General features: G+C 59.6%; 51 protein-coding genes and 2 pseudogenes (1 of these 53 running past the window's edge). 35 read left to right on the forward strand and 18 right to left on the reverse strand.

Features of this window, described 5'->3' with window-relative positions; all coding sequences use genetic code 11:
* A protein-coding gene (locus tag BM062_RS12770; RefSeq protein WP_092397498.1) for an acetylornithine transaminase crosses the window boundary here: on the reverse strand, positions 1-25 show its start. Its footprint begins 1,178 nt before the window's first position; the window shows 25 of its 1,203 coding nt (coding positions 1-25); its start codon is at positions 23-25; the stop codon falls past the left edge of the window.
* 416 nt (positions 26-441) lie between these two features.
* On the opposite strand from BM062_RS12770, the gene BM062_RS12775 reads away from it, so the two are divergent.
* Together BM062_RS12775 and BM062_RS12780 are read left to right on the forward strand one after the other, a co-directional pair.
* Positions 442-1,509 carry a hypothetical protein gene (locus BM062_RS12775; RefSeq protein ID WP_139220040.1) on the forward strand — a complete coding sequence of 356 codons (1,068 nt, stop codon included), beginning with the start codon at positions 442-444 and terminating at the stop codon, positions 1,507-1,509.
* Positions 1,506-2,060 carry a hypothetical protein gene (locus tag BM062_RS12780; protein ID WP_092397366.1) on the forward strand — a complete coding sequence of 185 codons (555 nt, stop codon included), beginning with the start codon at positions 1,506-1,508 and terminating at the stop codon, positions 2,058-2,060. The genes BM062_RS12775 and BM062_RS12780 overlap by 4 nt, the downstream gene beginning before the upstream one ends.
* Positions 2,061-2,081: 21 nt before the next feature.
* On the opposite strand, the gene BM062_RS12785 is transcribed toward BM062_RS12780, so the two are convergent.
* The gene (locus BM062_RS12785) at positions 2,082-3,107 is read right to left on the reverse strand and encodes a CDP-6-deoxy-delta-3,4-glucoseen reductase (RefSeq protein ID WP_092397368.1); all 1,026 of its coding nucleotides are present in this window, start codon (positions 3,105-3,107) and stop codon (positions 2,082-2,084) included.
* An 11-nt stretch (positions 3,108-3,118) separates the two neighbouring features.
* On the opposite strand from BM062_RS12785, the gene BM062_RS12790 reads away from it, so the two are divergent.
* The 8 genes from BM062_RS12790 (at position 3,119) to BM062_RS12825 (ending at position 11,132) form a co-directional block, all read left to right on the forward strand.
* Positions 3,119-4,036: an SDR family oxidoreductase gene (locus tag BM062_RS12790; protein ID WP_092397370.1), complete on the forward strand. Its 918-nt coding sequence runs from the start codon at positions 3,119-3,121 to the stop codon at positions 4,034-4,036.
* A gap of 173 nt (positions 4,037-4,209) precedes the next feature.
* Entirely contained in the window at positions 4,210-4,983 is a 774-nt protein-coding gene (locus tag BM062_RS12795) for an ABC transporter ATP-binding protein (RefSeq protein ID WP_092397372.1), read from the forward strand.
* Positions 4,984-4,991: 8 nt separating this feature from the next.
* The gene (locus BM062_RS12800) at positions 4,992-5,987 is read left to right on the forward strand and encodes an ABC transporter substrate-binding protein (RefSeq protein WP_217647586.1); all 996 of its coding nucleotides are present in this window, start codon (positions 4,992-4,994) and stop codon (positions 5,985-5,987) included.
* A gap of 61 nt (positions 5,988-6,048) precedes the next feature.
* The gene (locus BM062_RS12805) at positions 6,049-6,822 is read left to right on the forward strand and encodes an ABC transporter permease (RefSeq protein WP_092397376.1); all 774 of its coding nucleotides are present in this window, start codon (positions 6,049-6,051) and stop codon (positions 6,820-6,822) included.
* A gap of 9 nt (positions 6,823-6,831) precedes the next feature.
* On the forward strand, positions 6,832-7,647 hold the full coding sequence (locus tag BM062_RS12810; RefSeq protein WP_092397378.1) for a type 2 periplasmic-binding domain-containing protein: 816 nt from the start codon (positions 6,832-6,834) through the stop codon (positions 7,645-7,647).
* Positions 7,648-7,918: 271 nt separating this feature from the next.
* A complete protein-coding gene (locus tag BM062_RS12815) occupies positions 7,919-9,025 on the forward strand; it encodes a branched-chain amino acid ABC transporter substrate-binding protein (protein WP_254785057.1) in 1,107 nt (368 codons plus the stop codon).
* Between the two features lie 139 nt (positions 9,026-9,164).
* Complete coding sequence (gene lhpH / locus BM062_RS12820; RefSeq protein ID WP_092397382.1) at positions 9,165-10,175, forward strand: trans-3-hydroxy-L-proline dehydratase; 1,011 nt, start codon at positions 9,165-9,167, stop codon at positions 10,173-10,175.
* Between the two features lie 21 nt (positions 10,176-10,196).
* Entirely contained in the window at positions 10,197-11,132 is a 936-nt protein-coding gene (locus tag BM062_RS12825; RefSeq protein ID WP_092397384.1) for a delta(1)-pyrroline-2-carboxylate reductase family protein, read from the forward strand.
* Here the strand turns inward: BM062_RS12825 and BM062_RS12830 are convergent.
* On the reverse strand, positions 11,115-11,771 hold the full coding sequence (locus BM062_RS12830) for a DoxX family protein (RefSeq protein ID WP_092397500.1): 657 nt from the start codon (positions 11,769-11,771) through the stop codon (positions 11,115-11,117). The genes BM062_RS12825 and BM062_RS12830 overlap by 18 nt on opposite strands.
* On the opposite strand from BM062_RS12830, the gene BM062_RS25565 reads away from it, so the two are divergent.
* Complete coding sequence (locus BM062_RS25565) at positions 11,770-12,234, forward strand: GNAT family N-acetyltransferase (protein WP_175500989.1); 465 nt, start codon at positions 11,770-11,772, stop codon at positions 12,232-12,234. The genes BM062_RS12830 and BM062_RS25565 overlap by 2 nt on opposite strands.
* A gap of 39 nt (positions 12,235-12,273) precedes the next feature.
* Here the strand turns inward: BM062_RS25565 and BM062_RS12840 are convergent, their stop codons facing one another.
* Positions 12,274-12,738 (reverse strand): rhodanese-like domain-containing protein, encoded by a 465-nt coding sequence (locus BM062_RS12840; protein WP_092397388.1) that lies wholly within the window; start codon positions 12,736-12,738, stop codon positions 12,274-12,276.
* Between the two features lie 426 nt (positions 12,739-13,164).
* Between BM062_RS12840 and glnA the strand changes: the two genes are divergently transcribed.
* From glnA to ntrC, 4 genes are all read left to right on the forward strand, one after another.
* Positions 13,165-14,580, forward strand: coding sequence for a type I glutamate--ammonia ligase (gene glnA, locus BM062_RS12845; protein ID WP_092397390.1), 1,416 nt, complete (start codon positions 13,165-13,167; stop codon positions 14,578-14,580).
* Between the two features lie 210 nt (positions 14,581-14,790).
* Positions 14,791-15,288: a DUF4124 domain-containing protein gene (locus tag BM062_RS12850; protein ID WP_092397392.1), complete on the forward strand. Its 498-nt coding sequence runs from the start codon at positions 14,791-14,793 to the stop codon at positions 15,286-15,288.
* Positions 15,289-15,541: 253 nt separating this feature from the next.
* Positions 15,542-16,624 (forward strand): nitrogen regulation protein NR(II), encoded by a 1,083-nt coding sequence (gene glnL / locus BM062_RS12855; RefSeq protein WP_092397394.1) that lies wholly within the window; start codon positions 15,542-15,544, stop codon positions 16,622-16,624.
* A 110-nt stretch (positions 16,625-16,734) separates the two neighbouring features.
* On the forward strand, positions 16,735-18,264 hold the full coding sequence (ntrC, locus tag BM062_RS12860; RefSeq protein ID WP_092397396.1) for a nitrogen regulation protein NR(I): 1,530 nt from the start codon (positions 16,735-16,737) through the stop codon (positions 18,262-18,264).
* A gap of 23 nt (positions 18,265-18,287) precedes the next feature.
* Here ntrC and prpR read toward each other — a convergent pair whose 3' ends face one another.
* A complete protein-coding gene (gene prpR / locus BM062_RS12865) occupies positions 18,288-19,934 on the reverse strand; it encodes a propionate catabolism operon regulatory protein PrpR (protein ID WP_092397398.1) in 1,647 nt (548 codons plus the stop codon).
* A gap of 277 nt (positions 19,935-20,211) precedes the next feature.
* Between prpR and prpB the strand changes: the two genes are divergently transcribed.
* The 9 genes from prpB (at position 20,212) to BM062_RS12910 (ending at position 28,851) form a co-directional block, all read left to right on the forward strand.
* Positions 20,212-21,102 carry a methylisocitrate lyase gene (prpB, locus tag BM062_RS12870; RefSeq protein ID WP_092397400.1) on the forward strand — a complete coding sequence of 297 codons (891 nt, stop codon included), beginning with the start codon at positions 20,212-20,214 and terminating at the stop codon, positions 21,100-21,102.
* Positions 21,103-21,155: 53 nt separating this feature from the next.
* Positions 21,156-22,319, forward strand: a complete 1,164-nt coding sequence (prpC, locus tag BM062_RS12875) for a bifunctional 2-methylcitrate synthase/citrate synthase (protein ID WP_092397402.1) — start codon at positions 21,156-21,158, stop codon at positions 22,317-22,319.
* A 116-nt stretch (positions 22,320-22,435) separates the two neighbouring features.
* Positions 22,436-22,837, forward strand: a complete 402-nt coding sequence (locus BM062_RS12880) for a hypothetical protein (protein ID WP_092397404.1) — start codon at positions 22,436-22,438, stop codon at positions 22,835-22,837.
* A 105-nt stretch (positions 22,838-22,942) separates the two neighbouring features.
* Positions 22,943-24,394 (forward strand): bifunctional 2-methylcitrate dehydratase/aconitate hydratase, encoded by a 1,452-nt coding sequence (locus tag BM062_RS12885; RefSeq protein ID WP_092397406.1) that lies wholly within the window; start codon positions 22,943-22,945, stop codon positions 24,392-24,394.
* A 138-nt stretch (positions 24,395-24,532) separates the two neighbouring features.
* On the forward strand, positions 24,533-26,425 hold the full coding sequence (locus tag BM062_RS12890) for a propionate--CoA ligase (protein ID WP_254785058.1): 1,893 nt from the start codon (positions 24,533-24,535) through the stop codon (positions 26,423-26,425).
* 84 nt (positions 26,426-26,509) lie between these two features.
* Positions 26,510-27,001, forward strand: a complete 492-nt coding sequence (locus BM062_RS12895; protein WP_092397410.1) for an arsinothricin resistance N-acetyltransferase ArsN1 family B — start codon at positions 26,510-26,512, stop codon at positions 26,999-27,001.
* The gene (locus tag BM062_RS12900) at positions 27,001-27,894 is read left to right on the forward strand and encodes a pseudouridine synthase (RefSeq protein WP_092397412.1); all 894 of its coding nucleotides are present in this window, start codon (positions 27,001-27,003) and stop codon (positions 27,892-27,894) included. Before BM062_RS12895 ends, BM062_RS12900 begins: the two co-directional genes overlap by 1 nt.
* Before the next feature lie 43 nt (positions 27,895-27,937).
* Positions 27,938-28,195, forward strand: coding sequence for a hypothetical protein (locus BM062_RS12905; RefSeq protein ID WP_092397414.1), 258 nt, complete (start codon positions 27,938-27,940; stop codon positions 28,193-28,195).
* Positions 28,196-28,203: 8 nt separating this feature from the next.
* Positions 28,204-28,851, forward strand: coding sequence for an esterase/lipase family protein (locus tag BM062_RS12910; RefSeq protein WP_092397416.1), 648 nt, complete (start codon positions 28,204-28,206; stop codon positions 28,849-28,851).
* A gap of 32 nt (positions 28,852-28,883) precedes the next feature.
* Here the strand turns inward: BM062_RS12910 and BM062_RS12915 are convergent, their stop codons facing one another.
* From BM062_RS12915 to BM062_RS12945, 7 genes are all read right to left on the reverse strand, one after another.
* Complete coding sequence (locus BM062_RS12915) at positions 28,884-29,690, reverse strand: hypothetical protein (RefSeq protein WP_092397418.1); 807 nt, start codon at positions 29,688-29,690, stop codon at positions 28,884-28,886.
* Positions 29,687-30,337, reverse strand: a complete 651-nt coding sequence (gene cysC, locus BM062_RS12920) for an adenylyl-sulfate kinase (protein WP_092397420.1) — start codon at positions 30,335-30,337, stop codon at positions 29,687-29,689. The genes BM062_RS12915 and cysC overlap by 4 nt, the downstream gene beginning before the upstream one ends.
* 289 nt (positions 30,338-30,626) lie before the next feature.
* Complete coding sequence (locus tag BM062_RS12925; RefSeq protein WP_092397422.1) at positions 30,627-31,934, reverse strand: MFS transporter; 1,308 nt, start codon at positions 31,932-31,934, stop codon at positions 30,627-30,629.
* A complete protein-coding gene (locus BM062_RS12930) occupies positions 31,931-32,383 on the reverse strand; it encodes a MarR family winged helix-turn-helix transcriptional regulator (protein WP_254785059.1) in 453 nt (150 codons plus the stop codon). Before BM062_RS12930 ends, BM062_RS12925 begins: the two co-directional genes overlap by 4 nt.
* A 179-nt stretch (positions 32,384-32,562) precedes the next feature.
* Positions 32,563-33,708: an NHL repeat-containing protein gene (locus BM062_RS12935; RefSeq protein ID WP_092397424.1), complete on the reverse strand. Its 1,146-nt coding sequence runs from the start codon at positions 33,706-33,708 to the stop codon at positions 32,563-32,565.
* Positions 33,709-33,864: 156 nt separating this feature from the next.
* A complete protein-coding gene (ampC, locus tag BM062_RS12940; protein WP_092397426.1) occupies positions 33,865-35,055 on the reverse strand; it encodes a class C beta-lactamase in 1,191 nt (396 codons plus the stop codon).
* A gap of 738 nt (positions 35,056-35,793) precedes the next feature.
* Complete coding sequence (locus tag BM062_RS12945) at positions 35,794-38,214, reverse strand: WD40/YVTN/BNR-like repeat-containing protein (RefSeq protein ID WP_092397428.1); 2,421 nt, start codon at positions 38,212-38,214, stop codon at positions 35,794-35,796.
* Positions 38,215-38,639: 425 nt separating this feature from the next.
* On the opposite strand from BM062_RS12945, the pseudogene BM062_RS12950 reads away from it, so the two are divergent.
* Positions 38,640-38,930, forward strand: a pseudogene (locus BM062_RS12950) (transposase); the annotation flags it as partial.
* A 43-nt stretch (positions 38,931-38,973) separates the two neighbouring features.
* On the opposite strand, the pseudogene BM062_RS12955 reads toward BM062_RS12950, so the two are convergent.
* A pseudogene (locus BM062_RS12955) lies at positions 38,974-39,548 on the reverse strand (Tn3 family transposase); the annotation flags it as partial.
* A gap of 184 nt (positions 39,549-39,732) precedes the next feature.
* Positions 39,733-41,793, reverse strand: coding sequence for an autotransporter outer membrane beta-barrel domain-containing protein (locus BM062_RS12960; RefSeq protein ID WP_092397432.1), 2,061 nt, complete (start codon positions 41,791-41,793; stop codon positions 39,733-39,735).
* A 680-nt stretch (positions 41,794-42,473) separates the two neighbouring features.
* Here BM062_RS12960 and BM062_RS12965 point away from each other — a divergent pair.
* From BM062_RS12965 to BM062_RS25570, 5 genes are all read left to right on the forward strand, one after another.
* Complete coding sequence (locus tag BM062_RS12965; protein ID WP_254785062.1) at positions 42,474-42,779, forward strand: ADP-ribosylglycohydrolase family protein; 306 nt, start codon at positions 42,474-42,476, stop codon at positions 42,777-42,779.
* Between the two features lie 41 nt (positions 42,780-42,820).
* Positions 42,821-43,588, forward strand: a complete 768-nt coding sequence (locus BM062_RS12970) for an MBL fold metallo-hydrolase (protein WP_092397436.1) — start codon at positions 42,821-42,823, stop codon at positions 43,586-43,588.
* Positions 43,589-43,759: 171 nt separating this feature from the next.
* On the forward strand, positions 43,760-44,827 hold the full coding sequence (locus BM062_RS12975) for an alpha/beta fold hydrolase (protein WP_092397438.1): 1,068 nt from the start codon (positions 43,760-43,762) through the stop codon (positions 44,825-44,827).
* 274 nt (positions 44,828-45,101) lie between these two features.
* Positions 45,102-45,980, forward strand: a complete 879-nt coding sequence (locus BM062_RS12980; RefSeq protein ID WP_092397440.1) for an alpha/beta fold hydrolase — start codon at positions 45,102-45,104, stop codon at positions 45,978-45,980.
* Positions 45,981-46,095: 115 nt separating this feature from the next.
* The gene (locus BM062_RS25570) at positions 46,096-46,251 is read left to right on the forward strand and encodes a hypothetical protein (RefSeq protein WP_175500990.1); all 156 of its coding nucleotides are present in this window, start codon (positions 46,096-46,098) and stop codon (positions 46,249-46,251) included.
* A gap of 118 nt (positions 46,252-46,369) precedes the next feature.
* Here BM062_RS25570 and BM062_RS12985 read toward each other — a convergent pair whose 3' ends face one another.
* The gene (locus tag BM062_RS12985; RefSeq protein ID WP_254785060.1) at positions 46,370-47,407 is read right to left on the reverse strand and encodes a hypothetical protein; all 1,038 of its coding nucleotides are present in this window, start codon (positions 47,405-47,407) and stop codon (positions 46,370-46,372) included.
* 1,035 nt (positions 47,408-48,442) lie between these two features.
* On the opposite strand from BM062_RS12985, the gene BM062_RS12990 reads away from it, so the two are divergent.
* Entirely contained in the window at positions 48,443-50,803 is a 2,361-nt protein-coding gene (locus BM062_RS12990; RefSeq protein WP_254785061.1) for a discoidin domain-containing protein, read from the forward strand.
* Positions 50,804-50,818: 15 nt separating this feature from the next.
* Here the strand turns inward: BM062_RS12990 and BM062_RS12995 are convergent, their stop codons facing one another.
* A complete protein-coding gene (locus BM062_RS12995) occupies positions 50,819-51,202 on the reverse strand; it encodes a hypothetical protein (protein WP_139220043.1) in 384 nt (127 codons plus the stop codon).
* Positions 51,203-51,339: 137 nt separating this feature from the next.
* On the opposite strand from BM062_RS12995, the gene xth reads away from it, so the two are divergent.
* A complete protein-coding gene (gene xth / locus BM062_RS13000) occupies positions 51,340-52,107 on the forward strand; it encodes an exodeoxyribonuclease III (RefSeq protein WP_092397448.1) in 768 nt (255 codons plus the stop codon).
* A gap of 74 nt (positions 52,108-52,181) precedes the next feature.
* Here xth and BM062_RS13005 read toward each other — a convergent pair whose 3' ends face one another.
* The gene (locus tag BM062_RS13005; protein ID WP_092397450.1) at positions 52,182-53,690 is read right to left on the reverse strand and encodes a leucyl aminopeptidase; all 1,509 of its coding nucleotides are present in this window, start codon (positions 53,688-53,690) and stop codon (positions 52,182-52,184) included.
* 38 nt (positions 53,691-53,728) lie between these two features.
* On the opposite strand from BM062_RS13005, the gene lptF reads away from it, so the two are divergent.
* The 3 genes from lptF to BM062_RS13020 are packed head-to-tail and all read left to right on the forward strand — an operon-like array spanning position 53,729 to position 56,443.
* Complete coding sequence (gene lptF, locus BM062_RS13010; protein ID WP_092397452.1) at positions 53,729-54,880, forward strand: LPS export ABC transporter permease LptF; 1,152 nt, start codon at positions 53,729-53,731, stop codon at positions 54,878-54,880.
* Positions 54,877-56,010: an LPS export ABC transporter permease LptG gene (gene lptG / locus BM062_RS13015; RefSeq protein ID WP_092397454.1), complete on the forward strand. Its 1,134-nt coding sequence runs from the start codon at positions 54,877-54,879 to the stop codon at positions 56,008-56,010. The genes lptF and lptG overlap by 4 nt, the downstream gene beginning before the upstream one ends.
* Before the next feature lie 31 nt (positions 56,011-56,041).
* Entirely contained in the window at positions 56,042-56,443 is a 402-nt protein-coding gene (locus tag BM062_RS13020; RefSeq protein WP_092397456.1) for a sirohydrochlorin chelatase, read from the forward strand.
* Positions 56,444-56,617: 174 nt separating this feature from the next.
* Here the strand turns inward: BM062_RS13020 and BM062_RS13025 are convergent, their stop codons facing one another.
* A complete protein-coding gene (locus BM062_RS13025) occupies positions 56,618-57,526 on the reverse strand; it encodes a LysR substrate-binding domain-containing protein (RefSeq protein ID WP_092397458.1) in 909 nt (302 codons plus the stop codon).
* Positions 57,527-57,671 lie beyond the last annotated feature (145 nt).

The raw sequence follows: 57,671 nt of genomic DNA on the forward strand, positions 1-57,671 counted from the left end.
TAACCGGGTATTCGCTGAATTCCACGCTGTGTTCCATATGGCTACTCCAAATAAGGGCAAAAAAAAACCACAGGCAGCGCCTGTGGCTTCGTGATCAATCGACGGTCACGCGCACGGCTTACCTGGCAGAGGCAATGGGTTACGGCGTCGCAACAATGTTCGGATCATGTTCATGACGCAAATATTAGGACTTTTTGTGTGGTGCGTCAAAAAAAATTTGCACTGCTGTGGCCGCCGGCCAAGGGCGATATCCCGTCGTCTGCCCGCGGCAGGCCGCAACGGCCGGGACCTGGTAACGAAATGATTAAAATAGTTCTCAAAAAGCAATTAAATCTGATATCTTCCACAATCATGCTTTTGAGCAATCCAATGCCGTAATGCCTGGCGCGGGGCGGAGGTTGAAATCGCTGCCGTCCTGGCCACCCCCCGAGGAGGTGCATTGTGCCATTTCCCCCTAGCAAATCATTCAAGCCATCGCAACCGCTGGTGATGCATCACCTCATGCTGCTGCAAGGGGGGCAGCTTACCTGGATAGGCCGTTCGGCGTTCGACCGTGGGCGCAATGTCTGGAGCGGCGCGCTGAAAGGGAATCCCGATGCGCTGCCTGATCCTCTGTCCGCCGCTGCCGATCTGTTCGAGCGCACGCCGCGCGGCCGCATAAAATTCGCCGACAAGCTGACCGTGCTGCTCGGTTATCCCTATGTGCGGCACGCGGTGCTGCCGTGGCGAGCGGGGCTGGCGCGGACGGCAGACTGGCAAGGTTATGCCAATGCTGTATTTGACGAGCAGGACGGCAGCGCCTATCCGGGCCGCCAGGTGGTGGTCGATCCCGCACCGTCCGGCCAGCCGCGGCTGGCGGCGGCAACCGATGCCGCGCTTGTGCAGGGTTTGCAGGCGCTGGCCAAGATGCACGGGCTGCGCCTGGTTTCTTGCATGTCGTTGCTGACAGCCGCCGTGCAGCGCCACTGGAACATGCTGGAAGACGATTGCGTGCTGAGCCTGCCGCAGCACGATGCGCTCGAATGCCTGTTCAGGAAACAAGGGATATGGCAGGGCGTGTGCGGCATGCCGGTGGCGCGGGATGCGGCGTTGGTGGACTGTATCGCCGCTGCCGCATTGCTGGCCCGGGCTGGCGACGATGCCGGTCCGGTGCTGGCGGTAACGCCATTTTCCAGCAGCCCGCGCCAGGCGCAAGATAGTTCCTCCTCGGTACGCTGGCTGGCAGCGGCGCACCCGTGGCTGCAAAGCAGCCAATATCACCCTGACGGCTCCAGCCGCACCTATGCCCGCGGCCCGGCGTTTGCCGCGCCGGCCAGCCGGCCCCAATCGCCGGCGGCTCGCTATAAGTGGGGATACTGGGCCGCGGACAATCTGGTGGCGGAGCAGTCCGGGCGCTATGGCGCATGGGGCAACCTGGCATGGCGCCAGCCCTTGCGCTGTTCCTCCCATGGCGTCGCTTATGCCAGGCCAGGCTTGCCATTCGGACCCTGGCTAGAGAGGCAGCCATGAGCGATGTGCGCCAGCGAGTCAAGCTGAGGACAGCGGACGACAGCCCGGTGCTGGATTTTGTGAGTCCGCAAACGCATTCCGGCATACCCTTGATGTTGCTGGGAATCCTGATGGCAGGGGTACTTGCATTTTTGGGACTTAGGCACTGGCAGCAAGCGGATGTACCAGGGGCCGCCACGCTTGAACCTCCTGCGAAGATACTGGCTGTGAAGAATGCCGAAGCTGAGGGGAAAATCCAGCTCCCGCCCATCGCGGCTGCAGCCGATCAGGCAAGCGGCGGCAGGACGGACGAGCCTGTCGCCAGCGGCAGGTTGCCGGCACGGGATGACAAGGGAAAGGCTGGTTCCAAGACGCGGCCGAAGCAGCGCCGGCCGTTACCGCATCCGCCATCGCGGATGCTGGCCGCAAGCGTGAACAAGCCTGTCAGCCAGGTGACGCCGGAAGCCATGGCTACGAGATCGGAGCAGCCCGATCCCGGCCAGCAGCGGATAGTCATGCATGAAGTGACGCTCACGCGCCATGTGCGCCTGACGGCCGGCTCCCTCAACTAGGTTGAGGGCGCGCAGCCCAGTTCAGGAAGCCAGGTCGGCTTCCGAGGTAAACGAATCTGCATAAAACTCGTCGGCCGGCAGTTTGCACAGGGCGACAAAATCGCGCTGGGCCGATTCCACCACGATCGGCGCGCCGCAGGCATACACCTGGTAGGCAGACAGGTCAGGCAAATCGTCGATCACCGCCTGGTGCACGAAGCCGTTGCGGCCTTGCCATTGGTCTTCCGGCTGCGCATTTGAAATGACGGGCACGAACTTGAAGTTCGGCAGCGTATTCGCCCATTCTTCGCACAGCGCCATCATGTACAAATCTTGCGGCCGCCGGCCGCCCCAGTACAAAGTGATCGGCCGCTGCGATCCGGTATGGGCGCATTGTTCGACCAGCGCCTTGATCGGCGCAAAGCCGGTGCCTGAAGCCAGCAGCACCATCGGCTTGTCCGAATCCTCGCGCAGGAAAAACGTGCCGAGCGGCCCTTCCAGGCGCAGGATGTCGCGCTCTTTCATGGTGCTGAACACCTGGTCGGTAAACAGGCCGCCAGGCATATGGCGGATATGCAGCGTCAGGTATTCGTCCTTGTGCGGCGCGTTGGCCATGCTATAGCTGCGCCGTTTGCCGTCGCGCAGCATGAATTCGATATACTGGCCTGCCAGGAACTGCAGCCGTTCGTTAGCCGGCAATTGCAATGACAGCACAACCACGTCGTCGGCCACCTTGTCGATCTTGGCGATACGGGTCGGCATCTTGCGCACCGGGAAATCGCCGATGCCCGCTACTTCGCGGACCTCGATGGTGACGTCGGAATGCGGCGTGGCGCAGCAGAACAGGGCGAAGCCCTGTTGTTCTTCCTTGACCGGCAGCGCTTTTTCCTGATGCGCGCCATGGCTGATTTCGCCGTCCAGCAGCTTGCCTTTGCATGAACTGCAAGCGCCGTTTTTACAGCCGTAAGGCAGGCCGACGCCGGCGCGTACGGCGGCATTGAGAATGGTCTCGCCTTCGTCGCAGCTGAATTGACGACCGCTAGGCTGAACAGTTATCTGAAAACTCATACAATCCTGTAATGAAAAATATAAAACAAAACCCTGGCGGCAAGCTGGGCAAGCCGCGCCTGCTGATCCTCGGCTGCGGCGACGTGGGATTACGCGTGCTGGCGCTGCTGAAACAGCGCTTTCGCGTGTTTGCGGTCACCAGCCGGCCGGACCGCTGTGCCGAATTGCGCGCCGCCGGTGCAATCCCGCTGGTGGCGGATCTTGACCAGCCGGCAACATTGGCGCGGCTGGCGCGCCTGGCGCAGGTTGCCATCCACCTGGCGCCGCCGCAGTCGGCGGGAGAAAAAGACCGGCGCAGCCGAAACCTGGCCGCCATTCTACCCGAGCGGGCCACACTTGTTTACATTAGCACCACCGGCGTCTATGGCGACTGCGGCGGCGCCCTGATAGACGAAACCCGAATCCTGGCGCCGCACAATGGCCGCGCCAAGCGCCGTGTCGATGCCGAACAGGTGCTGCGCGCCTGGGCCAGGCGCCGCAACGGGCGCCTGGCGATTTTGCGGGTGCCGGGGATTTACGCCGCCGACCGCCTGCCGCTGGCGCGCCTGAAGCAGGCGACGCCGGCCCTGGTTGCCGCCGACGACGTCTACACCAACCATATCCATGCCGATGACCTGGCGCGCATCATTGTGGCCGCGGTCGACAAGGCAGCGCCGTTGCGCATCTACCATGCCAGCGACGATTCGCAGCTGAAGATGGCGGAGTATTTCGACCTGGTCGCCCAAGCGTTCGGCCTGCCACTGCCGCCCCGGCTGCCGCGCGCCGAACTGGAGCGGGTGGTGTCGCCCATGTTGCTGTCCTTCATGTCGGAGTCGCGCCGTTTGCAAAACCGGCGCATCAAGCTGGAGCTGGGGGTGCGGTTGCGCTACCCGGATGTGCCGGGCGCCTTATCGGCGATGGGCAGGGCTGGATTGAAGCAGGTGCAGTGATCGTTGCATGGCAAGCTTCTATATTTGTTATTTGCATAAGCATAGAAGTTATAAGTTGTTGTAAGGCGGAAAGTTGACCGATAAAGTGAAAAGCAAATAAAAAATCCACTTTATATACGCTTGCCGACTTAGGCCCGGCGTTGTAATGCAACGCATAGGCCGCCATCTCCCCCATGAAGTTATCTTTCCAGCACATCAGCAAGCAGTTCTCCGGCTTGCCTGTAATCGCCGATTTCAGCCGCGAAATCGAAGAAGGCGAACTGGTCGCCCTGGTCGGTCCTTCCGGCTGCGGCAAGTCGACCCTGCTGCACCTGGCCGCGGGCCTCGGCGCACCGACCAGCGGCGTACTGCTGGCCGACGGCCAGGCGATCAAGGGTCCGCATCCCGAACGCATGCTGATGTTCCAGGAAAACGCGCTGTATCCATGGCTGACGCTGGAAGCGAATGTGGCGCTGGCGCTGGAGCTGCAGAAAGCCGGCAAGGCCGACGCCCGCCGGCAGGCGCGCGACTGGCTGTCCAAAGTCAGCCTGCAAGGTTTCGAAGCTTATTATCCGCACCAGGTCTCGGGCGGCATGCGGCAGCGCGCAGCGCTGGCGCGCGCCTTCATCACCAAACCCAAGGTGCTGCTGCTGGACGAGCCGTTTGGCGCGCTCGACGCGCTGACCCGCATGACGTTGCAGGATTCCCTGCGCCAGCTGATCCGGGAAGAACGTCCGACCGTGCTGCTGGTGACGCACGATGTCGACGAAGCCCTGTTCTTGGCCGACCGCATCCTGGTGTTCAGCCCGCGCCCGGCCAAGGTGCTGCGCGAATTCAACCTGAACCACCACGAGAAAACCCACGACCTGTCCGAATTTGCCGCCATCCGGCGGGAGATTCTCTGCCTGCTCGGGATCCACGCAGAGCAGGACGCATTCGCAAAAAAACTTGAGGGAATCGCCGCATGATATTTAACATCAAACTAAAACGGCTGTTCATCCTGCCGGTGCTTCTGCTGACGTTGGCGGGACACGCCGGCGCCGCCGAGAAATTCAAGATCGGTTACCTGCGGGTCATGGACGATGCGCAGGCGATCGCTGCTTTTGAAGGCGGTTTCTACAAGAAACACGGGCTGGAGGTCGAACTGGTCGAGTTCAAGTCGGGCACCGACCTGATCAAGGCCATCGTCGGCGGCCAGCTCGACAGCGGCGTGCTGGGTTTCACCAATGCCGCGGCCTGGGCTTCCAAAGGCGCCGACCTCAAGGTGGTGGCCGGCGCCCAGCATGGCTATCACGCGATAGTCGTGCGCGAGGACAGCGGCATCAAGGACGTGGCCGGATTGAAGGGGCGCACCCTGGCGTCGCAGGCCGAGGGCAGCACCGCCGACACCGTGCTCAAAGGCGTGACGCTCAAGAACGCCGGCCTCAAGGCCGACGACGTCAACATCCTCGGCGTCAGCCCGCAGGTGGCGGTGCAATCGCTGGTAGGCAAGCGGGTCGACGCCGCTTTCCTGTTCGAACCGCAAGCCAGCATCGCCAAGCTGGTGGCGCCGGTGAAGCAGATTTACGAAGTCGGCGAAGTCTGGCCCTTCCCCTGCATGGTGGTGATCACTTCCGGCGAAACGCTGGCGAAGCGCCGCGACGCGGTCTGGAAATCGCTGGATGCGCAGCGTGAAGCCATCGAACTCTTGCAAAAGGATCCGGCCGCGGCGTCGAAGCTGGTCGCCGGCTATTTCATCGCCGAGCCCACCCTGAAGACGCTGAAGCAGGGCGACCTGCCGCGCGAAACAGTGATCCGCGACGCCATCAAGAGCCAGACCTTCAGCGCCGTTCTGACCAGCAAGGAACTGGCGCGCATGCAGGAACTGGCCAATATCCTGCAAGACCAGGGTTCGCTCAAGACGCGCGACGGCAAGCCGTTCAACGTCAACGCCATCATCGATCTCGACTGGCAAAAGGAGCGCAAGCTCTGATCGTCCGGCAGCTGTTTTTTTCAATGCACAAGAATTTTTTTGACTTATTTTTCCCTTATCCATGAGCACTCAAAGCCGGCTGGTCGGTTACCGCAAAAAACTTGCCATGCTGCTGGCCATCCTGTTGATTTTCCTGTTGTGGCAGGTTGCCGCCTGGTCCTTGCCCGATTTCCTGATGCCGGGCGTGCTGCCGGTGCTGGGGCGTTTGTGGCATGAAGCGCTGACGCCGGAATTCCGTACCGCCCTGTGGGGCAGCCTGACCCGGCTCGGCGGCGGTTATGCGGCGGCGATGCTGTTCGGCATCGGTTTCGGCCTGGTCGGCGCGGTCCTGTTTTTCTTCCGCGAAGTGCTGAAGTCGGCCATCATCATCCTGCAGTCGATCCCGTCGATCGCCTGGGTGCCCTTGTTCCTGATCCTGATGGGTTTCGGCAACATGCCGATCATGGTAGTGGTGGCGATGGCGGCTTTTTTCCCGGCCGCGCTGAGCGTCATGAATGCGACGGAAAGCGTACAGCAGGTGCATGTTTCGGCGGCGCGGGTGATGGGCGCCACGCGCTGGGACATGCTGAAACGCGTGTACCTGCCCGCCGTCATGCCTGAGCTGATAACCGGCGCCCAGCTGGCGTTCGGCAATGCCTGGCGCGCGCTGATTTCGGCGGAAATGCTGATCGGCTTCGGCAAGGGACTGGGACGGACCCTGGCTTACGCCGGCGAAACCGCCGACATGGTCGGCGTGATGACCAACATCCTCGCCATTGCCATCCTGGCGGCCCTGATCGACCAGTTCATCCTGGAAAACCTGAAGCACCGGGTGCTGCGCTACCAGTACGTCTGATCCGAAACCATGAAGCCGCCGCATTTCCTCCTTCGGTTTTTGCTGTTGCTGCCGGCCTGCGCGCTGCCGCTCAGCGTTGCGGCGGCCAGTCTGCAGCAGATTCAGCAGCGCGGCCAATTGGTGGTCGGCGTCAGCTATGTCGCGCCGGCGCATGTCGCCGGCGCAAAATACCGGACTGCGGAAAGTTTCGACACGACTGTCGCCGCCGACCTGGCGCAACGCCTCGGGGTCAGGCTGGTCACGATAAAAGTGACGGGGCAGGACCGGCTGCAGTTGCTGGCGCGAGGCAAAGCAGATCTGCTGCTGCTGAACCTGACGCCGGCCGATGCCGACGCGCTGCACGTGAGCGCAAGACTGCTGCCGACAACTTACCAGGCGCGCCCCAAGCTGATCATGCGCAGCGATACCGACATCAGGCGTCCGGCGCAGCTGCGCGGACGCAGCGTCTGCCTGGCGCAAGGCGGCGCTTATATCGGCAGCATGGCGGCCCGCTATGGCGCCGTGGAAAAAATATACAAAGCCCCGGCCGACGCATTGCTGGCGCTCAGGACCGGCGCCTGCGACGCCGCCGTGCATGACGATGCGGTCTTGAAAGGCATGCTGGATTTGCCCGAATGGAAGAAGTTTTCAGCCAGCCTGCCGCTGGACGCCAGCCCGGCCACGCTGACTTTTGCGGTGAGGCCGGCGGACACCGGCCTGGGCGATTACCTGCAGCAGACAGCCGGCGCATGGGACAGCGGCTACTGGGCCGGCAACCGGAAAAGATGGGTCAGCAATGTCGCATTCGAAGTCTACCTGGACCAGAATGTCCCGGATTGCCACTAGCCGCGCCTCTGCTGCTCTCTGCCAGGCACAGCCAATTGTTTCCCTGGCCGCTGGATAGCAACTAAAATCCCTGCTGGATCACGTCATTTTGCCATCGAATCTACGGAGAAGCTGCCGCATAAAAGAATTTAATGTGGCGGCGTCCCTGCTAGGATTCGATCTGCAAGAGACGTCCCCGGTTTCCCACGCCTGGCGATGGGCGCCGATATTAAAAAAACACTATTATTAAAGACAGACGAAAGGATTCGCCATGTACGCACGGACCAAACTGATGATGGTTATGTTGGCTGCATTCCCAGCGCTCGCTATGGCGCAGGAGACACAAATAGTAAAGATCGGTTTCAGCGGTCCGCTGACCGGCCCCCAGGCATCTGCCGGCCGCGACAACCAGGGCGGCCTGGCCATGGCGATCGACAAGCTCAATGCCCAGGGCATGGTCATCGGCGGCAAGAAAATCAAGTTCGAAGCACAGATGGAAGACGACCAGGCCGATCCGCGCGCCGGTGTGGGCGTAGCGCAAAAGCTGGTCGACATGGGCGTCAAGGCGGTAGTCGGCCCTTACAACTCGGGCGTGACCATTCCTGCTTCGCGCGTCTATAACGACGCCGGCATCGTGATGGGCACCGTGGCATCCAATCCGAAGGTGACTTTGCAGGGCTTCCACTCGGTATTCCGGGTAGCGGCCAGCGACAGCCAGCTGGGCGGCAAGATGGCGCTGTATGCAGCCAAGGAACTGAAGGTCAAGACAGTCGCGATCATCGACGACCGCACCGCCTACGGCCAAGGCCTGGCGGAAGAGTTTTCAAAAGTCGCCAAGGCCAACGGCATCAAGGTGCTCGGCAATGACTTCACCAACGACAAGGCAACCGATTTCACCGCCATCCTGACCTCCATCAAATCGAAGAAGCCGGACGCGATTTTCTACGGCGGCTACTCGCCGCAGGGCGGCCCGATGATGCGCCAGATGAAGCAGCTGGGCGTGAGCGCCAAGTTCCTTGGCGGCGACGGCATCTGCGCGCCTGAAATGGGCCGCCTCGGCGGCGACGCGATTACCGACCAGGTGTATTGCACCCAGGGCGGCGCCATGCTGGACAAGCTGGCTTCGGGCAAAACCTTTGCAGCCGACTACCAGAAGCGTTACAACCGTCCTGCGGAAACCTACGCTGCTTCGTTCTACGACGGCATGATGGTGATCGCGCAGGCGATGAAGGACGCCAACTCGGTCGAGCCTAAGCAATACGTCTCGGCGCTGGAAAAGATCCACTACAAGGGTGTCGCCGGTGCTTATGAATTCGACGCCAACCACGACCTGAAGCAATCGCCGGTAACCGTGTTCCGCTTCAAGGGCGGCGTGCCGGAAGCGCTCACCAGCTACTAAGCAGCTAGCGGGCAGCAGCCCTGGCAGCCCCGCTGCCAGGCGTGTCGCAAAAAGTAAGGCAAGGCGGGAGGCGCTGCGCGCTTTCCGCCTGCATCAAGATGCAGCGCGAACCTTCTCGGCTCTCTCATACAATATTCCCATGCTAAGTTACACACGAACCATCCACACGGTCGATGCGCACACCGGCGGCGAGCCGCTGCGCATCGTCATTTCCGGCCTGCCGCCGGTGCCGGGCAAGACCATCCTCGAGCGCCGCAGCTGGCTCAAGGCGCAGCGCGACGATGTGCGCCAGTTCCTGATGAACGAGCCGCGCGGCCATGCCGACATGTACGGCGCCTACCTGTTGCCGCCGGTCACGCCGGCCGCCGATTTCGGCGTGATCTTCATCCATAACGAAGGTTACAGCGACATGTGCGGCCACGGCATCATCGCGCTCGGCAAGGTGCTGGTGGAGCTCAACCATGTAGAACGCACCGTGCCGCTGACGCGCATCGGCTTTGACACGCCGGCCGGTTTTATCGAAGCCCAGGTCGAGTGGGACGGCCAGCGCGCCGGCGCCGTCACCTTCCGCAATGTGCCGGCGTTCATCTACCGGCGCGATGTCGAAGTCGAGACGCCGAGTTTCGGCAAGGTGACTGGCGACATCGTGTTCGGCGGCGCCTTTTATTACTACATGAATGCCGACCAGGCTGGCGTCAAGATCAAGCCGGAGCAGGTGCGCAGCCTGATACAGCTGGGCGCGGAAACCAAGCAGGCGGTCAAGGACCTGGTGGCGATCCGGCATCCGCTGGAGCCCGGCCTGGATACCCTGTACGGCACCATCATCGACGGTGCGCCGAACGGCGCCGGCGCCGACCAGGCCAATGTCTGCATCTTCGCCGACCGCGAAGTGGACCGTTCGCCGACCGGCACCGGCACTTCCGGCCGCGCCGCGCAGCTGTTCCTGCGCCAGAAACTGGCGCTGAACCAGGTGCTGGTGAATGAAAGCATCGTCGGCAGCTGTTTCCGGGTACGCGTGACCGGGACCACCAAGGTCGGCGAGTTCGATGCGGCGCTTACCGAAGTCACCGGCGATGCGCACATCATGGGTTTCAACCAGTGGGTGCTGGAAGACAGCGATCCGTTTCCACAAGGTTTCTTCTTGCGCTGATTGATTTGGACGGCCTGACTTATGAAAATCCTCGACGCTGACAGCACCGCCGCCGCCTTGCCCTATACCGAACTGGTGCCGGCGCTGGTAAAGGTCGCGCGCCAATTGCGCGAAGGCGAGATCAATGCGCCCGAACGCATGGTGGTGGAGATCGACAAGGCCAGCGTGCTGCTCTGCATGCCGGCTATCGCCGCCGATATCGGCATGACCAAGCTGATCACCGTGCACGCCAACAACGCGCAATTCCAGTTGCCGGCGATCCAGGGCGAAGTGGTGGTGTTCGATGCCGCCAGCGGCCGCCGGCTGGCGCTGCTGCACGGGCCAACGGTTACCGCGCGCCGGACTGCGGCGGTGACCCTGCTCGGCATCGAGGCGCTGCTGCCGTCCAGGCCGAAATCTGCACTGCTGATCGGCACCGGAGTGCAGGCCATCGCCCACGCCGACGGCCTGATGGAGTATTTCGGCGTCAATCAATTCTGGGTCGCCGCGCGCGACCTGCAAAAGACCCAGGCGTTTTGCGACGCCTTGCAGCTGCGCCACCCGCAGATTGCGATCAAGGCCCTGGCCGCCGCCACGCTAGCCACCGATTTACCGCACACCGATGTCTTGATTGCCCTGACAACCTCGCGTACCGCGGTGATCCCGGCCCACGTCGCGGCAACCACGCTGGCGATCGGCGTCGGCGCCTTCAAACCGGACATGGTCGAGTTCCCGCCCGAGCTGCTGCACAGCCGCACCGTGGTGGTCGACTGCCTGGCCGGCGCCAAACACGAAGCCGGCGACCTGCTGCAGGCGCAGGTCGACTGGAGCAAGGTGCACGAACTGCCCGATGTGCTGGCGCACGGCTTTGTCCAGCAGGCAGTCTTGCCGGTATATAAGACCGTCGGCCAGGCCGCCTGGGACCTGGCGGCTGCGCGCGTGGCGATTGCGTCGCTTGATTTATATAAACCGGCGTAACTTCGGAAATCGTTTGGCGAGCACCGGGTCTGCGCCAAACCGCTCGGCGCCGGCGAATAATATCCAGAACAGCAGCAGGCCGTACAGCACTTCGGGCAGATAGAGGAACCAATCGTACCAGTCGAGCGGACCAAGGCCGACCGGGATCTTGTGGACGCCGTCCGAGAAAGTTGCGACGCCGACTATCGCCAGCAGGATCAGCGCGCTAGCCCTAGTCAGCAAGCCCAGGGCCAGCAAGCCGCCGAAAACAAATTCCAGGATGGCGACGAAAACAGCATTGAATTCCGGGAAGGGAATGCCGGCGTGCTGCATGGTTGTCAGCATGGCAGCCTGGTTGGCCGGCACGAACAGCTTGTTGTATCCAGAAATAGAAAAGAACAGCCCGACATTGATGCGGGCAAACACTTGCGGCAGCCAATGCAGGGATTGGCGGATCTGGATAAGACGATCAATTACAATCATGCGGGTTCCGGTGGCAAAACAATTGCGGCTGCGAATTTCCCGGCAGCCAGAGAGCGACAGTAGACCATCGTCACCTTGTATAAGTTTCAAGTGCGGGCTCGCGCCACTCGCAATGGAAATCGGTGCGCAACCCAAGGAGAGAAATTTGATTCGCGATGCAGTAGAAGCCGATTGCATGAGCCTGACCGCTCTATCGATCCAGGTCTGGCTGCATGCCTATGCCACCGAAGGCGTCAGCGATGACCTGGCGCGCGAGGTGCTGTCGACTTTCACGCCAGAGTATTTTCGCGAGATCATCGCTGATCCCGATTACCGGCTGTTCGTCGAAGTGGATGGCGAAAACCTGCGGGGCTATATCCTGCTCGGCCTGGATTCGCCCTGCGCGGCAAAAAACTACGGCGGGGTCGAGGTCGACACGCTATACGTGCAGGAGCATTTCCATGGCCGCGGCATCGGCCGCGCGCTGCTGGACCATGCCCGCGGCAGCGCCGGCGACCGGCTCTGGCTTACCGCCTGGGCTGGCAATGTACAGGCGCTGGGTTTTTACCGCGCCTACGGTTTCACCGATATCGGCACTGCCTGGCACGAATTCGAAGACCAGAAATACGAGAACCGGATATTGGCCTGCCAGGCCAAATGAATCCGGCGCCCAGGCGCGCCAGCCTGCCGGGCAATTCCCTCAAGCTCCCAGCCAAGGCAAACCGGCCTTGCACCAGCCGTTGATGTTCTTGCGGTGGCCATTATTGTCCTTGTCCCCTTCGAAGCCTTCCAGGATATTGAAACAGTTGCTGTAGCCGTTTTCGGTCGCCAGCTTGGCCGCGTGCTGCGAACGTACGCCGGAACGGCACAGGAACAGCAGCGGCGTTCCTTTTTCCGCAATCTGCGCGAGCTGTGCCAGGAAATCGGGATTTTGCACGCCGCCGGGGTATTGCGACCATTGCACCGCCGCATGCTGCGGATCGCGGATCGAAACCCGGCCGACCCAGTCGCGTTCGGCGTTGGTGCGGACATCCACCAGGATCGCGGCGACTTCCGACTGCAGCAAGGCAAACGCCTCGCTCGGGGTGACGGCGCCGGCATAGGGCAGGTGGTCATTCTGGCCACGTTGGCGGGCGGTGGCCAGGAGTTCGTCGGTAGTGGGCATGGTGCATCTCCAAAAAGTGTTTTTTAAACAAGTGGCTATTCAATATCCCGGTCGCACCGTTATGGTGCCAATTCCTGGCTTGTCAAGGTGCAAGCACTAAAACGGTGCCTGCATTTTCCTGTGCACCATAACGGTGATTTGCGATAACCGGATCAACTCCGAAAAAACGCAATACAGCCTTCTAAATCAGCTAATTACCGGATCGAATAAGCGTGCCGCAATGAAAGGATGGTGGCATGGATTCTGCTATCATCCTGCACTGAGTTCTGGTCGTACTGAATTGCTGTCCGGTCATAGTTTGCTCAATACCTGTACATCATGATGTTACTGCGACGCTGAAAACTGCGCGCAACAGATCCTGAGCAGGGCGCACAATTTAAAAACCGTAGTACTTTTTTACAAGTACTTTCATCTTAGGAGATTCACATGGCAATGACGGCCGCAGAAGTCTTGAAAATGGCAAAAGACAACGAAGTCAAATTCGTTGATTTTCGCTTCGCTGACACCAAAGGCAAGGAACAGCACGTAACTGTCCCTGTCTCTCATTTCGATATCGATAAATTTGAGTCGGGTCATGCATTTGACGGTTCTTCTATTGCTGGGTGGAAGGGTATCGAAGCTTCCGACATGTTGTTGATGCCGGACCCTAACACCGCGAACATCGACCCGTTCATGGAAGAAACCACATTGTTCATGCAATGTGACGTCATCGAGCCATCCGACGGCAAAGGCTACGACCGCGATCCGCGTTCGATCGCCAAGCGCGCTGAAGCCTACCTGAAATCTTCCGGCCTGGGCGATACCGCCTATTTCGGCCCGGAACCTGAATTCTTTATTTTCGACAACGTCCGCTGGGGTGCAGACATGTCCGGCTGCTTCGTCAAGATCGGTTCGGAAGAAGCATCGTGGAGCACCGGCGCCGAACTCGAAGGCGGCAACACCGGCCACCGTCCAACCGTCAAGGGCGGCTATTTCCCTGTGCCTCCGGTCGACAGCTTCCAGGACATGCGTTCGGAAATGTGCCTGATCCTGGAATCGCTGGGCATCCCGGTTGAAGTGCATCACCACGAAGTTGCAGGCGCCGGCCAGAACGAAATCGGCACCAAGTTCTCGACCCTGGTCGAGCGCGCCGACTGGACCCAGAACCTGAAATACGTGGTCTGGAACGTGGCCCACACCTACGGCAAGACGGCGACTTTCATGCCTAAGCCTATCGTTGGCGACAACGGTTCCGGCATGCACGTGCACCAATCGGTCTGGAAAGACGGCAAGAACCTGTTCGCCGGCGACGGCTATGCCGGCCTGTCCGAATTCGCGCTGTTCTACATCGGCGGCATCATCAAGCACGCCAAGGCGCTCAACGCGATCACCAACCCAGGCACCAACTCGTACAAGCGCCTGGTTCCAGGCTTTGAAGCACCGGTCAAGCTGGCCTATTCGGCGCGTAACCGTTCGGCTTCGATCCGTATCCCGCACGTAGCGAATCCAAAGGGCCGCCGCATCGAAACCCGTTTCCCGGATCCGCTGGCTAACCCGTACCTGTGCTTCGCAGCATTGCTGATGGCAGGCCTGGACGGCGTGCAGAACAAGATCCATCCGGGCGAGGCAGCATCGAAAGACCTGTACCACCTGCCGCCAGAAGAAGATGCGCTGATCCCTACCGTTTGCGCTTCGCTGGAAGAAGCACTGGAAGCGCTGGACAAGGACCGTGAGTTCCTGACCCGCGGCGGCGTATTCAGCGACACCATGATCGATGCCTACCTGGACTTGAAGAAGCAGGAAGTCCAGCGCTACCGCATGACGACTCACCCGATCGAATTCGACATGTACTATTCGGTATAAGTCGGTTCGCAAGTTTGCACCTCCGCTCTTGCCAGTTGCAAGAGCGGACTGCAAGATAAAGGACAGGGATCTCCCTGTCCTTTTGTTTTTCTCACACGCTTGTTTTCATCGCCTGCATATCGCAAACTATATTCTGCAGGATGGTTTGTCATTGCATGTTTCTTGACATAAACTAGCGGCTCGATTGAATTGCCATTGCGAAGAAAGTCTATGAAGCGTCTTTTATCGGGATTTCTGCTATTGGCGGCCGTCAGCATGGCCGCAGGCACTGCTTACGCCCAAAGCGAGGTTTACCTTTGCGTGGACCAGAACGGCGTCAAGGAATACAAGAACACAGGCGACACCAAGGGCTGCAAGCGCGTCAGCCTGCCGCCGCTGACCGTGACTTCGTCGAGCAAGCCGCCACGCGAAGGCACTGCTGCCAGCAAGCCGGCGGCCTCCACCCCGACCGACTTTCCGAAAGTCGATAACGGTACGCAAAAGGCGCGCGACAACGACCGCCGCCAGATCCTGCAGGACGAGCTGAAGAACGAACAGCAGCGCCTGGCCAATCTCAAGAAAGACTACAACGACGGCACGCCGGAGCGGCAAGGCAACGAGAAAAACTACGCCAAGTACCAGGAGCGCGTGGCGTCGATGAAAGAAGACATTTCCCGCAGCGAGAAAAATATCGATGCGCTCAACCGGGAACTGTCGAATCTCAAATAATCTACGGCATGGTATCAACCTTGCTTAATGGATAAGGCCGCCTTCGCGGCCTTTATTTTTGCCTACCCGGTTTAAGATAGAGCAGAGCCGGACGCACCATAATGTGGCGATCCTGCATATTACCCACCGACATCGCTTACAAAGCTTGTTATGCTCGGAAAATGCACTATTTCAATCACACTCGCAGTCTCAATGACGCCGGCGCGCCGCGCCTCGCTTTGCCTGGGCCGGGCTTTTTGACAAGGATGCCAGGATGCCAATAAAAACCGCCGAACGGAACGTGCTCGCCAGCCTTGACCTGCTGGCTTCCGCGGTGCTGGTGCTGGACCAGCACGGACGCCTGGTGTTTGCCAACGCCGCCGCGGAAAACCTGCTGGAAAGTTCCAGCCGCCTGCTGCAGCAGCAGACGCTGTCCGACCTGTTCCTGAACCCGGACCAGCTGCTGGCGATTTTCGAGCAAGCCTTGCAGCACCAGTTCGACGACTCGCGCCAGGACCTGATCCTGGAACGCGTGGGACGCGAACCGCTGTGGGTCGACACCATCGTCACCGCGCTCGACAACCCCGAGATGCCGGTGCTGATCGAGTTGCGCGAGAATGTGCAGCAGCTCAAGCTGGAGCGCGAGGAGCGCCTGATCGACCAGAGCCAGGTCAACAAGGAACTGATCCGCAACCTGGCCCATGAAATCAAGAATCCCCTGGGCGGCATCCGCGGCGCCGCCCAGCTGCTGGAGCTCGAACTGCCGGAGCGCCACGTCAAGGAATTGCGCGAATACACGCAAGTCATCATCAAGGAAGCCGATCGCCTGCAGACCCTGGTGGATCGCCTGCTGGCGCCGCACCGGCTGGCGCAGATCGTGGGCGACGTCAATATCCACGAGGTATGCGAGCGGGTGCGCAGCCTGATCGTGGCCGAATTCCCGAGCGGGCTGAGCATCAAGCGCGATTACGATCTGTCGATCCCGCAGTTCCGCGGCGACAAGGAACAGCTGATCCAGGCCATCCTCAACATCGCGCACAATGCCGCGCAAGCGTTGCAGGAGCGCATCAAGGCGGGCGACGCCGAGCTGGTTTTCCAGAGCCGGGTAGTGCGCCAGGTGACGCTGGCCAAGGTGCGTTACCGGCTGGCACTAGACTTGCATATCATCGACAATGGACCTGGCATCCCGGCCGAGATTCAAGAACGCATTTTCTACCCGCTGGTGTCGGGACGCGACGGCGGCAGCGGCCTGGGTTTGACGCTGGCGCAAACCTTTGTACAACAGCACATGGGCGTCATCGAATGCGAAAGCCGGCCGGGATATACAGATTTCAGAATCCTGATACCTCTGCCTTGATGGCTGCCTGCAAACGGTGCCTGCAAGTAGTTGACAGGCTGTAACAGCGAGGCCGTCATTGCGCTGATAAATAGTTTAACGGACTGCGCTCCTGGCGCAGCACAAAACACATGAAACCAATCTGGATTGTTGACGACGACGAATCGATTCGATGGGTGCTTGAAAAAGCGCTGGCCCGCGAAAACCTGAGCACCAAGAGTTTCTCCAATGCGCGCGATGCGATCGAAGCACTGCAATCGAGCACGCCGCAAGTGCTGGTCTCCGATATCCGCATGCCGGGCGCTTCCGGCCTGGAGCTGCTGCAAACCGTCAAAGCCAAGTTTCCCGGCGTGCCGGTGATCATCATCACCGCTTTTTCCGACCTGGATTCCGCCGTTGCCGCGTTCCAGGGCGGTGCTTTCGAATACCTGGCCAAGCCTTTCGATGTCGACAAGGCGGTTGAACTGATACGGCGCGCGCTGGAAGAAAGCTTGCGCGAGGCCAACGTCGAGCAAGCCTCTGCCGAGACGCCGGAAATCCTGGGGCAGGCGCCGGCCATGCAAGACGTGTTCCGTGCCATCGGCCGCCTGTCGCAATCGAATGTGACGGTGCTGATCACCGGCGAATCGGGCACCGGCAAGGAACTGGTTGCACGCGCCTTGCACAAGCACAGCCCGCGCGCGTCGCAGCCGTTCATCGCCCTCAATACCGCGGCGATTCCGAAAGATTTGCTGGAGTCGGAATTGTTCGGGCACGAGCGCGGTGCATTTACCGGCGCCCAGGCATCGCGCCGCGGCCGTTTTGAACAAGCTGAAGGCGGCACCCTGTTCCTCGATGAAATCGGCGACATGCCGTTCGACCTGCAGACGCGCCTGCTGCGCGTGCTGTCCGACGGCCATTTCTATCGGGTCGGCGGCCACCAGTCCCTGAAAGCCAACGTCCGCGTCATCGCCGCCACTCACCAGAACCTGGAAACCCGGGTACGCGAGGGACTGTTCCGCGAAGACTTGTATCACCGCCTGAATGTGATCAGGCTGCGCCTGCCGAGCTTGCGCGAGCGGCGCGAAGACATCCCGATCCTGACGCGCTACTTCCTGAGCCAGAGCGCCAAGCAGCTGGGCGTCGAAAGCAAGCGGGTTTCCGATAACGCCATGCGCTTCATGAGCAGCCTGGACCTGCCAGGCAACGTGCGCCAGCTGGAAAACCTGTGCAACTGGATTACCGTGATGGCGCCCGGCCAGACGGTCGAGATCAAGGACCTGCCGCAAGACCTGGTCGGCGGCCGCGACCAGAGCATGCAGCTGGAAAGCCCGGCCAGCCGGCCGGTAGCGTTCGATCCGCATCTTGCTGCGCCGGCCGCTGCCGCGCACTATCCTGAAATCCTGGCGCCGGCGGCGCAAGCTGCGGGCGCCGGCGAACGGCCGCTTGAAAAGCAAAGCTGGATTGCCCTGCTGGAGACGGAAGCGGCGCAGATGCTCAGCAATGGCGACGCCGACGTGATGGATGTGCTGGGACGGCAGTTTGAATCGGCCCTGATCAAGATCGCCTTGCGCCATACCCACGGACGCAAGAACGATGCGGCGGTACGCCTTGGCATCGGACGCAATACCATCACGCGCAAGATCCAGGAATTAGGCATAGCCGGCGCAAAAGACGATTGACGGCAAGCCGGGCAGGATGGCGCTTAGCTGTCCTGCGATTCCCTCAGTTTGCGCCATAGGGTGGTGCGGCTGATGCCCAGGTACCGGGCCGCGGCTGCACGGTTGCCCTCGAACCTTGCCAGCACCTGCGCCGCGGATTCCGCCACCGCCGGCATGGCAACCGCCGGCGGCGCATTGCTGTTCGCGGCCGCCAGTTCCGGCGCCGCCGACAGCAGGAAGGCCGGCGTCAGCGAACGCAGCGGCTCGGCCGCCAGGAACAGCGCCACGCGTTCCATCAGGTTGCGCAGTTCGCGCACATTGCCGGGCCAGGCATAACTTTCCAGCAGCGGCGCGCAAGCCACGACTTCGGCGTGGAGATTGGCGTGCGGCCGCACATCCAGCGACGCCAGCGCCTGTTTCAGGCACCATTCCGCCAGCGCCACCAAATCCTCCGGGCGCGCGCGCAAGGGCGGCAAATCTAGGCGCAGGACGCCGATGCGATAGAACAGGTCGGCGCGGAAACGGCCGTCGCGCACCCGTTCCTCTAGATTGCAATGGGTGGCGCTGATGATGCGGACGTCGACCGCGATCGGGCGGGTAGAACCTACGCGCACCACTTCGCGCTCTTCCAGCACGCGCAGCAGCCGGGTTTGCAGCGCCAGCGGCATTTCGCCGATTTCATCGAGGAACAGGGTGCCGCGGTGGGCCGCTTCAAACAGGCCGGCGCGGCCGCCGCGGCGCGAGCCGGTGAAGGCGCCTTCTTCGTAGCCGAACAGCTCGGATTCCAGCAGCGATTCTGCAATCGCGCCGCAGTTCACCGCGACAAAAGGCCGGCCGCTGCGGCCGCCGGCCGTGCCCTGCGCCAGCGGATGTTCACGGTGGATCGCCTGCGCCGCCAGCTCCTTGCCGCTGCCGGTTTCGCCATGGATCAGGACGTTGGCCGGCGAACGCGCAAACAGCGTCACCGACCTGCGTATCGCTTCCATGGCGTCCGACGCGCCGCGCAAATCGCTGATGCCGTGCTTGGCCCTGAGCGTGTCGCTGACCGGATAGCTGCGGCCGCCGGTCGATTCCAGCTGGAGTTGCGTCAGGCGCGCCAGTTCCAGCGCATCGTTGAACGCTTGCCGGATCGATGCGGCGGAGTAGACAAAGATGCCGCTCAGCCCGGCTTCTTCGGCGAGGTCGGTGATCAGGCCGGCGCCCACTATCGCCTTGATGCCGCTCGCTTTCAAATCGCTGACCTGGGCCCGGGCGTCTTCTTCGGTGGCGTAGCTGCGCTGCTCGATGCTGAGGTCGAATGCGGCCTGGAATTCCGCCAGCGCCGGCATCGACGCCTGGTAAGTGATGACGCCGACCCGCGGCGTGATCTTGCGGGCGCGGGCCAGCGCCTGCATCACATCGAAGCCGCTGGCCTTGGCGATGATGACCGGCACCGACAAGCGGCTCTTCAGGTAGGCGCCGTTGGAGCCGGCGGCAATCACGGCGTCGCAGCGTTCGGTCGCCAGCCGTTCGCGGATGTGCTGGACCGCGTCTTCAAAACCCAGCTGGATAGGCGCGATATTGGCCTGGTGGTCGAATTCCAGCGTGATGTCGCGGAACAGGTCGAACAGGCGCGATACCGAGACGGTCCAGATGACCGGCAGGTCGTTGTTGTCGCGGTTGCTGGCGGGAGAGGGCAGGGGATGGGCCATGTTATCGAGGTTTCATTGTTGCTGTAGCGGTGTTTCAATGATGTTTCATTAATGTTTCATGGATCAATTTGAAACATAGTATGGAACATCGAGGACAGCAATGCAATCGCTCGATGACTCCGAGGCGATCCACGCAAGTGCCTGATTCCAAATAAATAGTCGTCGCAGCTTGGGAAACGGACGGGGAATTGCCGCGGTTCATGCCGGCCATGGCATGGCGATTGCAATATTGCTGTATCGGTTTCCCCATGAAACCCGTTCGAGACAAGGTGACGATATGACGCAATATTCCGCAGGCGCTGCATTCAGGCAGGCCGTTCGTGACGAATCGCCGTTGCAGGTGGTCGGCGCGATCAACGCTAACCACGCTTTGCTGGCCAAGCGCGCCGGTTTCAAGGCGATCTACCTGTCTGGCGGCGGCGTTGCAGCCGGTTCGCTGGGCTTGCCGGACCTCGGCATCTCCAACCTGGACGACGTCCTGACCGATGTGCGGCGCATCACCGATGTCTGCGACCTGCCGCTGCTGGTGGATGTCGATACCGGTTTCGGTTCTTCCGCCTTCAATGTGGCGCGCACGGTCAAGGCCATGATCAAGTTCGGCGCCGCCGCCATGCATATCGAAGACCAGGTCGGCGCCAAGCGCTGCGGCCACCGGCCCAACAAGGAAATCGTCAGCAAGCAGGAAATGGTGGACCGCATCAAGGCTGCCGTCGACGCCCGCACCGACGACAACTTCGTCATCATGGCGCGCACCGATGCGCTGGCGGTGGAGGGCCTGGAAGCCGCGATGGAACGTGCGGTGGCCTGCGTCGAAGCCGGCGCCGACATGATCTTCCCGGAAGCGATCACCCAGCTCGACATGTACAAGACATTCGCGGCCGCGGTCAAGGTGCCGGTGCTGGCCAACATCACGGAATTCGGCGCGACTCCGCTGTTCACGGTCGATGAACTGAAATCCGCCGATGTCGGCCTGGTGCTGTATCCCTTGTCAGCTTTCCGCGCAATGAACAAGGCTGCCGAAAACGTCTACACCGCGCTGCGCCGCGACGGCACCCAGAAAAACGTGATCGACACCATGCAGACCCGCGCCGAACTGTACGAACGCATCAACTATCACGAATTCGAGCAAAAGCTGGATGCCTTGTTTGCGCAGCAGAAGGCGAAATAACCGGCATCCTGTATTTGAATCCTGGTCAAATAAATCGCATAGGAGCACGACACATGAGTGAGCAACAGCCTGCAGCAGCGGCAACCTTCAAACCCAAGAAATCGGTAGCCCTGTCCGGCGTCACCGCCGGCAATACCGCACTGTGTACCGTCGGCAAGACCGGCAACGACCTGCACTATCGCGGCTACGATATCCTGGATATCGCCGACAGCTGCGAATTTGAAGAAATCGCGCATTTGCTGGTGCATGGAAAACTGCCTACCGGCGCTGAACTGAAAGCCTATAAAACCAAGCTCAAAGCCCTGCGCGGGCTGCCGGCCAATGTCAAGGCGGCGCTTGAGTGGCTGCCGGCATCCTCGCATCCGATGGACGTGATGCGCACCGGCGTCTCCGCCATGGGTTGCGTCCTGCCGGAAAAAGACGATCACAATACGCCTGGCGCGCGCGATATCGCCGACCGCCTGATGGCCTCGCTCGGCTCGGTCTTGCTGTACTGGTACCACTACAGCCACAACGGCAAGCGCATCGAAACCGAAACCGACGACGAATCGATAGGCGGCCATTTCCTGCACCTGCTGCACGGCGAAAAACCGTCCGCGCTGTGGGAGCAAGCGATGCACACTTCGCTGATCCTCTACGCCGAACATGAATTCAACGCGTCGACATTTACCGGCCGCGTGATTGCCGGCACCGGCTCCGACATGTATTCGGCCATCACCGGCGCCATCGGCGCCTTGCGTGGCCCCAAGCACGGCGGCGCCAACGAAGTCGCATTCGAGATACAGAAGCGCTACGACAACCCGGACGAGGCAGAAGCCGACATCAAGAAGCGCGTCGAAAACAAGGAAGTGGTGATCGGCTTCGGCCATCCGGTGTACACCATCTCCGATCCGCGCAACAAGGTGATCAAGGAAGTGGCGCGCAACCTGTCCAAGGATGCCGGCTCCCTGAAAATGTTCGATATCGCCGAGCGGCTGGAAACGGTGATGTGGGACATCAAGAAAATGTTCCCCAACCTGGACTGGTTTTCGGCCGTTTCGTATCACATGATGGGTGTGCCGACCGCCATGTTTACGCCGTTGTTCGTGATTGCCCGCACCTCCGGCTGGGCGGCGCACATTATCGAGCAAAGGATAGACAACAAGATTATTCGTCCATCGGCGAATTATGTGGGCCCAGAAGATTTAAAATTTGTTCCGATTGGCAAACGCAAATAGCGCCCGTATGCAAAATGGCAATACTGGCGCAGGAGCGAGCCAATAGATGTTTCCATCGCGTAAGCGATGGAAACTATCCGCTGCTTACTCAATTAACGCCTTAGGGCCGGGACCATATGATCGCTTTTAACGCATTGAATACTTACCGTATCGCTTCCGCTTTGACACTTACCGCCTTGCTGGCTGCCTGCGGCTCCAGCGTGCCGCTGGCCGATACCAAGCCGGCCCCGGCTTTGCCGAACCTCCTGAAGCTGGAGCCGGCGCCGTCGGCAAGCCTGCTGACCGGTAATTTCTATTGCGAATTGGGCAACCGGGTCGACCTGGCCGGCGCCGGCAGCGATGTCAAGCTGACCTGGAAAGGCCGCAGCTATCCGATGACCACGGTCAGCACCACCACCGGCGCGGTGCGCCTGGAAGACAAGGCCAGCGGCCTGGTGTGGATCCAGATCCCGGCCAAGTCGATGCTGCTCAATTCCAAGCTGGGACAGCAACTGGCCAACGAGTGCAAGCTGCGCTGATGCCCTGAACCGGGACGGCGTTGCAGGAGCGGCGGCGGGGTATTTCTGCTGTAATTTTTTTTGGTTGTAATTGTTCGTTTTAATTTTTCATCATCAAGGAAAACAATGTCCGCTCACATCTCCAACGTCCGCCCAAAATACGACAAAGTGCTGGTCGATATCGTCGACTACGTGACCAAATACAAGATCACATCCAAAGTAGCCTACGATACCGCCCGCAACTGCCTGATCGATACCCTGGGCTGCGGCCTGGAAGCGTTGGAGTATCCGGCTTGCAAAAAGCTGATGGGACCGATCGTGCCGGGCACCGTGGTGCCTAACGGCGCCAAAGTGCCGGGCACCCAGTTCCAGCTCGATCCGATCCAGGCTGCCTTCAACATCGGCGCCATGATCCGCTGGCTGGATTTCAACGACACTTGGCTGGCAGCGGAATGGGGTCATCCATCCGACAACCTGGGCGGTATCCTGGCTACCGCCGACTGGCTCTCGCGCAACGCCATCGCTGCCGGCAAGAAGCCGCTGAAGATGAAGGATGTGCTGACCGCGATGATCAAGGCGCACGAAATCCAGGGCTGCATCGCCCTCGAGAATTCTTTCAACAAGGTCGGCCTCGACCACGTGGTGCTGGTCAAGGTTGCGTCGACCGCGGTAGTGGCCGAAATGATGGGCCTGACGCGTGAAGAAATCCTCAACGCGGTATCGCTGGCATGGGTCGACGGCCAGTCGCTGCGCACCTACCGCCATGCGCCGAACACCGGCTCGCGCAAATCCTGGGCAGCCGGCGACGCCACTTCGCGCGCGGTGCGCCTGGCCTTGATCGCCAAGAGCGGCGAAATGGGCTACCCGTCGGTGCTGACCGCCAAGACCTGGGGTTTTTACGACGTGCTGTTCAAAGGCCAGCCCTTCAAGTTCCAGCGCAAGTATGAATCGTACGTGATGGAAAACGTGCTGTTCAAGATTTCCTTCCCGGCCGAATTCCACTCGCAGACCGCGGTGGAAGCGGCCATGACCTTGCATGCCGAACTGGCCAAGGCCGGCAAGTCGGTGGAAGACATCAAGAAAATCACCATCCGCACCCATGAAGCCTGCATCCGCATCATCGACAAGAAGGGGCCGCTGAACAATCCGGCCGACCGCGACCACTGCATCCAGTACATGGTTGCGGTGCCGCTGATTTTCGGCCGCCTGACAGCCGGCGACTATGAAGACAAGATCGCCGCCGACAAGCGTATCGACGTCTTGCGCGACAAGATCGTCTGCGTCGAAGACAAGGCATTCACCAAGGATTACCACGATCCAAAGAAGCGTTCTATCGCTAATGCGCTGACCGTGGAATTCAAGGATGGCAAGAAACTCAAGGAAATCGTGGTCGAATATCCGATCGGCCACGCACGCCGCCGCAAGGATGGCATTCCGCTGCTGGAAGCGAAGTTCAAGGTCAACCTGGCGCGCCAGCTGTCGGCCAAGCAGCAGCAGAAGATACTGGAAGTGTCGCTGGACCAGAAAAAACTGGAAGACATGGCAGTCAACGAATATGTTGACCTGTATGTGATCTAAACCAGGCAGCGCCCCGCTTTGACGGGGCGCTGTTGCATTTGTCCGCAGTGGTTTGCCAAGACATGCCGCAGAAGCATGCAAGGCGGAAGGCGTTCGCCTTCCAGCCCTACGATTCTTTTCAAGAAGCGAGGAGACAGCATGAGTTTCGCCACCTTTTACCAGCGCTCGATCGACGATCCGTCCGCCTTCTGGGCCGAGCAAGCCAGGCGCATCGACTGGCACCACCCGTTCTCGCAAGTGCTCGACGACAGCCGGCCGCCGTTCGCCAGGTGGTTTGCCGGCGGCGCCACCAACCTGTGCCACAACGCGGTCGACCGCTGGGTGGCGACGCGCGGCGAGCAGCCGGCCCTGATCGCGATTTCCACCGAGACCGGCACTGAAAAGACCTATTCCTTCCGCGAACTGCATGCAGAGGTCAACCGCATGGCCGCTATCATGCATGGGTTGGGCGTGGCACGCGGCGACCGGGTCTTGATCTACATGCCGATGATCGCCGAGGCGGTATTCGCCATGCTGGCCTGCGCCCGCATCGGCGCCATCCATTCGGTGGTGTTCGGCGGCTTCGCTTCGAACAGCCTGGCGAGCCGCATCGACGATGCCACGCCCAAGCTGATCGTCTCGGCCGACGCCGGTTCGCGCGCCGGCAAGATATTGCCGTACAAGGGTTTGCTGGACGAAGCAATCAAGCTGGCCCGGCATCAGCCGGCGCACGTGCTGCTGGTCAACCGCAGCCTGGCGCCGATGGCGCTGGCCGCTGGGCGGGATGTCGATTATGCCGAGCTGCGGCAGCAGCATATCGACGCCAAGGTGCCGGTGACCTGGCTGGAATCTAACGAAGCTTCTTACATCCTGTACACCTCGGGAACCACCGGCAAGCCCAAGGGCGTGCAGCGCGATGTGGGAGGTTACGCGGTGGCCTTGGCGACCTCCATGGACACCATCTTTTGCAGCAAGCCGGGCGGGACATTTTTCTGCACCTCCGACATCGGCTGGGTGGTCGGCCACTCCTACATCGTTTACGGGCCGTTGATCGCGGGCATGGCGACGGTGCTGTATGAGGGGTTGCCGATCCGTCCCGACGGCGGTGTCTGGTGGAGCATCGTTGAAAAGTACAAGGTGACCCGCATGTTTTCGGCGCCGACCGCGATCCGGGTGCTGAAAAAGCAGCCTCCGGAGCTGATGCAGAAGTACGACCTGTCGTCCTTGCAGGCGCTGTACCTGGCCGGGGAGCCGCTGGACGAAACCACTTCCAGCTGGATTGCATCGGCGCTCGGGGTGCCCGTCGTCGACAACTATTGGCAGACCGAATCCGGCTGGCCGATCATGACCATCGCCAGGAATGTCGACAGCAGGCCGGGCAAGCTGGGCAGCCCTGGCGTGCCGATGTACGGCTATAAGGTGCGGCTGTTGAACGAAACCACCGGCGAGTTATGCGGCGCCAATGAAAAAGGCGTGGTGGTGATCGAATGGCCGTTGCCGCCGGGCTGCATGCAAACCATCTATGGCGACGACCAGCGCTGCATCGATACCTATTGGGCCACGCAAGTGCCGGGCTCGGGCAACCGCGCCTATTCAACCTTCGACTGGGGCATCCGCGACGACGACGGCTATTACTTCATCCTCGGACGCACCGACGATGTCATCAATGTCGCCGGCCACCGGCTGGGCACCCGCGAAATTGAGGAAAGCATTTCCAGCCATCCGAATGTATCGGAGGTGGCCGTGGTCGGCGTCGAAGACAAGCTGAAAGGGCAGGTGGCGGTGGCCTTCGTGATTCCGCGGCAGGCGGTCGATACGGCGCAGGCGCGGGCTGCGCTGGAAGCGGAGATCATGGGCGTGGTCGACAAGCAGATCGGCAGCGTCGGCCGGCCGGCGCGGGTGCATGTGGTCAGCCTGCTGCCGAAAACCCGTTCCGGCAAGCTGCTGCGCCGTTCGATCCAGGCGATCTGCGAGGGACGCGATCCGGGCGACCTGACCACGATCGAAGATCCTGCTTCCCTGCAGCAGATCAGGGAAGCCTTGCTGGCTTGATGCGGCGTATTTGGCCGATGTCCTCGGCGCGGGCGATTGCGCGGTATGATTGTGCATTCACCCGTATAAGCTGAGTTTTTTGCCATGACCCATACAATCCGTCCGGCCGCCATTGCCGATGCCGCCGCCATTTGCGACATTTACAATCCTTACATCCGCGATACCTTCATCAGTTTCGAAACCGAACCGGTGACGCTCGAGCAGATAAAACATCGCATCCTGGATATCACCGCCAGCTTCCCGTGGCTGGTATGCGTCGAAAACGAACAGATCCTCGGCTACGCGTACGCCACCAAATGGCGTACGCGCGCGGCATACCAGCATGCGGTGGAGACTTCGGTATACCTGTCGCCTGACGCTGCCGGCAAGGGGCTCGGCAGCGCACTGTACCGGGCCTTGATCGCCGAGCTGCAGAAATTGCCGGTGCATGTGGTGATCGGCGGCATCGCCTTGCCGAATGCCGCTAGCGTCGCCTTGCACGAAAAAATGGGCTACGAAAAGGTGGCGCATTTCGCCCAGGTCGGCAAGAAATTCGATCGCTGGATCGACGTCGGTTATTGGCAACGGGTACTGTGATGGCGCCGCAACGCCAGCCGCTGCCGGTGGTCGATGGCGTTGCACCAAGCTATCTGTGGCTGCCGGCGGGCGAATGGCCTGATTTGCTGAGTTTCCTGGAACAGCGATTCCCGGCTGTCGGCAGCGCCACCTGGGTGGCGCGCATGGCGCGCGGCGAGGTGGTCGACGGCGACGGCGCGCGGCTGGCGCCGGACAGTCCTTACCGGCGCGGCGCCCGCATTTTTTATTATCGCGAATTGCCGGCCGAAACGCCGATCCCGTTTGAAGAAATCATCCTGTACCAGGATGAGCGGATACTGGTGGCCGACAAGCCGCATTTCCTGCCGGTGATCCCGAGCGGGCGTTTCCTGCACGAGACCTTGCTGGTGCGCCTGAAAAAAAAGACCGGGCTGGCCGACCTGACGCCGATCCACAGGCTGGACCGGGAAACCGCCGGCGTCGTGATCTTTTCGCACGACATGGCCAGCCGCGGCGCCTACCAGTCGCTGTTCCAGCAACGGCTGGTCGAGAAGACCTACGAGGCGCTGGCGCCGGCCGCGCCGGACCTGGCGCTGCCTCTGGTCTACCGCAGCCGCATGGTGGACGGCACGCCTTTTTTCCGGATGCAGGAAGTGGACGGCGAGCCCAATTCGGAAACCCGCATCGAGCTGATCGAGCAGCGCGCGAGCTGCAGTCTTTACCGGCTGCAGCCGCTGACCGGCAAGAAACATCAGCTGCGCGTGCATATGGCAGCATTGGGGATACCGATCATCAACGATGCCTTTTATCCCGACGCCCATCCATGCAAAGGCGATGACTTGTCGGCGCCCTTGAAACTGCTGGCGCGCGAAATCGCTTTCGCCGATCCGCTGGACGGACGGCGCCGCCATTTCGCCAGCCAGCGCGAACTGTAGACGAAGGAATGTTGGAACAGATGTCAAATACCAGGAGAACGCAATGAGATCAACCCGAGCTACGGCGGCGGTCGAACGTCTCAATGCCCGCAGCACCGATGTACGCTATTCAATGGTGAGGACCGCGGAGGAATTGTTTTACCTGACGCAGAACGCCGGCTTCGAAGCGCCGATCCGCTTGAGCGAAGCGCTGGAGCTGGACGATTTCGTCAAGTTCGTCAACGCTTACGGACCGCAAAAACCGAAGCGCATCAGCAAGCTGGATGTCGCTTTTGAAAAGCAGCTGCAAAAGAAAGATTAGCCGCAGCCATGGACGCCCAACGGCCCGGTAGCGCCGGCGTACACGCCATCCTGGTGCATGGCATGGGGCGCACGCCGGTATCGATGCTGCTGCTCGCCAAACGTCTGCGCGCGGCCGGCATGACAACCCATCTGTTTGCCTATTCGGCCGCCTTTGAGCGCTGGCTGCCCTGCGTCGAACGCTTGCGCAAATTCATTGCGGCGCGCACCGGCGACCAGCGCTTCATCGTCATCGGCCATTCGCTCGGCTGTGTCTTGACGCGGGCCGCATTGCCGCACCTGGCGCGGCAGCCGGAACTGGGCGTGTTCCTGGCGCCGCCGACCAAGGCTTCCAGCTACGCCATGAAGCTGGCGCAGTGGCGCCTGTTCAGGTTGCTGACCGGCGAGATGGGGCAGTTGCTGGCGCGCCAGGATTTCATGGATACCTTGCCGGTTCCGGATATCCCGTTGCGCGTGTATGCCGGCACCAAGGGGCCGCGCGGCAACTGGATGCCGTTCGGCGACGAGCCGAACGACGGCATCCTGTCGGTCAAGGAAGTACAGCTGGGGGAAATACCGGTGCAGCTGCTGCCCACCATCCACACGGTCATCATGAATTCGCGGCAAATGACCGACGACATCGTGAGGGCCGTGCAGGCCAGGCCAGGCCACGGCTGATTCAAGGAACCGGCAGGCTGCGCCTTTGCCGGCTACGCAGCTTCATACGCTTGACCTACCTCGTAGGCAGCGCACAAATCTGCAAGTCTCTCCGTGGCGTATCGATACAGCTGGTTGTCCAGTTGGTTTTGCCGGTTGAACTCCAGATACAGGCGTTCGCCGATTTCGTCCCTGATGCTATCTTCCCGGCTTGTCGTATCTGAGCGATTGACGTGTTCCGGTTGCAGCGCCAGCTGCGGGAAAACCTGGCGATATGCATGCTCGATAACCTCGAGCGATTGTGCGTATTTCTCGACTATGCCTATCGCTTTCCAGCTTTGCAGGAGCGCCTGTGCTTCCAGCAGGTCTGCATCGCTTGCCTGCGCAGCGAGTATGCCTTGGTCGGCAAAGGACGCTGAAGACAGATGGATGACCTGGTAGTTGCGAATCACGACGCCGCCCGGCGCGCCGGATAAAGCCCAGTCAAGGTAGTCTGCAAAAGTACCTGTCGTTGCTTCCCTGAATGGCTGCCCCGGATCCTTGCGGGTAAATTCGTACACTGAGCGAGCCCGTAACAGCGGATTCCTCAAGAAAACGATCGGCAGCGCATTGCCATGCGGCAGCGGCGGCCGCGCCAGATGGCTGGACAGCGCTCTTATCGCTGGATTGGCTTTCAGGAACTTGCCTATGTCCGCGCTCGTTCTCAGATCGTGCGCGTGACTGCCTTCGTAGGTCGTCCATTGATTTCCGAAATGCTGCTGCAGCGCCAGATCCAGACTGCTGCCTGCATTCTTGAAGATGTGGTAATGGATGATGACGGGAGGATTGTCATCCTCCCCGATGGAATGCGGATTAATCATTTCGACGATCGATCAAGCAGGTTGAGGAGGAGGCCGACTCCCGCCTCAACCGTGGTGGCGCCGCAGTCAATAACTGCGGTTGGGTGTTCTGGAGCTTCGTAGGGACTGTCGATGCCGGTCATGTTCTTCAACTGCCCTGACCTTGTTTTCCGGTACAAGCCTTTTGGGTCTCTTTGCTCGCACACAGCCAGCGGTGTGTTGATATATACCTCGATAAAATCGGCGTCGCCAATCAGCTCCCTGGCCATTTCCCGTTCCTTGTGAAACGGCGAAATGAACGCGGTGATAACGATCAGTCCTGCATCCATCATCAGTTTGGCGACTTCGGATATGCGGCGCATGTTTTCGGCGCGGCAGGCGTCGGAAAATCCCAGGTCCCTGTTTAACCCCGCGCGGACGTTATCGCCGTCGAGGATGTAGGAATGCCTGCCCATTGCGTGCAATTCCATCGCAAGGGCATTGGCGATAGTCGATTTGCCTGAACCGGACAGGCCGGTGAGCCATATGACCTTGGCAGCATGGCCGTTCAGTTTTGCGCGATCGGTCCGGGTCACTGCGAAGAGTTGCGGATGCAAATCTTCCGCCCGGAATGCCCTCTGCAGGGTCTCGCTTTCGACGACCGTCAGGTTGTTGAAACGACTACCCATAACGCCTCTTTTTTTTGCATGAATTTATGGAACGTTGCACAAAACGTCTTTGTATATATGATTTATACAGATTCTAGTGCGCAGGTTCTTGCAGTGAGGTAACGTTTCGTATCAGGTTGTAACTATTTGTGGATACCGAATGGTAATGGCGGGGCTAAGTTACAAAACGGTTTGTAAGCGGCAGGAAAGCGCTTGATATCGTAATTTGTTCAGGTGTATTGGCAGCAGTGGCGTGCCTGGCGCAGCCAGCCTGCTTCTTTCCTTGGCGAAGGAAAGAAACAGGGCGCTCTTAACGATTCGTTACAGGCATGGCCGGTATCAGGTCGCCGCCGGCATGGTGGCCCTTGATGCGCAACACCATCACCGCGGCGACGATGCAAGCCGCGCCCATCAATACCGACGACAAGGTGTAGCTGCCCAGGCTGTTGCGCAGCGAGCCGGCCAGCATGGTGGCGCTGGCGGCGCCCAGCTGGTGGCCGGCGACGATCCAGCCGAACACGATAGGTGCGGCCAGCCGGCCGAACACATCGTTGGCCAGGCGAACCGTCGGCGGCACGGTAGCGATCCAGTCGAGGCCGTAAAACAGTGCGAAGACCGGCAGCCCGAAATAACTGAGGCCGAAGGCGTGCGGCAGGAAAATCAGCGCAATGCCGCGCAGGCCGTAATACCAGAACAGCAGCACGCGCGCATTGAAACGGTCCGACAGCCAGCCTGACATGGTGGTGCCGAACAGGTCGAGCAGGCCCATGGTGGCGAGGATGCTGGCGCCGCCGACGGCGGAAATGCCATAGTCGCCGCACATGGCGATGAAATGCGAACCGATGTAACCGTTGGTGCTCATGCCGCAAATGAAGAAGCTGAAGAACAGCAGCCAGAAGTCGCGGATTTTCACCGCTTTCCCCAAGGCTTCGAAGGCGATGGATAAAGGATTCTTGGATTTGCTGGCCGTGTCCGGCGGCAGCTCTTCAAACTGGCCGTAGCGTTTCATGCCGATGTCCTGCGGCCGCTCCGGCAGGAACACTGCCACCAGCGGGATCGCCAGCGCCGCTACGCTGGCCACCAGGATGGCTACCGAGCGCCAGCCGAAATGTTCGACCATGTACGCCATCAAGGGCAGGAACACCATCTGGCCGGTGGCCGAGCTGGCGGTCAGCAAGCCCATCGCCAGTCCGCGCCGGGTTTCGAACCAGCGGCTGACGATGGTGGCCGCCAGCGTATTGGCGGCGACGCCGCTGCCGGCTCCCACCAGGATGCCCCAGGCCAGCACCATGTGCCAGGGCATGGTCATGAAGGTGCTGACGAAAGTGCCGACTGCCAGCAGCACCAGCGCCCCCAGCACGATAGGGCGGATGCCGTAGCGCTGCATGGCTGCCGCCGAGAACGGCCCGATCAGGCCGTACAGTGCGATGTTGACCGAAATGACGAAAGAGATGGTGGTGACGCTCCAGCCGAATTCATGTTCCAGCGGCAGGATCATGACCGACGGCGTGGCGCGGATGCCGGCGGCGGCCAGCAATACGAGGAAAGTGATGCCGACGATGATCCACACGTAGCTGAAACGTGTGCGCGACATGATGGCTTGTATGGTCTGGTTCATAAAATGGCGTTTTCGCTTTGTTCGAATTTCACGTTTGCATCATCGACCAGGCTCATCAGCGCATGATGGGTCTGGTCGCCCAATATCGTATTGATGACATCTTGCGCCTTGCGCCAGTTGGGTTTGGACTGCCGCCACTTGCGCTCGCCTTCCGCGCTCAGGCGGACGCCGAAGGAGCGCTTGTCGGTCAGCATCTCCAGCGGCAGGTCGACGGTCTCGATCCAGCCGGCGCTGATCAGGGGCTTGAGCGTGCGGCTCATGGTGCTGCGGTCCATGCCCATGTTGTGCGCCAGCGGGATCACCCCGATCGGACCGTATTTGCCGATCCTTGCCAGCAATGAATACTGGCTGATGGTGAGTTCGTCGGCGGCAAGATAATGATCGTAGATATTGGTCATCTTGCGCGTCAGCTGGCGCAGCGTCGTGCAGCTGCATTCGTTTTTCATCATGGGCAGTCCTTTTTGATGCATATGCATCCATGTATATGCATACTACAGATGGGGCCGGGGCAATGTCAACAGGCTTATCGCGTTTGTTGCGATTTGTACGCGGAGAGGAGCAGGGGCGGCGGAAGCCGCCCGCAGGGCTTGTTATTGAGGCAAGGCAGGCGTTGCCGGCGGGCTGTGCGCTAGAACTTGAAAAGGCACAGGCAGGATGAAGAACTGCCGCTGCTGAACAAGGTGCTGACCTGGCCATCGGTCGTCACTTTGCGGATCAGGTTGTTGCCGGTGTCGGCTACATAGATGCTGTTGGCCGCATCGGCAGCGATGCCCTTGGGCTGGTTGAAGCTGGCCTTGCTGCCGCTGCCGTTGGCGTCGCCCGCGGTTCCGGCCGCGCCGGCCAGGGTGCTGGCCACGCCGGTCACGGACACGGTGCGGATCAGCTGGTTGCCGTTGTCGCTGATGCGGATGTTGCCGGCGCTGTCTATTGCAAGGCCGTACGGCTGGCTGAAACGGGCGCGCTGCCCGCTGCCGTCATCGCTGCCTGAGCTGCCTGCGGTTCCGGCCAGGGTGCTGACGCCGCCGTTCTGGTCAATCTTGCGGATCGTGTTGTTGCCGGTATCGGCGATATACAGGTTGGCTGCGGGGTTGCTTGCGCTGTCGAGAGCGATGCCGCGCGGCAGGTTGAATTGCGCACGGGTGCCGGCGCCGTCGGAGCTTCCCTGGTTGCCGGCGCTGCCCGCCAGCGTCGTCACCACGCCCGCCGCGGTGATCTTGCGCACCGTGGCGTTGCCGGTATCGGTCACGTAGAGATTGCCGGCGGCATCGCGCGTCACGCCCCAAGGCTGGTTGAAGCGTGCGTTGCCCGCCGTGCCGTCATCCTGCCCGGCCTGGCCGGCGCGGCCGGCGATGGTGGTCACCAAGCCGGCGCTGGTGACCATGCGGATCGTATGGTTCTGGGTGTCGGCAAGGTACAGGTTGCCGGCTGCATCGACAGCGATGCCGCCCGGCTGGTTGAAGCGCGCCAGGCTGCCGTTGCCGTCGCTGCTGCCGCTATTGCCGGCGCTGCCGGCCAGCGTGCTCGCATCGCCGGCGGCGGTGATCTTGCGGATGGTGTTGTTGGCGGTATCGGCTACGAACAGGTTGCCGCCGGCATCGACGGCGATGGCGCCAGGCTGGTTGAAACGGACCTTGCTGCCGCTGCCGTCGGTGCTGCCGGCTTCGGTATTCGGCGTGGTTGCCTCACAGTTGGTCTGGCTGGTCCGGCAGCAGGCTGCGAGGGTCAGGGCCAGCAAGCAGAGGGAAAGCCTGGCGGGTAGTTTGGCAATTCGCATGTGGTCTCTGGTAGATTGACTCTGATATGCCTGATGACAAATCGATACGAGAATATTACCGGATTCCAAGGCTTTCTTGGGAGTAAAGTCGGCGCGGCCGGAATTGCGCCGCCGCGCCGCCAGCGCCAGCCGATTCGATTCCTTAGGGGCTGACGGTCAATTTTTCGATGCGGCCTCGCTATCCAGCCGGGTCAATATCCGGTACGCCGCAGTGACCCGCTGGTCGATGGGATAGGATTTATTCGCCAGGATCACGATGCCGATCTTTTTGGCCGGCACAAAAGCCACGTAGCCTGAAAAGCCATTGGTGGAGCCGGTCTTGTTGATCAGCACGTCTGCTTGCGGAGGCAGCGGAGGGGTGAGCCTCGCAGCTGGCAATTCGTCGTAGAGGGAGGTGGTGGCGTTGCCTGCCAACAGCTGCTTCAGTTCTAACGGATAGGCATATTGTTCCCAGATCAGGTCCTGCGTAAATTCTCCCGAACCGAAATATCCCGTGTGCGTGCCGGTGATTGCGCGTTGCAATTTCGCTTCAAGCTTGATTGCCTGCATGTTGGCGCCGATGAAGCGGATCAAGTCGGCCGAACCGGATTTCACGCCGTAGGCTTCAGACGCCAGCACGCCTGGATTCACCCTGACCGGGACATCTTTTGAGGTGTAGCCTTGGGCATAATCCTGCATCTGGCCGGCTGGCACATTGATATAGCTGTGCGTCATTCCCAATTCGGGGAAAAGCTTCTTTTCAATAGCGTCCTCAAAAGACATATCCATGCTCTTGGCGGTAATCATGCCGAGCAACCCGATACTCAAATTTGAATATTTCCTGTATGTGCCGGCGGCATGGGCCGGCTGCCAATGCTTGAAATAATCCATCAGCTGTTCGGTATTGCCGATATTGTCCGGGACTTGCTGCGGCAGGCCGCCGGCAGTGTGCGTTCCCAAGCTCAGCAGGCTGACATTGTCAAAGCTGCTGCCGCGCAGGGACGGCAGGTATTTGCTGGCGCTGTCGCTTAACGAGAGCTTGCCGTCGACCTCGGCATAAGAAGCCAGCGTTGCCGTGAAAGTCTTGCTCAGCGAGCCGATTTCAAAGAGCGTCTTGTTGGTAACGGGTTGCCGGGTTTCCTTCGACATGACGCCATAGTTATAGAAATAATCCTGGCCATCGATGGTGACGGCGACCGCCATGCCCGGGATGCCGTAGCTCTGCATCAGCGGCTGGATGGCGCTGTCTACGGTAGCCTTGATGCCGGACTGGTCGAGGCTGGCGGCGGCACAGCTGCCGGCGGCGAGAATACAGGCTGAAAAGGACAGTAGTTTCAATTTGCTCATGGTTTTTTGCGGATATCGCATGAAGTCTTGTGAAGACGGAAATATCCCCTGTTGGCGGATTATCCACAAGCGAGAATAATTTCGGCAAGGCTAAAGAAAATCTTATGGCTCTACTTCATTGCCTGCTTGCGGTAACATCGTCGTTAATCAAACAAGGATCTGGAAATAATGCAAAAAATTGCGACCTGCAATTTCAACTGATGCGCCGCACTGTTTTTTAACGTTTCAAAAATTCCAAAATCCCTCCGCCCCTCTTGTTTTTGTGTCTCCTAATGTGTCAGGATACGCCGCTATATCGCGGCTAATCTGGGTACTAAAATCAGCTTTTCCCCGCTCACACTATCCCGCTCAGTGTTACCCCACCGCGTGCGTCGTTTTGCGTCTCACTCTCGCAACGTATTTTCGCCCTGCGCCGGCGGGTTTCTGCTATGTGCGTCACTTTCGGAAATTTGAGTCGAAACCGCCCAATTTAGCGGGCAGGCGTGGCGGGGGATGACTGCGCGCGCCGGCTCATGGTGTCGGTTCAATCCTCTAGTTTGGCTCATTAACTGAGGTTCTACGCCCAAACCGGCGGAAATTTCAGAATCCCTTTTTTCTCACCGTTCCAACAGCTTTTGACCGTCTTGCCGTAGCACGCCATCTGGGCCAAGATGCCCGGCGGATTGCGCCAGGGCGTCAACCGCGCCAGCGTCGCTATCCAGCGACCCAAAATAACAAGGGCGACCGCAGCCGCCCTCGTCCACCCGCGATCAGGCGATCTTAATTGGAATACAGCAAGCCGCGGCCCGTGCCGCTGACGTAGATCCGGCCGTAGACGTTCCAGTCAGCCGTCATCACGCCGATACCGCCAAACTGGTGGGTATCGTCGTTAAAGCGGGTCCAGGTGCTGCCTGCATTGTCGGACTCCCACACGCCCCACTGGCCGTTGATCACGCCTACCACGTAGATTGCGGCCGAGTACGGCGCGCCAACGGCTGCCTTGCCCAGGGCCACCACACTGGCGCCCTGCGCGTCGGGCGAGCCGTTGCCGTTGCTGAAGATAGACGCGAAGTTGTTGAGCTTGGTCCAAGTGGCGCCCGAGTCGACCGAGTGGTACACGGTATCGCCGTCAGCCAGCCAGACATCGCCCTCGACGTTCGGATTGACGGCCATCGAGGTGGCGTGCCACGGATTGGCGCGCAGCCCCGCCGACACCGAGCCCTGGCTCAGCGTGAAAGTATGGCCGCCATCCGTCGAGGCATAGACCCTGCCTGGCGTTCCCGACCACCATACACCGCCCGAATCGTAGGCGTAGACCTTGTTCGGGTTCTTGCGGTCCACCGCAAGCCGGTAGGCGCGCGTCCAGCCGCCGAACACTGTCAGCGCGGGGAGATTCGTCGCCGTCCAGCTGGCGCCGTTGTCGGTGGTGTAGGACGGCACCGCATTGGACGGCGCCCAGATCGCCTTGTTGCGTGCAGTGACAACGATGTTGGACGCTTCGCGCCCATCGGCCGCGGCGCCGGCAGGCAGGGTGGCGAAGTTCGCCCACGTGGCGCCGCCGTCGCCCGACCAGTACCCGTATCCTGCACCGCCGGACCCGTTCGTGGTGGCGACAGCGGCAATGTATTGCGGATCGGACCAGCTCATGTCGGCCGAATTGCCATTGGTCCAGCCCGTGGTGGGACCTTTGGCCGGCATCGTCGCGAGGTCCGTCTGGACCCAGGTGCCGATGTCGCCCGCGCTGCTGATGAGCTTGTACGTCGCACCGGCTGGCGGGGTGGTGACGGCCAGGATGACAGTCTCCTCGATGCCGTTCACCTTCAGGGTCCAGCTCGGTGTCGCCGACGAGGCGTTCATCGTCTCCCAGACGCCGGGGCCGTCAAGGTGCATGATGTGGTCGCGGTTGTTCGGATCGATCTCGACGTCATCGTTCCAGCCCCAGTACCCGGAGGTGGTCTGCGTGTGAGGCATCTGGGACTCGATTTCGCGCCAGGTGCTACCGGCGTCGTCGGACAACTGGGTGATCTTCTGGCCGGGGAAATCGGTCCAGGTATCGGTCACAGCCAGCGCGACGCGAGTGCCCGGGCCGCTGCCGTAGACCGACACGCCGCCGTAGCCGCCCGTGATGGTGGTGCTAAGCAAGGTCCAGACGCCGCTAAGACCGCTATACTTGTAGAGGTAGCCGGGACCGTCGCCGCCCGGGCCTGCGTTCTTGTTGAACACCACGTAGTACATCCCATCGGCGGCGCGCGCGAAGTGCGGAATGTAATACCCGGCGACCGCGGCCGGCACCGCCACCGGCGTCCATGAAGAGCCGCCGTTGCTGGACCGGTAGAAGGTCGAGGTCAGGCCCGCCGCGTTGGCGTAGTCGGGAGCGACCGCAGCCCACATGTTCCAGGTCGTCTGGCCGCCGCCCACGTTCCCATTGTCGAAGATGATCTGCTCGATGCCGATCGCGGTCGAGTTCATCGTATAGGAAGACAAGCCCGTGACCTGCGCCCAGGTGTGGCCCGAGTCCGCGCTCTTCCACAGGCCGGCATTGCGCGAACCGTAGAACATCGTCGACGGATTGGTCGGATCGAGCATCAGGCGCTCGCCGATCGCCCGACCCTCACCGTTGCCGTTCACCGTGAACGGCAGGCTGACCCACGTCCAACTGTTGCCGCTGTCGCCGGAAATATACAGCCGACCATTGCCGCCATTGCCCCCGACCAAGTAGACGAGCTGGTCGTTGGTGGGATCGAGGGCGATGCTTTCGACGTCGTGGAAGGCGGACTCGGCCTGGCCGAAACGCAGGCCATCGGTGATGGGCGCCCATTGCGACGTGGTCTGGTTCCAGCGGTAGGCGCCGCCAACGTCCGTCCGGGCATACAAGACGTTCGGCGACGTCGGATGATAGATCAGGCCGTCGACATAGCCGCCGCCGCCCCACTTGACGCTGGTCCAGGTGGCCGCCGCGCTGCCGGTCGAGCTGCCACCGGATCCATTATTTAGCGTAGACCCCGTGCCGGTTGGCGTAGAGCCCGTGCCGGTTGGCGTGGAACCCGTGCCGGTTGGCGTGGAACCTGTGCCGGCTGAAGTGGTCCCCGTGCCGGTTGAGGAAGAGCCTGTTCCGGCATCACTCGTGCCGCCACCACACGCGCTGAGTATCAGGCAGGCAGAGATCGTTATAAAGAATTGTTTTTTAAAAAGAGATGTCATATTTTTCGCATGCGATAGTTGTCACAAGGAAACATGTCAGCACTATCCGTGCCACGTCGAATACCGAACACGCAGTAGAACGAATTCAGGCGAAAAGGCCGAAGGTGATTCGAAGTTGTGCCACCAGGATATGGACAGAAAGTTAATCGAAAAACAAAAAAAATGACAAATTTTGTTAGCGCTAACACCGACTGGACAGTCTCGTTTAACTTGAACAGGCCCGAATCACTGCACTCAAAATTCGAAACAACGAAAATCCAGTTTGTTCTTTTGCTTGCTGAATTGACTCGGTCAGTTTGAACCGCCCGCCATACCCTAGCGAAGGCTGCCTCTCTATCGTAATATCCCTCGAAATTCAAATCCCGCAGATCCTGATGGATCTGCTGCGGCGAGCAACGCTGTATAAGCAATAAAGGGAAACGTATTCCTGGGCACACCAGTGCAGTGTGAAGCTACAATTTATTCGGCCAGGAAAACCTATCGAAAATGCCTACATCGAGAGCTTTAATGGACGATTGCGCGAAGAATGTTTAAACCAGCATGCGTTTCGCAACCTGCAAGAGGCCCGTGAACGCATCGAAGTATGGCGAATTGATTACAACTCGGTTCGCTCGCACAGTGCCCTTGGGCAAATGGCCCCGGACCAATTCCGGCAATTGCATCACACTGAAAACAGCGAAATTACTAACTTGCGATTGGTGCACTCAGCGGGGTAAGGTCAAAACCGCTCAATTTAGCGGGCAGGCGTGGCGGGGGGATGACTAATCGCGCGCATTGGTTGCTGATTTCGATCTCAATGTCGGTCCTTCCGGTCAGCTCCTTCGTGCCACCGACTTGCGCGATCGCCGAGTGCAGCTGATGGTAGGATTCGATGCGGTTCTGTGAACGGTGCTGTTGCGTTGTAGCTTTGGGTCGCGCAGGTACCGCAGCGTGCAGATGCTGCGCACCAGCCGGTCGTATTCAAAGATCGCCCGACGCGTCGGGTTTGCATCGGTGTAGGTGCTTAGCTAGCGGATCAGTGTGCCCTGAGTTATCTCCTTTAACCCCGGGGTGGCGACGACGCAGTCGATGTTCTCTTTTTCATCGAGGATCGTCGTCAGGTCGATTCGTCCTGACGGTTGGATGAGGCAATGCTCGTACAGCGCAGGATCGGCTGCGCAGTAAATTTCGCTAAGTTGTTCATTGAGATCGGTGAAGCGTGGCTCATAGCGTAGCCCGAACCGGCGCAGGATCGCGAAATTCACTTTGTTCAAGCTGCGCATGTTCCCGGTGATCGCGGTTGGCACGATGTACGACGTGTTGCGGTACCAAAGGGCGAACACATGGTGGGCCTCGACTAATAGAATTGGGGATAATTCTTCCCGCCGACTAGTATCGAGCTACTTCCATTGGGAACCGCCAAGACGTTAAGAAAATAGTCTTAGTCATCCGCCCCCAGTCGCATAGGTACATTCCATCGCTGGCTGGCTCGAACAATAACTTGCCTCGGTGCCGGCTAACAATGTGCTAGTTGCAGCTTTACCTCACTGTCGCATACAAAACCGCTCCATTCAACGTGATGTCGACGGCAGGCCCAGAACTCGTAACATTGCTGAAAGAACCGGTGATGCCGCCACCGGCGTCGATCAATGTAAATTTCTGGCCGCTCGTGAAAGTGCCGCTGAAGTTTAACGCCAGGACACCACCCAAAACAACCGGGCCGGCTACCGTCAGATGGCCGTAGTCGACGCCTTTGCTGGTACCGTTGATTGGCAATGTCAAAGAACCGCTTGCGGTTTGTTGATAACTGCCGGCCAATGTCAGTTCAAATTGCGTGTTTCCCAGACCGAGGCCGGCATTATTGGTCAGGTTCCCGCTGCCGAAAGCATTAGCGCTGGCCGCCAGCACGCTACCGCTGTTGATGATGGCAGCTCCGCTGAAGCTGTTGTTACGCAAGGTAGTGCTGGCTGTACCGTTCTGCAGAAAAGTCCCGCTACCGCTGATATTGGAAAGTGTGATGGCGTCGGTTGTGTTTTGAATAATCAGGCTGCCGTCGTTCACGATGCTGTCGGTCGATGCGCCACCGGCCGACTCTGCCGTCAGCAAACTGCTGTCGCCGTTGTAAGTTGCCTGCAACGTTGTGCTCTTGACGTATTGTTGAGTCGAGCTGTTGTAGACCAATTTGTCGTAGTTCAAAGGCTGCGGCGAGCCAGCTCCCAATCGTAAAATTGCCTTGGCACCGATGGTTGTAATGCCGTTGTAATTTTGCGGCTGGCTAAAGGTAACATCGTTGCCGGTCGTCGACATGATGGTGACATTACCCGTCCCTGTACTGCCGTCCCGGTCAGGGCCGCCGCCGCCGCCGGTGATACCCGCGTTCAGCGAGACCGGACCATTGTAGTTCAAGGCCAGGGTGCCGCCTCGATGCAGGTTGATATATGCATTCTTTGCTCCCAGCGCCGGACTCACCGCGAACGGCGACGGCGCGGATGGCAGGAAAAAGTCGTGCGTCGTGCCGTCTCCCCACTGGACCGTGCCGCCGCTTTCGATATTGATGCCTCTATAGCTGCCGTCGTTGCCATTGACGTCATTCGGGCCGCCGCGGTAAATCACTTTCGCCAGATTCAGGCTGGCGTCGCTCAAACCGGGGTTGAGCAGATTAGGGCTTCCGTGCGGGCTGTTATCCGTGTGGCTATAAACGCCACGCATGATGATTCTCGAATTGCCGATGGGATGGAAATTGATATCCCCGCCAAAACTCGCCTCGTAGATATTCTGCGTGACAGTCACAACGCTGTTGGGCGCACTCCAGACCAGCCACGACCCTTCATTGACCACTGCCTTGGCGTTGGATATCGATGGGCTGACGTGATTCGTCCCGAAATCCTGTCCGGCGCTCAACGCCAGCACCCCAGAGAATGGGTTGACGCCACCCATGGAATTGCCGCCCCAAGCGTTCGGCAATTGTGAGATAGAGCCGCTGCCGCTGATTTCACCCAGCAAAATGAACTGGGCACTGTTCAGCACGATAGCGCCATTGTTGAGAATGTTGTTGAGATTAAGCTCTCCATTAACCACACTTGCCAGGTTTTTACTGTCCGAGGTGGCGATAATATTCGGCGAGTTATCTGCGCTCGTATTGCTGCCGATTTGCAGCGTTACGCCAGGATTGATAGTCAGCACAGGAGGATTACTCCCGGTAATGCTCAGAGCATATCCCATACCAGGATAGACGGATTTCGTCACTGTCTCAATCTGGCGACTGTCGGGTAGCATAAATGTGCTGGCCTGAGTGAGGACAAAAGTGCTCGGATGGCTACTGCCTGCGGCAGGATTTAAGAGCAGCGTTCCTTGGCCCGAGATCACTCCAGTATAAGTAGTGACGCCGGCTGGTAGATTGATAACGGAGTCGGTGCTAAGCGCGATGTTCTGATTGGCGAGGATAGCCGCGGTAATATCGACAACCGTCGTTGTGGTGTCGGCGTTACTGTTGGTCTTGCCGCTCGTTGTACCGCCATCGCCACCGCCGCAGCCGGCAGCTGCAAGAGAAACGATCAGTGCAGCAAGGCAGTTCCTGGTCAAAAAATGTGGGGTAGGCATGAGAAATAAAAATAAACGAGTTGGATAGAAAGATCGACACCGAAATGATTAGTAGGCCGCATTGTGAGCGGGCTATCGATATCATTTCTCCAGCACTTGAAGAAGAATGAAGTCAGATTAGCCTTTAGTAGCCTTACTCCTCCTGCATTGTGTCTAATGAGCGGCTCAGGTGACGGAACTGAGATTGTTTTACAAGAAAGAAAATCTATTTTTTTTCGTTATTCTGATTCCCTTAAAGGGCGTGCTGACAATAAGGATAACCAAGCCGACAAGCACATAGCCGCCACCCCCGACCGAGAACAAAATTTCCCACAATAGTATTTTCTTGAAGCCAGTCCTTAAAGAAAATTGTAGAGTGCAAAAGCAATAAACGGGCCTGGCAATATAATCAAACCGATTACCATCAATTAATAACCAAATCGGTTGGTCAGAAAACACCTTGGTTTTTTAATCGCTCATGATTCGATTCCTGCTGCACGCCCCGTCGATGTGATCCAATCTTCTTGCAATGGCTCCAACGTGATCCAGGATCGGCAGCGAGTCCGTTGCCCCTCGCCAGGAATGTATGAGCAAACCACGCAGAAAACGATTGCCGCATTTCGCGCCGGAAAGCAGTCAGCAAAAAGGGGGAATTGATCGATGAAATCAGTTTCATTCCGTCACAACCAAAATTAATCGAATTGGCAAGCGGATCTTTTATCGCTAAAACTGAGACGGAGATTCGAGGCACCGGATACTGCGTCGATTCATTAGAAGCCGCATTGGGGTGCTTTTTCAATACGGACAGTTTTGACGAAGCAGTATTACGAGCTGTTAACTTGGGCGACGACGCCGACACGACAAGCACAATCATCGGACCGATTGCGGGGGCATATTCGGGTCATTTCCGGTCTGTCGCATGCCCAAGATTGAATCCGGCTATCTCATGCCGAGTTCGCGTCTTGCTGATTGGCGCCAAGTTGGGATATAGTTCCATGCGGCAATAATGTGCTTCTTGCCATATTTTTTGCAAAGGATTTGATCTTCAATGAAAGTTGTTCTTACCTTAATTGGTGGCCCGACCGCATTGATCGAGGTTGCGGGCTCAAGGCTCCTGACCGATCCTACCTTCGACGAACCGCAAGCCTATGATGCGGGTACCATCACCTTGGTCAAACAAACCGGACCAGCAACGGATCCAGCGTCGCTACTTCCGATTGACGCCGTGCTGCTCAGCCATGACCACCACTGGGACAATCTCGACCACTCGGGGCGGGCCTTCCTCAGCCACGCACCGCGCGTGCTAACCACGCCAGCCGGCGCATCCCGGCTCGGCGGCAGTGTCGAGGGGCTGAAGACATGGGAAAGCGTCGTGGTTCACGGACCTGAAAAGAAAGGCGTACGCGTAACAGCGACTCCCGCACGGCATGGCCCCGTGGGCATCGAACCCGTCAGCGGTGATGTCGTGGGCTTTGTTGTGACTCCTGAAGATTCCAGCGGGAGCATCTACGTATCAGGCGATACCGTTTGGTACGACGGTGTCGCGGCTATCAAGGACAAGTTCGACATCCGGCTGGCGATTCTTTTCACGGGCGCGGCGCAACCGCGCGGCAAATTCCACATGACCATGGGCAGCAACGACGCCATCGAGTTTGCGCATGCTTTCCCGCAAACCGATATCGTCGCCATCCACAACGAAGGCTGGGAACATTTCATTGAGAGCCAGAGCGAGCTCGCCCGATCTTTCGCAACGGTGGGCCTGGCAAGCCGGCTGACGAGCCTTGAACGAGGCGTTCCTGTCGCGTTTGAGATTTGATGACTGACGGCCTGGGTATGCCCAGCGGATGCATTCATCGCCCAGTTCCTGGCGGCAGGCTCAATGTTCACAAGGTAATTGTGTCTACGTACTTTTCCATGGCCAGCAAATCAGGTGTGATGCGACGAGGTAGCTCAATCTCGACAATTTTCGATAAACGAAAGGGAAAAAATGAAATCGCAATTAAGCCAGCGCGGTGTTTTGAGAATCGGCTCACTTATATTGGCGGTAATGACGTGCTCCTGGCTCCCCGTAAGCGTTCAGGCGCAAGGCAGTTTGGAGACGTCTGCGAAGACCGGGACAGAGATTCACGGTAACGGGCAGTTTGCTCCTTCGAAATTTGGCAAAATATATTATGAAACCGAGGGTTCCGGTTCGCCGGTCTTCCTGGTCGCCGGCGGCCCCGGTTCAAGCCATACCTCATTTCACCCTTGGTTTTCGCGGCTAGCCGCTGAACACACCGTTGTGTATCTGGATAACATAGGCAGAGGCCGGTCAGATAGATTGGAGCCGCAACGCTCTTCGGAATACACGGTAGAACGCGACGCGGAAGACATCGAAGCTCTGCGCATCGCGCTCGGCTATGAACGAATCTCAGTAATCGGTCATTCATACGGCGGTATGCCAGCGCTCGCCTACGCATTAAAGTATCCGCAACATGTGTCCCGGCTGGTCTTATCCGACACCTTGCTCAATGCACAGAGCTGGCAACAGAATATCGACAGTGTAAATTTCACCGCGCGCAATCAGTTTCCCGAGATATGGGAGCAACTGATGCAGCTCCGGACGCGCGGGGTTAAGTCGAGCGCCGATGAATATGAAGATCTGTACGGAAAGACCGAACTCGACATTTACTGGCGCGATCCGGACATGGAAAGCAAGCTCTATCAATCCGGCGACAAGGCGGACGCCTCGAATTCCAACGTGTACCTTAGTTTTATAGGCGACGATCCGGAGTGGCAGGTGGGAGGCACCATGAAGCGCTACGATCCGCGCCCCCGCATGCAATTCCTCACGGTCCCGACGCTGATCTGCGTCGGCCGTTACGATCGTGTCGGCACGCCAAAGATAGCCGGTGAAATCAAAGCAGCCTTGCCTGCCGCCAGCAGCAGGCTGGTTGTCTTTGAGCGCAGCGGACACCGGCCCTGGGTGGAAGAAACGGATGCGTATTTCAGTTTGCTGAAGGATTTTTTTCCAATTGAGGACGGCAATACGGTGCCGAAGTTAAGCGTGCAGTAGTCAATAACAATACATGCAGCCACGGACCGTATCACATACGTTAGGTGCGTGTTAGCTTGGATGGCCTAGGCGAGGCCGACACGCTCCTAATAAACAAATGTAAGTCACACAGGCTTTCAGTTTTCAGGCCGTTAGCGCTGGTAGGCTTATCCAGAAGCCAAGGACAGTAGCACGACACTCGAGGGAGTCGTGACCCGAAGAACTGGAGCGCCCACCGCACGCGAGGTAACGCTTTCGCAGCCATCTTTCACAGTCACACCTTTCTGGAGTCTTGATGAACATTCCGCAGGTCACACATTGCCGTGTTGATGTCGATGGCGTCCAGGTCTTCTACCGGGAAACAGGGCCAAAGGACGCCCCCACCTTGTTGCTGTTTCACGGTTTTCCGTCCGCATCGCATCAGTACCGCCGATTGATGGATGCATTGGGCGATCGCTATCACCTGATCGCGCCGGACTACCCTGGCTTCGGTCACAGCGACGCCCCGCTGCCTTCCACCCTGGGTGGGCCGTTCACCTATAGCTTTGACCGGCTGGCGGACGTGATGGAGGGTTTCTGTCGCGTGCTGGGACTGGATCACTTCGTGGCTTACCTGTTTGATTTCGGCGCACCGGTGGGCTTTCGGTTGGCCGCAAGGCATCCGGAATGGATCGAGGGGCTGGTGATCCAGAACGGGAACGCTTACACGACAGGCTTGAGTCCGATGGCGCAGGAGATGACCGCATTGCGACCTGGTGTGAAAGGTGCTGAGGACAGCGTGTTGAATATCCTGACGCTTGAGATGACACGAAGCCAGTATTTCACTGGTGCAGCGAATCCGGAGCACATCGCGCCCGACGGCTGGACACTCGACCAGCATTTTCTCGATCTGCCCGGACGGGCGCAGATCCAGATCGATCTCGCCCTGAATTACCACTCCAACGTCGCGCTGTATCCGCAATGGCAAGCATGGCTGCGTACACACCAACCGCCGGCACTGATCCTATGGGGGCGCCACGATCCGTTCTTCCTGGAGGCCGGTGCACGGGCCTATCTTGACGACGTGCCGGGCGCCGAACTACATCTACTGAATACCGGACACTTCGCGCTAGAAGAATGCCTCCCGGTGATCGCGCCGCTGATAGCAGATTTTGTTGAACGCATCCACGCATGAGGGCATGCCAGTCAGGAGGTGCATCGCGAACCAAGCATTCATCTCATCCAGCCCTCGTTGCAGGCTTCTGCATCATTCGTTCAAAGGTTTCCGCGGTCGTAGACGACACCGCACAATGAACACGAACATGAAACGGTTCGATCTCGCCATTCTTTTGTCGCTCGCAGCCTTATGGGGAGCTTCCTACCTGTTCATTCGCACGGGCGCTGAACAGTTCGGAGCAGTGCCGCTGCTGCCGTCCTTTCTCACATGGCGCCGCGGCCTGCGTTAGATGCGCACACACTGGAAGGATATTGCGCTCGTCGACATCACCAATTCCACGTTACCGTTTGTGCCGTTCAGCTTTGCGGCATTGACTATCCCGGCCGGTCTTTCGTCGATGTTTACCGCTATTTGAGCGGCGTGCCCCCTGCATTGCGATAGGCGATCGTCTTCGCGAACAGGTTGCCGCCGTCGGTTTCAGCCGTGGTCGACAGGTCCGATCCTTGGCCGAACATCAGAGCCCCGACATGGGCGCTCGCGACCTGGCCCATGTGCGAGAACAGCCAGTCCACCTTGTCGTCCTGGTAGTGGTAGTCGGTGTTGTTCTGTGCCATGTTACCGATCGGGATCTGCCAGACGACGATCGGGTGGCCGACCGCCTCGGCCATCTGTTTCCAATAGGCGAGTTGCGTGGCCCACTTCTGGTCGCTCCAGAATGAGTTGCCATTCCCCTGCTTGGCGTTGAGTCCGGCGTCCGTGGATTCAACCTCCCCGACGAGGAAGTCTGCACCCTTTCCCCCGAGGGTCACGTAATCTTTGGCACATTTATCCACGTTGCCGGGCCAGTCCCAGCAGGTGAGGTGCAGGCCGACGGCCGTGTTGGGAGCGTACTTGCGGGCCATTGCGATCAGGCAGTGAGCCAGACCCGCCACAGTGTTCGCCTGGTCTCCGCAGTCGGTCGGATTCGCAGCCGTCACCTGCGCCGGGTCCTGGTCCAGAGGGCCGTACCCTCGCGCGAAACCAAAAAAATCGGGTTCAAGATCGATCATGTCGTGCGAGGTGCCGATCTTCTGGAGGAAGAAACGGTAGTCGTTCAGGTATCTGGTGAGGAGGTCGACCTGGTTGACCGCCGTCACCTCGTCCTGCCACTTGTTCACGGGCGCCAGGAGGCCGAGTTCAAACCATGTCCACATCACTGTCTGCGGAGACGATTTACCCAAGTAGGTGGCCTGCGCAGCGCGGGCTTCGACGGTGGGGATGAGCCCCCCGATGCTACCGCCCGCGCATCCCCACCAGTTCGTCCCATTCGGGCAGGACGTCGCCGTGTACAGGTCGCTCGACGGTGCCGGCGGACTGACGACGTATTGGTACTGAGCGTCGAATGGTGCGGCAACCGAAAGAGCATCAATCGACGTTCTTCCGATCAACACCGTGCTCTTGCCCATGAAAGTGACATTTGGCGTAGAGCCCGTGCCGGTTGGCGCGGACCCTGTGCCGGCTGGCGTAGACCCCGTGCCAGCTGGAGTGGCCCCCGTGCCGGTTGAGGAAGAGCCTGTTCCGGCATCACTCGTGCCGCCACCGCACGCGCTGAGTATCAGGCAGGCAGAGATCGTGATAAAGAATTGTTTTTTAAAAAGAGATGTCATATTTTTAGCATGCGATAGTTGTCATGCGGAAACATTATCAGCACTATCCGTGCCACATCGAATACCGAACACGCAGTAGAACGAATTCAGGCGAAAAGGCCGAAGGGGATTCGAAGTTGTGCCACCAGGATATGGATAGAAAGTTAATCGAAAAACAAAAAAACTGACAAATTTTGTTAGCGCTAACACCGGCCGGGCAGTCTCGTTTAACTTGAACAGGCCCAAATAACTGCACTCAAAATTTGAAACAACGAAAATCCAGTTTGTTCGATAGACCCTGTTCCACAGCATGATGGCGACGTCACCAGGTTGAAGCCGCTGGCCCGGTAGCGCTGCGGCTCAAAGCCGCGGTCACGGATTTCACCCAGATCAAAATTTGTCGGGTTTTCATCCTTCAGTCAAAGTTACTTCAGGGTTTCGGCATGTTCTTCTGATTCATCCGGCTTCATATTAGGAATTCGATATGGCACGGATAGTGCTGGAGGTGTCACCCGAAGATGGTTGCGCACGTATCGACTCCGCACCTTATTACCATTCGAAATTCCTTCTGGAAAAATAATTTTTCCTCTTTTGACAAGATGAAAAAATTATTCTTACGGACACCTTTTTCCTTTGAATAAAATGACTTTTTTTTTGAAAAAACAATTTTTTATAACGATCTCTGCCTGTCTGATACTCAGCGCTTGCGGTGGCGAACCGATGGGAAATACCTCTGTGGAAGGCGCCCAAGTGGGAGGCGCCCCAGCGAGAGGCGCCCCAGCGGGAGGTGCCACAGTGGGAAGTACTTCGGTGGGAGGTGCTCCAGTGGGAAGTACTCCGGTGGGAAGTGCTCCGGTGGTCCGCGTTATCAAGCATCCAGGCGCTCCACTCACCCTCTCGGATCTCCAGACTCTCAAGGCGTACGTCGATCAGGGCAAGGAGCCGTGGAAGTCTGCCTACAACATGTTGGCGAATGACGGCACGGCCCATTTCACCTACCTCATGTCAGGCCCGTTCGCGAAAGTAAGTCGCGCCCCCGACGAGCATCTTTGGCCCTGGCGTAAGGACATGGGCGCGATCTGGAATCTTTCGCGGATGTGGTATTTCACCCAGGACGAACGATACGCGAAGAAGGCGCGCGAGGTCCTGCTTGCTTGGGCCAGCACCCAGACTGAGTTTTCGGGTCGCGAGTCGATGCTCGATCTGGGCGATTACGCTCTCCAGGTCGTGGGCGGCGCGGACATCCTGCGCGGCACATGGCCGGGCTGGACGGAAGCCGACACGGCGATCGTCAAGAAGTACTTCAAGGACGTCCTGATGCCGGCATCGAATCCCTATGGTGATAGCTCCTACGGGGCAGCCAACAAGGGCGCACTGGCCCTCACCGCTCTTGGACTGATGGCGATCTACAACGACGACATCGAGGCATTGGACAAGGTCGTCTATCAGGCTCGCACGCTAGCCCATATCGGACTGCGCAATTCCAACGACATCGGCATGCTCGGCGACTACCTTCGCGACCAAGGACACTCCTACGGGCAGCTCAAGTCGCTGACCATGCTCGCCGAGGCGCTCTGGAGCCAAGGCATCGACATCTATTCCGACTTTGACAACCGCCTGCTGGCGGCGGGTGAGTATTTCGCGCGGGTGAACGAACTCGTCCCGACGACCGCCCTTCCTTTCGGCACCACCGATCGCTACTACCTCACCGACGTCACCAATCGCGGCTGGAACGGCGCCAATGGCGGAAACATAGCGCTCAATCAGATTTATGGCGCCTACGTCCTCCGCAAGGGTCTCCAGGCACCCTTCATCGCGCAGAGACGCCTCTGGATGCCGGTGGACGGCACCAGCTTCATGTTCCTCAAGGATTCCGACACCTCGAAAGCGACGCCGCCGCCGGCGCTGCCCATTCCTTCGGCCGCCTCGATCACCTCGGGGTTCAACGATGTTGACTTCGGGGGCGCCACCCCAGCCAGCATGGCCACATACGCCAATGGCAAATGGACGGTTCAGGGAGCAGGCAACGACATATTCTGGGGCGCGCAAGACGCTTGCCACTTCACCTACAAGGCCATCACCGGCAATGCCGCCATCATCGCGAAAGTCGAGTCCGTCCAGAACACCAGTCCGGCCGCAGTGGCGGGCGTGATGATGCGAACAAGCCTGGAAACAGGCGCTCCCCGTGCCTGGATGGCCGTTGCGAACAACGGCCTGGCCAAACAGAGCATGCCGAAGCTCGCGGTGTATGGCGGCACGAACTATGGGACCAAGGCCTTCAACATCGCCAGTTCCACGCCCTCGTACTGGGTGAAGCTCGAGCGCATCGGGAATATCATTACCGGCTACGTTTCTCCCGATGGCACCAATTGGGCTGCCACCGATGTCGGCCGTATCGACGCCCCTGTTCCCGAAACGATCTATGTTGGTCTGGTGGTCGCCTCGGCCTCCTGGGGTACCCAGAACAGTTCCACCTTCAGCAACGTGCAAATCACCGGTGGCGACGGTGGTGCGCCCAGCGTCGTTCCCGCGGCGCCCGCCATGCTTCTGGCCTCGCCGGGCGATGGTGCCGTGCCGCTGCGCTGGCAGGCGTCCTTTGGGGCCACCAGCTACACGGTCAAGCGCTCCGCCTTCAGCGGCGGCCCAACCACAACCATCGCGTCGGGTGTCACGGGCAGCAGCTACACGGACAAGTCGGTGATCAACGGCACGACCTACTACTACACCGTCACGGCGACCAACGCCGCCGGCACGAGCGATAATTCTGCCGCGGACAGCGCTACGCCGGAGCGTCCGATGGTGAACGTCGCCACCGGTGGCGCCGCAAACGACAGCGCAAGCAACGCGGCCAATGCCAGAAGCGCCTTCGACAAAAACTCGGGGACGGAATGGTTCCACCCGGGCGTGAGCGGCTGGCTGCAGTACGACCTCGGCCACACGGAGCGCGTCCAGCGCTATGCGGTCACCAGCTCCAACGACTTGGTCCCGCGCGATCCGAAGGACTGGCAGTTCCAGGGCTCCACCGACGGCTCTACCTGGACCACGCTCGACACCCAAAGCAACCAGGTGTTTGCCACACGCTTAAAGCTGAAGAGCTACACAATCGCGAATCCGGCCTCTTATCGCTACTACCGGCTCAACATCACAGCCAATAATGGCGATAGCACCTTTACGGATCTCGCCGAAATTGGGCTGTTCGCGTCCAAGCTGCAGTGAAGCCGTAGCGCCGATTCAAGTGCACATGCCGCCATGCGACCGGCGAAATCGACTTGAGCGGCGCCAACCTCTTTCGTTGCCGCTAGCCGCCGTCGTTCCGAGCAAGACTCCGAGTCGGACTGTCACCGGATCGTCATGCTGGGCGTCACGAAGGGCAGCGACACGGTCCAACTGATCCGTGCGCCGGTCGTCAATCACCAGTTGTCGCCTCGACGCATCGGCTTCCGTATTGGGGGCATCGAGCTTTGCCGCCATCGAGATACGGCTCAATCGCAATGCCGGACAATCATCCCTGCATCGCCTTCCATTGACGATAGCAAGCGCCGTGGTGACTTTCACCCGTTCTGCGGCGATTACCACGGTATTACCGCCGGCAGTATCGATGCTCTGATAACCCATGCCCCTGCCAGGTAGCTGGTGCGGTAACATCGTCATTTGCAAAGCCGGGTAAGCATACCCGGTATCAAATGGGTAGCTAGAAATAGAAATTGAGCATAAAACCCATTGAAGCCTACGTAAAATAAGGATTTTAAATAATGCAAAAGATTGCGACCTGGAACGTCAACTCTCTGAAAGTCCGCCTGCCGCAAGTGCTGCAATGGCTGGCTGATAATCCTGTCGACGTATTGGCCCTGCAGGAAACCAAGCTGACCGACGATAAATTTCCCGCGGCGGAAATCGAGGCGGCCGGCTACCATGTGGCGTTCAGCGGCCAGAAGACCTATAACGGCGTGGCCATCCTGTCGCGCCATCCGATCACCGACGTGGTCAAGAACAATCCCCGCTATGAAGACCTGCAGCAGCGCATCATCGCCGCCACCATAGACGGCATGCGGATTGTCTGCGCCTATATCCCCAACGGCCAGTCGCCCGAATCGGAAAAATACCAATACAAGCTGCAGTGGCTGGATGCCTTGCACGACTGGCTGCAGGACGAATGCCGGCAGCATCCGAAGCTGGCCTTGATGGGCGACTACAATATCGCGCCGGAAGACCGCGATGTCCACGATCCTGCCGCCTGGATCGGGCAGAACCTGGTGTCGCCGCCCGAGCGCGCCGCTTTTGTCCGCTTGCTGGGGCTAGAGCTGACCGACGCATTCCGCATGTTCGAACAGCCGGAGAAACTGTTCAGCTGGTGGGATTACCGGCAGATGGGATTCCGCCTGAACCGCGGCATGCGCATCGACCATATCCTGCTATCGCCGCCTTTGGCAGCGCAGTGCACGGCGTGCGTCATCGACCGGGTGCCGCGCAAATGGGAGCAGCCGTCGGACCACGCGCCGGTGATCGCTACACTGGGTTAAACAATTCGAGCGCAGAAATAAAAGCGGGGTGCCGGCATTGCTGCCGGCACCCCGTCTGCCATGCCAGTTACCGATTACTTGGCTGCGGCGGCGCGATTCATCAGGAACGTGGTCAGCAGGGCGACCGGGCGTCCGGTTGCGCCCTTGGCTGCGCCGCTTTTCCATGCCGTGCCGGCGATGTCCAGGTGGGCCCAGGTGTATTTCTTGGTGTAGCGCTCCAGGAAACAGGCTGCGGTGATGCTGCCGCCGGCCGGGCCGCCGATATTCGCCATGTCGGCGAAATTCGACTTCAGCTGTTCCTGGTAGCTGTCTTCGATCGGCATGCGCCATGCGGTATCGCCGGTCGCCTTGCCGGCGCTCAGCAATTCGTTTGCCAGGGCGTCATGCGCGCTGTCGTGACGCGTGAACAGGCCGGAATTGTGGTGGCCGAGCGAAGTAACGCAAGCGCCGGTCAGCGTCGCGATATCGACCACGGCAGCCGGCTTGAAGCGCTCTACGTAGGTCAGCGCATCGCACAGCACCAGGCGGCCTTCGGCGTCGGTGTTGAGGACCTCGATGGTCTGGCCCGACATCGAAGTGACGATGTCGCCCGGCTTGGTGGCGGTGCCGGACGGCATGTTCTCAGTCGCCGGAATGACGCCGATCACGTTCAGCTTCAGCTTCAGCTCGGCGATGGCGCGGATGGTGCCCAGCACCGAACCGGCGCCGCACATGTCGTATTTCATCTCATCCATGCCGGCGCCGCCCTTGAGCGAGATGCCGCCGGTGTCGAAGGTGATGCCCTTGCCGACCAGCACGGTCGGCGCATCCTTGGCCTTGCCGCCCAGGTGCTTGAGGATGATGAACTTCGGCGCTTCGCCGCCGCCGCGTGCAACCGACAGGAAACTGCCCATTTTCAGGGCTTCCAGCTGCTTGCGGTCGAGTACTTCGACCGACAGCTTGAATTCCTTGGCCAGTTTCTTGGCTGTGTTGGCGAGGTAAGTCGGGGTGCAGACATTGCCGGGCAGGTTGCCCAGTTCCTTGGTCAGGTCGATGCCGTTGGCCAGCGCCACGCCTTGCGCCAGGGCGTCCTTGGCGACAGCGGCTTTGGCGGCGGCGACCAGGAAGGCGACCTTCTTGATGCCGGATGTTGTCTCTTTTTTACTTTTCAGGGTGTCCGAGCGATAGCTGTTGTCGCGCAGCACCAGGATGCTGCTGCGGATGGCCCATGCCAGGTCGCGTTCCTTGACGGCGTCAAACGGCAGCGCCAGCAGGGCGTCGGCGCCGCCCAGCGTCGCCAGGACGCGCGCCACGCACAGGGCCGCCATCGACGTGACCTTGTCGTTCAGCTCGCCGTCCGCGCCAAGGCCGATCAGCAGCACGCGCTCGGCGGCGACGCCGGCGACTTTGCGCAGCAGCAGAGTAGAGCCTGGTTTACCGGAAATATCTCCGGACTTTAGTGCAGCAGTGATTTCACCAGATTTGTCAAGAGCTTGCGCTTGTGGCGAGAGTTTCTTGTTTTCATAGATCCCGACTGCGATACAGCCGGCTTTCAGAGAGGCAATTGAGGTTTTTGCGTCAATGGTTTTTATGCTAAAGTCCATCACTTACTCCTTTTTTTGATCCGCAATTATATTCCCCAATGATCTTTCAGCGCGCACTACGACGCGAATTAATTAGCACCGCCGGTGCAGTTTTCACTACGCTCTTCACAATTATCATCACGGTGATGCTGATCAAGATTCTGGGACAAGCAGCCGGAGGACAGATTGCGTCCCAGGACGTGGTCGCGCTGATCGGATTCCAGTCCCTGAACTACATGCCGATCCTGCTGATCCTGACCGGCTATATCTCGGTGCTGCTGGTGGTCACGCGCAGCTACCAGGATTCGGAAATGGTGGTCTGGTTCGCGTCCGGCCAGAGCCTGGTGCGCTGGATCCAGCCGGTGCTGTGGTTCGGCCTGCCCATCATCGTCCTGACCACTTTCCTCAGTTTTGTGGCGACGCCGTGGGCCAACAGCGAGAGCGCGCAATACCGCGAGCGCTTCGAGAAGCGTGAAGACATTTCCCGGGTTTCGCCCGGCAAGTTCCAGGAATCGGCGTCGGCCAACCGCATCTACTTCGTCGAAGGACTGACCGGCGACGCCAGCAAGGTCAAGAATGTCTTCGTCAATACCCAGCAGGACGGCAAGAACAGCATCGTGGTGGCCAAGGAAGGCAATGTCGAGCTGGACAAGAACGGCGACAAGTTCCTGATCCTGTCGAAAGGGCGGCGCTATGACGTCCTCTCCAGCCAGAACGAGTTCCGGGTCATGGAATTCGAGCGATACGGCGTGCTGGTGGCCAGCAATTCGCAAGCGGTCAACGGCGACAAGTCGGCGCGCGCCTTGCCCACCGGCGACCTGCTGAAAGACCGCAACGGCTTCAACATGGGCGAGCTGCTGTGGCGCCTGTCGCTGCCGCTGATGGCGCTATGCCTGATGCTGCTGGCGATACCGCTGAGTTTTGTCAATCCGCGGGTAGGGCGTTCGGCCAGCCTGCTGATCGCGCTGCTGCTGTTCATTACCTACAGCAACGTGACCAATATCTTCCAGGCCGCGGTAGTGCAGGGACGCATGTCGTTCGGCGTCGGCTGGTGGCCGATGCACCTGGTGGTGCTGGCCATCATCGCTTTGCTGTTCCTATGGCGGCTCAATGTCAATAGCCGCTGCCACCCTCTGGTCATGTGGTCCGCTGTCAAGCACGCACGCCTGCTTAAAAACAAAAAAACGATCAAGAAAACGGCGGCAACATGAAAGTCCTGCAGCGTTATTTCACTTCCGAGATAGTCCGGTCCGTCCTGTTCACGCTGGCGGCGTTCCTGGCGCTGTTCGCCTTCTTCGACTTGATGAACGAGCTGCCGTCGGTCGGCCGCGGCGGCTATAAATTGCAGCACGCCTTCTTTTTCGTCGTGCTTGGCTTGCCGGGCTACGCCTATGAGCTGATGCCGATTGCGGCCCTGATCGGCACCATCTATACCTTGTCGCAATTCGCCGCGCGTTCCGAATTCACCATCATGCGCGTCTCCAGCATGTCGACCATGATGACCGCCAAGATCCTGGTCAAGATCGGCTTGCTGTTTGTGGTCGCCACGGTATTGATCGGGGAATTCGTGTCGCCCAAGAGCGCCGAGTTTGCCGAGAAGGTGAAGCTGGAGGCCAAGGGCTCGTCGATCTCGCAGAAATTCAAGACCGGCTTGTGGAGCAAGGATGTGATACGGACCGGCGGCACCAGCGGCGACATCGTCGGCTCGCGCTTCATCAATATCGGCGAAATCCGCCCGGACGGCCGGCTGATCGGCGTCAAGCTTTACGAATTCGACCGCAACCTGCACATGACGGCCCTGATCCTGGCCGGCCACGCCGACTACAAGGGCCAGCACACCTGGAACATGGAAGACGTGGTGCAGACCGATTTTGTCAACGGCACCTCGACTGAAGACATCACCAGTTCGATCGCTACCAAGAAATTCCCGAACAAGGAGCTGGTGTCGGAAATCACGCCGGAAATCCTGTCGGTCCTGTTTGCCGACCCGGACCATATGTCGGCTTACAACCTGTGGTCTTATTCCCAGCATCTGGCGGAAAACAACCAGCACACCGAGCGCTACGACATCGCGTTCTGGAAAAAGCTGGTGTACCCCTTGTCGGTCTTCGTGATGATGGCGCTGGCCCTGCCGTTCGCCTACCTGCATTTCCGCACCGGCGGCGTCAGCCTGAAGATCTTTACCGGCATCATGATCGGCGTCAGTTTCCAGCTGGTCAATACGCTGTTTTCGCATCTCGGTTTACTCAACACATGGCCGCCTTTTTTCACCGCGGCCTTGCCCAGCACCATCTTCCTGCTGATCGCCATCGGCGCCTTGTGGAAGATCGAGCGAAACTGACGCCGCACCTTGCTTGAAGATAGGGTGAACCATGTCTCAGTCTGCCTCTCATTCCACACCTCGCCAGGCGCTTATCCTGTTCGCCCACGGCGCCCGCGATCCCAGCTGGGCCGCGCCGTTCGAGTCCCTGCGGCAGCTGATCCAGCGCCAGCGGCCGCAGCTGCTGGTCAAGCTGGCTTTCCTTGAATTGATGCAGCCCGGCCTGCCGCAGCTGCTGCAGCAGCTGGTTGCCGCCGGCGTCAGCGAAGCCAGCGTGGTGCCGGTATTCCTGGGGCAGGGCGGCCATGTACGGCGCGACTTGCCGGCATTGATCGCACAGGCCCGGCAGCAGCATCCGCAACTGGCCATCACGGTGGCGCAGGCGGTAGGCGAACAATCCGACGTACAGGACGCCATCGTCCGTTACTGCCTCTCTACCCTGCCGCCGGGATAATACTAGTGTAGTGTTTCGCACGTAATGACACTTAATAAACGGCGTCTAGCCGACCGCGTCTTTTCGCGCCATGCGTCGTTGCAAATCCTCGCGATAGTCTCGCTATCGCTCCGGTTTGCGCGGGGCGGCCATCCGCCTAGCCTGGCACGAAAATACACCATTTCTTAAGCGCCATTACATACGAAGCACTACACTGGCGCAGGTCTGCTGTCCCTTCGATTGCAGCCAGCCGATGAAATTCGCCAGCACCGGATCCTGGCCGCCGGGGCGGAACAGCAAGTGGAATCCTTTGTCCCGCAGCAGCAGGTCAGGGAACAGCGGCAGCAGGCTGCCATGCGCCAGATCATCCTCGATCAGGGCCAGCGATCCCAGCGCTACCCCAAGATCGGTCAGCGCTGCCTGCAAGCTTAAAAAGAAATGTTCATAGATCTGGCCGGGAAGCTGGCCCTTGACCGCCACGCCGACTGCGCTGAACCAGCGCGTCCAGCTTTCCGAGCGGCTCGACAGGTGCAGCAGCGATGCCTGCAGCAGGTCGGCCGGCGCCTTGAAGCAGTGCTGCTGCAGGTAACGCGGCGACGCTACCGGCGTCAGCACGTCGTCCAGGAAACGTATGCACTCGTACTCAGCGCGATGCATGGGACTGCGCCGTATCAGCACATCGAACGGTTCCTTGATGGCGTCGACGGCGACGGTCGAGGTGGTGACGCGGATTTCGACGCGCGGGTTTTCTATCTGGAACGAGGATAGCCGTGGAATCAGCCAGCGCATCGCCATGGATGGCGTGCAGCTGACGCGGATGATGCGCACCTTGCCGGTATTGAGCAGCTGTTCGCCCGCCAGCGCGATGCGGTCGAGGCCGGCTTTGACGTCGGCAAAAAATATCCGCGCCGCCGCCGTCGGCTCGACGCCGCGCTGGCCCCTGACAAACAGGGTCTGGTCGAAATGCTGTTCCAGCAGCTTGATCTGCTGACTCACCGCGCTGTGCGTCAGGTGCAGCTCGGCGGCCGCCAGCGTCAGGCTGCCGGTCCGTACAACGGCTTCAAATACGCGCAGGGGCTTGAGCGGCGGCAGTCGTGTTTTCATGTTAAAAAAACTTATATTGGGGATAGTTAATACGGCTTTAAGAAAAACCTGGGCGGACCTATTCTACAGCCATGGCAATCGGTTACGAAGCCTCCGATTTTTAGGCTCATCGCTGGGAGTTCGATATGGCGTTTTCTAATATATT

Origin of the sequence: Collimonas sp. OK412 (assembly GCF_900112135.1) — a bacterium.
Lineage (GTDB): Bacteria > Pseudomonadota > Gammaproteobacteria > Burkholderiales > Burkholderiaceae_D > Collimonas > Collimonas rhizosphaerae.

Coding starts and splice junctions, on each gene's coding strand:
- BM062_RS12925 (WP_092397422.1), bottom strand. CDS start 31,934: ATGAACCAGACCATACAAGCCATCATGTCGCGCACACGTTTCAGCTAC.
- BM062_RS12975 (WP_092397438.1), top strand. CDS start 43,760: ATGAAATCGCAATTAAGCCAGCGCGGTGTTTTGAGAATCGGCTCACTT.
- BM062_RS12915 (WP_092397418.1), bottom strand. CDS start 29,690: ATGATTAATCCGCATTCCATCGGGGAGGATGACAATCCTCCCGTCATC.
- BM062_RS12960 (WP_092397432.1), bottom strand. CDS start 41,793: ATGCCTACCCCACATTTTTTGACCAGGAACTGCCTTGCTGCACTGATC.
- BM062_RS12930 (WP_254785059.1), bottom strand. CDS start 32,383: ATGATGAAAAACGAATGCAGCTGCACGACGCTGCGCCAGCTGACGCGC.
- BM062_RS12880 (WP_092397404.1), top strand. CDS start 22,436: ATGATCGCTTTTAACGCATTGAATACTTACCGTATCGCTTCCGCTTTG.
- BM062_RS12945 (WP_092397428.1), bottom strand. CDS start 38,214: ATGACATCTCTTTTTAAAAAACAATTCTTTATAACGATCTCTGCCTGC.
- BM062_RS12805 (WP_092397376.1), top strand. CDS start 6,049: ATGAGCACTCAAAGCCGGCTGGTCGGTTACCGCAAAAAACTTGCCATG.
- cysC (WP_092397420.1), bottom strand. CDS start 30,337: ATGGGTAGTCGTTTCAACAACCTGACGGTCGTCGAAAGCGAGACCCTG.
- BM062_RS12825 (WP_092397384.1), top strand. CDS start 10,197: ATGAAAATCCTCGACGCTGACAGCACCGCCGCCGCCTTGCCCTATACC.
- BM062_RS12980 (WP_092397440.1), top strand. CDS start 45,102: ATGAACATTCCGCAGGTCACACATTGCCGTGTTGATGTCGATGGCGTC.
- BM062_RS12885 (WP_092397406.1), top strand. CDS start 22,943: ATGTCCGCTCACATCTCCAACGTCCGCCCAAAATACGACAAAGTGCTG.
- BM062_RS12815 (WP_254785057.1), top strand. CDS start 7,919: ATGATGGTTATGTTGGCTGCATTCCCAGCGCTCGCTATGGCGCAGGAG.
- BM062_RS13020 (WP_092397456.1), top strand. CDS start 56,042: ATGTCTCAGTCTGCCTCTCATTCCACACCTCGCCAGGCGCTTATCCTG.
- BM062_RS12780 (WP_092397366.1), top strand. CDS start 1,506: ATGAGCGATGTGCGCCAGCGAGTCAAGCTGAGGACAGCGGACGACAGC.
- xth (WP_092397448.1), top strand. CDS start 51,340: ATGCAAAAGATTGCGACCTGGAACGTCAACTCTCTGAAAGTCCGCCTG.
- BM062_RS13005 (WP_092397450.1), bottom strand. CDS start 53,690: ATGGACTTTAGCATAAAAACCATTGACGCAAAAACCTCAATTGCCTCT.
- prpB (WP_092397400.1), top strand. CDS start 20,212: ATGACGCAATATTCCGCAGGCGCTGCATTCAGGCAGGCCGTTCGTGAC.
- BM062_RS12995 (WP_139220043.1), bottom strand. CDS start 51,202: ATGGGTTATCAGAGCATCGATACTGCCGGCGGTAATACCGTGGTAATC.
- ampC (WP_092397426.1), bottom strand. CDS start 35,055: ATGCGATATCCGCAAAAAACCATGAGCAAATTGAAACTACTGTCCTTT.
- BM062_RS12895 (WP_092397410.1), top strand. CDS start 26,510: ATGACCCATACAATCCGTCCGGCCGCCATTGCCGATGCCGCCGCCATT.
- BM062_RS25565 (WP_175500989.1), top strand. CDS start 11,770: ATGAGCCTGACCGCTCTATCGATCCAGGTCTGGCTGCATGCCTATGCC.
- BM062_RS12900 (WP_092397412.1), top strand. CDS start 27,001: ATGGCGCCGCAACGCCAGCCGCTGCCGGTGGTCGATGGCGTTGCACCA.
- BM062_RS12890 (WP_254785058.1), top strand. CDS start 24,533: ATGAGTTTCGCCACCTTTTACCAGCGCTCGATCGACGATCCGTCCGCC.
- lptG (WP_092397454.1), top strand. CDS start 54,877: ATGAAAGTCCTGCAGCGTTATTTCACTTCCGAGATAGTCCGGTCCGTC.
- BM062_RS12795 (WP_092397372.1), top strand. CDS start 4,210: ATGAAGTTATCTTTCCAGCACATCAGCAAGCAGTTCTCCGGCTTGCCT.
- BM062_RS12905 (WP_092397414.1), top strand. CDS start 27,938: ATGAGATCAACCCGAGCTACGGCGGCGGTCGAACGTCTCAATGCCCGC.
- BM062_RS12785 (WP_092397368.1), bottom strand. CDS start 3,107: ATGAGTTTTCAGATAACTGTTCAGCCTAGCGGTCGTCAATTCAGCTGC.
- glnL (WP_092397394.1), top strand. CDS start 15,542: ATGCCAATAAAAACCGCCGAACGGAACGTGCTCGCCAGCCTTGACCTG.
- prpR (WP_092397398.1), bottom strand. CDS start 19,934: ATGGCCCATCCCCTGCCCTCTCCCGCCAGCAACCGCGACAACAACGAC.
- BM062_RS12935 (WP_092397424.1), bottom strand. CDS start 33,708: ATGCGAATTGCCAAACTACCCGCCAGGCTTTCCCTCTGCTTGCTGGCC.
- lptF (WP_092397452.1), top strand. CDS start 53,729: ATGATCTTTCAGCGCGCACTACGACGCGAATTAATTAGCACCGCCGGT.
- lhpH (WP_092397382.1), top strand. CDS start 9,165: ATGCTAAGTTACACACGAACCATCCACACGGTCGATGCGCACACCGGC.
- BM062_RS12910 (WP_092397416.1), top strand. CDS start 28,204: ATGGACGCCCAACGGCCCGGTAGCGCCGGCGTACACGCCATCCTGGTG.
- ntrC (WP_092397396.1), top strand. CDS start 16,735: ATGAAACCAATCTGGATTGTTGACGACGACGAATCGATTCGATGGGTG.
- BM062_RS12970 (WP_092397436.1), top strand. CDS start 42,821: ATGAAAGTTGTTCTTACCTTAATTGGTGGCCCGACCGCATTGATCGAG.
- BM062_RS12830 (WP_092397500.1), bottom strand. CDS start 11,771: ATGCAATCGGCTTCTACTGCATCGCGAATCAAATTTCTCTCCTTGGGT.
- BM062_RS12790 (WP_092397370.1), top strand. CDS start 3,119: ATGAAAAATATAAAACAAAACCCTGGCGGCAAGCTGGGCAAGCCGCGC.
- BM062_RS12840 (WP_092397388.1), bottom strand. CDS start 12,738: ATGCCCACTACCGACGAACTCCTGGCCACCGCCCGCCAACGTGGCCAG.
- prpC (WP_092397402.1), top strand. CDS start 21,156: ATGAGTGAGCAACAGCCTGCAGCAGCGGCAACCTTCAAACCCAAGAAA.
- glnA (WP_092397390.1), top strand. CDS start 13,165: ATGGCAATGACGGCCGCAGAAGTCTTGAAAATGGCAAAAGACAACGAA.
- BM062_RS25570 (WP_175500990.1), top strand. CDS start 46,096: ATGAACACGAACATGAAACGGTTCGATCTCGCCATTCTTTTGTCGCTC.
- BM062_RS12985 (WP_254785060.1), bottom strand. CDS start 47,407: ATGGGCAAGAGCACGGTGTTGATCGGAAGAACGTCGATTGATGCTCTT.
- BM062_RS13025 (WP_092397458.1), bottom strand. CDS start 57,526: ATGAAAACACGACTGCCGCCGCTCAAGCCCCTGCGCGTATTTGAAGCC.
- BM062_RS12810 (WP_092397378.1), top strand. CDS start 6,832: ATGAAGCCGCCGCATTTCCTCCTTCGGTTTTTGCTGTTGCTGCCGGCC.
- BM062_RS12850 (WP_092397392.1), top strand. CDS start 14,791: ATGAAGCGTCTTTTATCGGGATTTCTGCTATTGGCGGCCGTCAGCATG.